Annotated in this window: 37 protein-coding genes and 1 pseudogene (1 of these 38 cut by a window edge); 23 read left to right on the forward strand and 15 right to left on the reverse strand. The window is 69.0% G+C overall.

The genetic code is table 11. The features are described 5' to 3' along the window. From ACWCXX_RS24435 to ACWCXX_RS24465, 7 genes are all read left to right on the forward strand, one after another. Window positions 1–1,326, forward strand: partial view of an ABC transporter family substrate-binding protein gene (locus ACWCXX_RS24435; protein WP_451130589.1) — the 3' portion only. Its footprint begins 1,047 nt before the window's first position; the window shows 1,326 of its 2,373 coding nt (coding positions 1,048–2,373); its start codon lies beyond the left edge, outside the window; it ends in the stop codon at window positions 1,324–1,326. A 746-nt stretch (window positions 1,327–2,072) separates the two neighbouring features. Next, window positions 2,073–3,977, forward strand: a complete 1,905-nt coding sequence (typA, locus tag ACWCXX_RS24440) for a translational GTPase TypA (RefSeq protein WP_451130591.1) — start codon at window positions 2,073–2,075, stop codon at window positions 3,975–3,977. Window positions 3,978–4,579: 602 nt separating this feature from the next. Beyond that, window positions 4,580–6,223, forward strand: coding sequence for a peptide ABC transporter substrate-binding protein (locus ACWCXX_RS24445; protein WP_451130593.1), 1,644 nt, complete (start codon window positions 4,580–4,582; stop codon window positions 6,221–6,223). 151 nt (window positions 6,224–6,374) lie between these two features. Beyond that, on the forward strand, window positions 6,375–7,301 hold the full coding sequence (locus ACWCXX_RS24450; protein ID WP_451130665.1) for an ABC transporter permease: 927 nt from the start codon (window positions 6,375–6,377) through the stop codon (window positions 7,299–7,301). Continuing rightward, window positions 7,294–8,247, forward strand: a complete 954-nt coding sequence (locus ACWCXX_RS24455; protein ID WP_451130595.1) for an ABC transporter permease — start codon at window positions 7,294–7,296, stop codon at window positions 8,245–8,247. The genes ACWCXX_RS24450 and ACWCXX_RS24455 overlap by 8 nt, the downstream gene beginning before the upstream one ends. A 14-nt stretch (window positions 8,248–8,261) precedes the next feature. Further along, window positions 8,262–9,320, forward strand: a complete 1,059-nt coding sequence (locus tag ACWCXX_RS24460) for an ABC transporter ATP-binding protein (RefSeq protein WP_451130597.1) — start codon at window positions 8,262–8,264, stop codon at window positions 9,318–9,320. Beyond that, window positions 9,313–10,464 carry an ABC transporter ATP-binding protein gene (locus ACWCXX_RS24465; protein WP_451130599.1) on the forward strand — a complete coding sequence of 384 codons (1,152 nt, stop codon included), beginning with the start codon at window positions 9,313–9,315 and terminating at the stop codon, window positions 10,462–10,464. The genes ACWCXX_RS24460 and ACWCXX_RS24465 overlap by 8 nt, the downstream gene beginning before the upstream one ends. Window positions 10,465–10,654: 190 nt before the next feature. On the opposite strand, the gene ACWCXX_RS24470 is transcribed toward ACWCXX_RS24465, so the two are convergent. The 5 genes from ACWCXX_RS24470 to ACWCXX_RS24490 form a co-directional block, all read right to left on the reverse strand. After that, window positions 10,655–11,755 (reverse strand): ABC transporter ATP-binding protein, encoded by a 1,101-nt coding sequence (locus ACWCXX_RS24470; protein WP_451130601.1) that lies wholly within the window; start codon window positions 11,753–11,755, stop codon window positions 10,655–10,657. Window positions 11,756–11,781: 26 nt separating this feature from the next. Continuing rightward, window positions 11,782–12,747 (reverse strand): ABC transporter ATP-binding protein, encoded by a 966-nt coding sequence (locus ACWCXX_RS24475; protein WP_451130667.1) that lies wholly within the window; start codon window positions 12,745–12,747, stop codon window positions 11,782–11,784. A gap of 71 nt (window positions 12,748–12,818) precedes the next feature. Then, window positions 12,819–13,799 carry an ABC transporter permease gene (locus tag ACWCXX_RS24480; protein ID WP_451130603.1) on the reverse strand — a complete coding sequence of 327 codons (981 nt, stop codon included), beginning with the start codon at window positions 13,797–13,799 and terminating at the stop codon, window positions 12,819–12,821. An 87-nt stretch (window positions 13,800–13,886) separates the two neighbouring features. Continuing rightward, window positions 13,887–15,671 carry an ABC transporter substrate-binding protein gene (locus tag ACWCXX_RS24485; RefSeq protein WP_451130605.1) on the reverse strand — a complete coding sequence of 595 codons (1,785 nt, stop codon included), beginning with the start codon at window positions 15,669–15,671 and terminating at the stop codon, window positions 13,887–13,889. Between the two features lie 74 nt (window positions 15,672–15,745). Continuing rightward, window positions 15,746–16,771 (reverse strand): ABC transporter permease, encoded by a 1,026-nt coding sequence (locus ACWCXX_RS24490; protein WP_451130607.1) that lies wholly within the window; start codon window positions 16,769–16,771, stop codon window positions 15,746–15,748. 473 nt (window positions 16,772–17,244) lie between these two features. On the opposite strand from ACWCXX_RS24490, the gene ACWCXX_RS24495 reads away from it, so the two are divergent. The 6 genes from ACWCXX_RS24495 (at window position 17,245) to ACWCXX_RS24520 (ending at window position 24,279) form a co-directional block, all read left to right on the forward strand. Further along, window positions 17,245–18,876: a peptide ABC transporter substrate-binding protein gene (locus ACWCXX_RS24495; RefSeq protein ID WP_451130609.1), complete on the forward strand. Its 1,632-nt coding sequence runs from the start codon at window positions 17,245–17,247 to the stop codon at window positions 18,874–18,876. A 109-nt stretch (window positions 18,877–18,985) separates the two neighbouring features. After that, window positions 18,986–19,909 (forward strand): ABC transporter permease, encoded by a 924-nt coding sequence (locus tag ACWCXX_RS24500; RefSeq protein ID WP_451130611.1) that lies wholly within the window; start codon window positions 18,986–18,988, stop codon window positions 19,907–19,909. After that, on the forward strand, window positions 19,902–20,876 hold the full coding sequence (locus ACWCXX_RS24505; protein ID WP_451130613.1) for an ABC transporter permease: 975 nt from the start codon (window positions 19,902–19,904) through the stop codon (window positions 20,874–20,876). The genes ACWCXX_RS24500 and ACWCXX_RS24505 overlap by 8 nt, the downstream gene beginning before the upstream one ends. Before the next feature lie 13 nt (window positions 20,877–20,889). Next, window positions 20,890–21,867 (forward strand): ABC transporter ATP-binding protein, encoded by a 978-nt coding sequence (locus ACWCXX_RS24510; RefSeq protein ID WP_451130615.1) that lies wholly within the window; start codon window positions 20,890–20,892, stop codon window positions 21,865–21,867. Beyond that, window positions 21,857–23,056 (forward strand): ABC transporter ATP-binding protein, encoded by a 1,200-nt coding sequence (locus ACWCXX_RS24515; protein WP_451130617.1) that lies wholly within the window; start codon window positions 21,857–21,859, stop codon window positions 23,054–23,056. Before ACWCXX_RS24510 ends, ACWCXX_RS24515 begins: the two co-directional genes overlap by 11 nt. Before the next feature lie 197 nt (window positions 23,057–23,253). Next, window positions 23,254–24,279: a hypothetical protein gene (locus ACWCXX_RS24520; RefSeq protein ID WP_451130619.1), complete on the forward strand. Its 1,026-nt coding sequence runs from the start codon at window positions 23,254–23,256 to the stop codon at window positions 24,277–24,279. 138 nt (window positions 24,280–24,417) lie between these two features. On the opposite strand, the gene ACWCXX_RS24525 is transcribed toward ACWCXX_RS24520, so the two are convergent. Continuing rightward, window positions 24,418–26,553, reverse strand: coding sequence for a prolyl oligopeptidase family serine peptidase (locus ACWCXX_RS24525; protein ID WP_451130621.1), 2,136 nt, complete (start codon window positions 26,551–26,553; stop codon window positions 24,418–24,420). Window positions 26,554–26,725: 172 nt separating this feature from the next. Here ACWCXX_RS24525 and ACWCXX_RS24530 point away from each other — a divergent pair, with 172 nt between their 5' ends. From ACWCXX_RS24530 to ACWCXX_RS24565, 8 genes are all read left to right on the forward strand, one after another. After that, window positions 26,726–26,920, forward strand: coding sequence for a hypothetical protein (locus ACWCXX_RS24530; protein WP_148839028.1), 195 nt, complete (start codon window positions 26,726–26,728; stop codon window positions 26,918–26,920). Between the two features lie 144 nt (window positions 26,921–27,064). Further along, a complete protein-coding gene (gene mshB / locus ACWCXX_RS24535; RefSeq protein WP_451130623.1) occupies window positions 27,065–27,964 on the forward strand; it encodes an N-acetyl-1-D-myo-inositol-2-amino-2-deoxy-alpha-D-glucopyranoside deacetylase in 900 nt (299 codons plus the stop codon). After that, window positions 27,961–28,395 (forward strand): DUF6113 family protein, encoded by a 435-nt coding sequence (locus ACWCXX_RS24540; RefSeq protein WP_451130625.1) that lies wholly within the window; start codon window positions 27,961–27,963, stop codon window positions 28,393–28,395. The genes mshB and ACWCXX_RS24540 overlap by 4 nt, the downstream gene beginning before the upstream one ends. Before the next feature lie 175 nt (window positions 28,396–28,570). Continuing rightward, window positions 28,571–30,709, forward strand: coding sequence for a hypothetical protein (locus ACWCXX_RS24545; protein WP_451130627.1), 2,139 nt, complete (start codon window positions 28,571–28,573; stop codon window positions 30,707–30,709). 402 nt (window positions 30,710–31,111) lie between these two features. Then, a complete protein-coding gene (locus ACWCXX_RS24550; protein ID WP_451130629.1) occupies window positions 31,112–32,047 on the forward strand; it encodes an ABC transporter ATP-binding protein in 936 nt (311 codons plus the stop codon). Beyond that, window positions 32,044–32,784: an ABC transporter permease gene (locus tag ACWCXX_RS24555; RefSeq protein ID WP_451130631.1), complete on the forward strand. Its 741-nt coding sequence runs from the start codon at window positions 32,044–32,046 to the stop codon at window positions 32,782–32,784. The genes ACWCXX_RS24550 and ACWCXX_RS24555 overlap by 4 nt, the downstream gene beginning before the upstream one ends. Next, the gene (locus ACWCXX_RS24560; protein ID WP_451130633.1) at window positions 32,781–33,965 is read left to right on the forward strand and encodes a sensor histidine kinase; all 1,185 of its coding nucleotides are present in this window, start codon (window positions 32,781–32,783) and stop codon (window positions 33,963–33,965) included. The genes ACWCXX_RS24555 and ACWCXX_RS24560 overlap by 4 nt, the downstream gene beginning before the upstream one ends. Further along, window positions 33,962–34,573: a response regulator gene (locus ACWCXX_RS24565; RefSeq protein ID WP_451130635.1), complete on the forward strand. Its 612-nt coding sequence runs from the start codon at window positions 33,962–33,964 to the stop codon at window positions 34,571–34,573. Before ACWCXX_RS24560 ends, ACWCXX_RS24565 begins: the two co-directional genes overlap by 4 nt. Here ACWCXX_RS24565 and ACWCXX_RS24570 read toward each other — a convergent pair. The 7 genes from ACWCXX_RS24570 to ACWCXX_RS24600 form a co-directional block, all read right to left on the reverse strand. Further along, window positions 34,489–34,908 carry an immunity 49 family protein gene (locus ACWCXX_RS24570; RefSeq protein ID WP_451130637.1) on the reverse strand — a complete coding sequence of 140 codons (420 nt, stop codon included), beginning with the start codon at window positions 34,906–34,908 and terminating at the stop codon, window positions 34,489–34,491. The genes ACWCXX_RS24565 and ACWCXX_RS24570 overlap by 85 nt on opposite strands. Before the next feature lie 55 nt (window positions 34,909–34,963). Then, window positions 34,964–35,782, reverse strand: a complete 819-nt coding sequence (locus ACWCXX_RS24575) for an immunity 49 family protein (protein ID WP_451130669.1) — start codon at window positions 35,780–35,782, stop codon at window positions 34,964–34,966. Window positions 35,783–35,955: 173 nt separating this feature from the next. Next, complete coding sequence (locus tag ACWCXX_RS24580; protein ID WP_451130671.1) at window positions 35,956–36,756, reverse strand: immunity 49 family protein; 801 nt, start codon at window positions 36,754–36,756, stop codon at window positions 35,956–35,958. A gap of 62 nt (window positions 36,757–36,818) precedes the next feature. Next, a complete protein-coding gene (locus ACWCXX_RS24585) occupies window positions 36,819–39,581 on the reverse strand; it encodes a hypothetical protein (protein WP_451130639.1) in 2,763 nt (920 codons plus the stop codon). Continuing rightward, window positions 39,578–40,003: a DUF6507 family protein gene (locus tag ACWCXX_RS24590; protein WP_451130641.1), complete on the reverse strand. Its 426-nt coding sequence runs from the start codon at window positions 40,001–40,003 to the stop codon at window positions 39,578–39,580. Before ACWCXX_RS24590 ends, ACWCXX_RS24585 begins: the two co-directional genes overlap by 4 nt. A 249-nt stretch (window positions 40,004–40,252) precedes the next feature. Continuing rightward, window positions 40,253–40,558, reverse strand: coding sequence for a hypothetical protein (locus tag ACWCXX_RS24595; RefSeq protein ID WP_451130643.1), 306 nt, complete (start codon window positions 40,556–40,558; stop codon window positions 40,253–40,255). An 85-nt stretch (window positions 40,559–40,643) separates the two neighbouring features. After that, the gene (locus ACWCXX_RS24600) at window positions 40,644–41,525 is read right to left on the reverse strand and encodes a glycosyltransferase family 2 protein (protein WP_451130645.1); all 882 of its coding nucleotides are present in this window, start codon (window positions 41,523–41,525) and stop codon (window positions 40,644–40,646) included. Between the two features lie 231 nt (window positions 41,526–41,756). On the opposite strand from ACWCXX_RS24600, the pseudogene ACWCXX_RS24605 reads away from it, so the two are divergent. Together ACWCXX_RS24605 and ACWCXX_RS24610 are read left to right on the forward strand one after the other, a co-directional pair. After that, a pseudogene (locus ACWCXX_RS24605) lies at window positions 41,757–42,256 on the forward strand (serine/threonine-protein kinase); the annotation flags it as partial. 25 nt (window positions 42,257–42,281) lie between these two features. Continuing rightward, the gene (locus ACWCXX_RS24610; protein WP_451130647.1) at window positions 42,282–42,710 is read left to right on the forward strand and encodes a hypothetical protein; all 429 of its coding nucleotides are present in this window, start codon (window positions 42,282–42,284) and stop codon (window positions 42,708–42,710) included. On the opposite strand, the gene ACWCXX_RS24615 is transcribed toward ACWCXX_RS24610, so the two are convergent. Then, window positions 42,704–43,609 carry a hypothetical protein gene (locus tag ACWCXX_RS24615; protein WP_451130649.1) on the reverse strand — a complete coding sequence of 302 codons (906 nt, stop codon included), beginning with the start codon at window positions 43,607–43,609 and terminating at the stop codon, window positions 42,704–42,706. The genes ACWCXX_RS24610 and ACWCXX_RS24615 overlap by 7 nt on opposite strands. A 128-nt stretch (window positions 43,610–43,737) precedes the next feature. After that, entirely contained in the window at window positions 43,738–43,920 is a 183-nt protein-coding gene (locus tag ACWCXX_RS24620) for a hypothetical protein (RefSeq protein WP_451130651.1), read from the reverse strand. Window positions 43,921–44,025: the final 105 nt, after the last annotated feature.

Below are 44,025 nucleotides of genomic sequence, written 5' to 3' on the forward strand. Positions count from 1 at the left end.
GCCGCCGAGCAGCGCGGGCTGGGCGCCTACGTGGTCCGCAAGTCCCTGGAGCCCGCCTACACCCAGCTCGCGCTGAACGGCGAGTCCGGGCCGCTCGCCGACGCCCGGGTGCGCCGCGCGGTCGCCCGTGCCCTGAACCGCCAGGAACTCGTCGACACCGTGCTCAAACCGCTCGGCCTGCCCGCCGAGCCGCTCGGCAGCCACCTCGCCCTGGCCGGACAGCCGGGATACGAGGACGGCAGCGGCGCGCTCGGCGGCCACGACACCGCGGAGGCACAGGCACTGCTGGCCGACGCGGGCTGGACGCGGGAGGGCGCGGCCGACACGTCGGACGGGACCAAGGCGGGCAGCGAGGCCGACAAGAAGCAGAAGAAGGCGGAGAAGACGGAGAAGGCGGAGAAGACGGAGAAGACGGAGAAGGAGAAGCCCGCGGGGGAGACCAAGGAGAAGGCGGAGAAGGCGGGGGCCGCCGAGGGGAAGAACGCCACCGGGCGCGAGTCCGCCACGGGCGACGGCCTGTACATCGTCGGCGACGACGACAAGCCCGGCGACGGCGACCCGGTCGGCGGCCCCACCCACGTACTGGCCCCGGCCCCCGTCGCCGCGTTCCACAGCTCGGCCCTGCTGCGGCAGGCCGGGTACCCGGCGCGTACCGGGGCGTCCGAGGACACCCCCACGGAGATCGCCGCGCAGGACCGGCGGCCGGGCGGTGCCACCGGCGCGTACGCCCCCGCGGGCACCGCCGCCCCCGCCCGTGCGGCCGACGCGCCCAACGGCCCGCACAACGGCCCGCTCGGCAAGGACGGCGAGCCGCTGACGCTGCGCTTCGTCCTGCCCTCCGGCCCGGGTTCGGAACAGCTGCGCGGCGTCGGGGACAAGATCTCGGCGATGCTCGACGCGATCGGCGTCCGCACGGAGATCACCAAGGTTCCCGACGACAGCTACTTCCGGGACCACGTCGCGTCCGGCGACTACGACCTGGCGCTGTACTCCTGGCCCGCCACCGCCTACCCGGCGACCGACGACCGCCCGATCTACGCCAAGCCGGTCCCCGCCACCGACGGCTCGCTGCTGGTCGAGCAGAACTACACCCGCGTCGGCACGGACCACATCGACCAGCTCTTCGACCAGGCGGTCTCGGAACTGGACGAGGGGACCGCCCAGGGCCTGATGAAGCAGGCCGACGCCCGGATCTGGGCCGCCGCCGGGTCGATTCCGCTCTACCAGCGCCCGCAGCTCGTGGCGACCGACAGGAAGCTGCTGAACGTCGGCGCCTTCGGCTTCGGCGCCCCCCATTACCAGGACATCGGTTTCAAGAAACCGTAGGCCGCCGGCGCCCCGGCCGCGTCGAAGAAGTAGCAGGTCAGGGGCGGTTCCCCAAAGCTCAGAACTGGCTCAAATTCCTTGCCCGCCGGCGCGTCCGGCGGGCAAGGTCGTATCCACCCCTCGACCCGGGTGACCGCTCGCTCCCCCCACCTCTGAGGCCCCCCCACCCCGGAGCCCCTACTCCGGGCCCTCAGAGCCTCCGTCCCGGGGCCCCACCCCCGAGATGCGCCGATGCCCCGCCCGCTTCCGCCGCCGGGCGACCGTGGCCGGACCGGTCGATGACGATCGCCGGAACAACCGGTCACGGAGGCGGAAACGCGAAGCGGCCGCAGGCCGGCGCCGGACGGACCGGGGGAGCGGGCGCATTCCGGGCACCGCCGCGGACGACTCCGCAGCCCGCCCGCCGTCCGCCGTTTCCGCAGCCCGTCCGCCGTTTCCGCAGCCCGCCCGCCGCCTGCCGCCCGCTGTTTTCGCAGCCCTCCGCCGCCTGTCGTCCGCCGCTCGCGCATGCGCCGACAGGCAGCTCCGTGCCGTGCAACCACCGGCCCGTCGGCCGTGCGCCCGCGTTCCCTTTCGAGGGGCCGCGCACCCGTCCCGGAGGCCGGGCGGCGCTTGCCCGGGAAGCCGCGGCGGCGTCAGCCCCGTACCATGGACAAGCCGTGGCGCGTCCGCCCGGCGGGCGTACGAGGAACCCGAGACCGACTGAGACGCCTGATCCCACGATCCGAGAGAAGCGCAAGCCACCCATGCCCACGCGCCACGACATCCGTAACGTAGCCATCGTCGCCCACGTCGACCACGGCAAGACGACCATCGTCGATGCCATGCTCAAGCAGGCCGGGGCGTTCGCCGCCCACCAGCTGGAGTCCGTCGACGACCGCGTCATGGACTCGAACGACCTGGAGCGTGAGAAGGGCATCACGATCCTCGCCAAGAACACGGCGGTGAAGTACCACCCCAAGGACGGCGGGGCGCCCATCACGATCAACATCATCGACACCCCCGGCCACGCCGACTTCGGCGGCGAGGTCGAGCGCGGTCTGTCGATGGTCGACGCGGTCGTGCTGCTGGTGGACGCCTCCGAGGGCCCGCTGCCGCAGACCCGCTTCGTGCTCCGCAAGGCCCTCCAGGCCCGGATGCCGGTCATCCTCTGCATCAACAAGACGGACCGCCCGGACTCCCGCATCGACGAGGTCGTCAACGAGACGTACGACCTCTTCCTCGACCTGGACGCCGACGAGGACCAGATCGAGTTCCCGATCGTCTACGCCTGCGGCCGTGACGGCATCGCGTCCCTCACCAAGCCCGAGGACGGCACCGTCCCGGCCGACTCCACCAACCTGGAGCCGTTCTTCTCCACCATCCTGGAGCACGTCCCGGCCCCGACGTACGAGGAGGACGCGCCGCTCCAGGCCCACGTCACCAACCTCGACGCCGACAACTTCCTCGGCCGCATCGCGCTGCTCCGCGTCGAGCAGGGCGAGCTGCGCAAGGGCCAGTCGGTCGCGTGGATCAAGCGCGACGGCACGGTCGCCAACGTCCGCATCTCCGAGCTGATGATGACCGAGGCGCTCACCCGCAAGCCGGCCGAGGTGGCGGGCCCCGGTGACATCTGCGCCGTGGCCGGCATCCCGGACATCATGATCGGCGAGACGCTGGCCGACCCGGAGAACCCGGTCGCGCTGCCGCTGATCACGGTCGACGAGCCCGCGATCTCCATGACCATCGGTACGAACACCTCGCCGCTGGTCGGCCGTGGCGGCACCGGCAAGGGCGCGGACGCCAAGGCCGCCGTCAAGGACCGCAAGGTCACCGCCCGTCAGGTCAAGGACCGCCTGGACCGCGAGCTCGTCGGCAACGTCTCGCTCCGCGTCCTGGACACCGAGCGCCCCGACGCCTGGGAGGTGCAGGGCCGCGGCGAGCTGGCGCTGGCCATCCTGGTCGAGCAGATGCGCCGCGAGGGCTTCGAGCTGACCATCGGCAAGCCGCAGGTGGTCACCAAGCAGGTCGAGGGCAAGACGTACGAGCCGGTCGAGCGCATGACCATCGACGTGCCCGAGGAGCACATGGGCGCCGTCACGCAGCTCATGGGCGTCCGCAAGGGCCGCATGGACAACATGTCGAACCACGGCTCCGGCTGGGTCCGCATGGAGTTCGTCGTGCCCTCCCGCGGCCTCATCGGCTTCCGCACGGAGTTCCTGACGCAGACCCGCGGCACGGGCATCGCCCACTCCATCCACGAGGGCCACGAGCCGTGGTTCGGCACCCTGACGACCCGTAACAACGGCTCGCTGGTCGCCGACCGGGCGGGCGCGGTCACCGCCTTCGCGATGACCAACCTCCAGGAGCGCGGCGTGCTCTTCACCGACCCGGGCACCGAGGTCTACGAGGGCATGATCGTCGGTGAGAACTCGCGCTCCGACGACATGGACGTGAACATCACCAAGGAGAAGAAGCTCACCAACATGCGCTCCTCCTCCGCCGACACCTTCGAGGCGATCGTGCCGCCGCGCAAGCTCTCCTTGGAGCAGTCCCTGGAGTTCTGCCGCGACGACGAGTGCGTCGAGGTGACCCCGGAGGCCGTGCGCATCCGCAAGGTCGTCCTCGACCAGAAGGAGCGCGGCCGCGCCGCCTCGCGCGCCAAGCGCTGACGCGACGTCGGGTGCGGGCGACGCCCCGTACGCCGACGGGCGTCCCGCACCACCACGAGGGCCCGGCATTCCGTCAACTGACGGGAGGCCGGGCCCTCGTGCGATGTTCTGAGGGGGGGTCCGTGCGGACGCGGAGGTTGTGCGGGATCATTCGGGGGCACGGTACGGAGGGTGCCGGGGCGCCGCCGAAGGTGTGGTTGTGTGCATCCGCGACGGAGGAGGGGCGGACGAGTGTCGTCCGGCAGCCCGATCATGCCCTTGTCCAGTGGTTTTCCCCGGCGATCCGTCCGGATATCGATCGTCGCTCTCCGAAAGCTGCGTTAACGGTCCGTTTCGAGCGTGTCTGTCTGGGATCACTTTGTCCGGATTTCGGGCAATCGAGGTTTCTCGATGTTGTCAAAACGAGACCCCTTAAGTGTGGTTTACGGCCCGGTCGTACTTAATAGTTGGCTCCATTGAGCTCGGGTCAATGGGTCACGCACTGTGGGGAGTGCCGACTCACGAGCACACTAGGGGCACTGAAACGATCACCGTCAGGGGTGTCGGTGTATCACTCCAGTGCCCTTCTTGTAGTCAAAAGTGGACTCATGAGGAGGAAACCCATGCGTGGTGCCAAGAGCGCCAAGTGGGTCGCAGGCGCGGCCATCATCGCCCTGGCCGCGACCGCCTGTGGTGGTGGCGACAAGGACAGCGACAGTGGCATGAAGTCGGGCAAGGCGGACCCGAACGGGATCCTGACCGCCCAGCTCGGCGAGCCGCAGAACCCGCTGCAGCCGGCGAACGCCAAGGAGAGCCAGGGCAGCCGTGTCCTGCGCACCATCTTCTCCGGCCTGGTCGACTACGAGCCCGGCACCGGCAAGCTCGAGTACATCAACGCCGAGTCCGTGACGCCCAACGCCGACTCGTCGGTGTGGACCGTCAAGCTCAAGCCGGGCTGGAAGTTCCACGACGGCACCACGGTCACCGCCAAGTCCTACGTGGACTCCTGGAACTGGTCGGCCAACGTCAAGAACAACCAGACCAACTCCAGCTGGTTCCAGGACATCAAGGGCTACGAGGACGTCCACCCGGAGAAGGGTGACCCGAAGGCCGACAAGATGTCCGGTCTGAAGGTCGTCGACGAGAACACCTTCACCATCGCCCTGACCGGCCCGGTCTCGTACTTCGCGTACAAGCTCGGCTACGACGTCTGGGCGCCGCTGCCCGAGTCCTTCTTCAAGGACCCGAAGGCCGCCGGCCAGAAGCCGATCGGCAACGGCCCCTACAAGTTCGTCTCGTGGGACCACAAGAAGCTGATCAAGGTCCGGAAGTTCGAGGACTACCAGGGCCCGAACAAGGCCAAGAACGGTGGTATCGACTTCAAGAACTACACCACCGCCGAGGCCGCCTACTCGGACCTGCGCTCGGACAACCTCGACTGGATCGAGCAGGTCCCGACGACCGCGCTCACCAGCTACAAGCAGGACCTCGGCGACCGTGCCATCGACGCCGAGTACTCCGCGGTGCAGTCGATCGTCCCGGCGTTCTACACAAAGCAGTTCAAGAACATCGACCCCAAGGTCATCCAGGGTCTGTCGATGGCCATCGACCGTGACACGATCACCAAGACCGTGCTGCACGGCACCCGTACCCCGGCCGACTCGTACGTCGCCCGCGGCGTGCTCGGCTACAAGCCCGGTGCCCTCGGCGACATCGTGAAGTTCGACCCGGCCAAGGCCAAGAAGCTCATCGAAGAGGGCGGCGGCGTCCCGGGCAACAAGATCTCGATCCAGTTCAACGCCGACCAGTCCCACAAGCCGTGGATCGACGCGGTCTGCAACAGCATCCGCAAGTCCACCGGCGTCGAGTGCGTCGGCGACTCCAAGCCGGACTTCCAGGCGGACCTGAACGCCCGCGACAACAAGCAGGTCAAGTCCATGTACCGCGGTGGCTGGGTGCTCGACTACCCGGTCAACTCGAACTTCATGCGCGACCTGTACGGCACCACCGCCGCCGGTAACACCTCGGGTTACTCCAACAAGGAGTTCGACGCCCTCACCGCGAAGGCCGACAAGGCCAAGACGCTGGACGAGACGGTCAAGATGTACCAGGACGCCGAGCAGCTCCTGAAGAACAACATGCCGTCCATCCCGCTGTGGTTCTACAAGAACAACTCGGGTCAGTCCAACAACGTCTTCGGCAAGATCGTTTACGGCCAGGACGGCGACCCCATCTTCACCGACGTCCAGGTGAAGGCCAAGAAGTAACCATCGGGATCCGAAGGCCGGCTCCGCCCTCCCCGACCAGGGGACGGCGGAGCCGGCCCACGGGCGTAGGCCCCGGGGCTCTCCCCCACACCCCCGCGGCGGAGACACCTCTGAGTAGGCCATCGCCGACCCCTCACGGCATGGAGGCATGATGGGGCGTTACGTCGCAAGGCGACTGCTCCAGATGATCCCGGTATTCATCGGGACCACTCTGATTATTTTCCTCATGGTCCACATCCTTCCCGGCGATCCGATCCGGGCGATGTGGGGAGACAAGGCGGCCGACCCCGCACAGGTCGCGTCGCTACGCCATGAGTTCGGGCTCGACCAGCCCCTGTGGAAGCAGTACGTCGACTACATGGCGAATCTCTTCCAGGGCGACTTCGGCAAGACCTTCGGTGGTCGCGAAGTCATCGACGAGATGTCCGAGTCCTTCCCGGTGACCCTGCGGCTGACCGCCGTAGCCATGATCATCGAGATCATCGTCGGCATCGGGCTCGGTGCCTGGGCAGGTCTGCGGGCCGGCAAGGCCGCCGACACCGGCGTGCTGGTCTTCACCCTGATCGTCATCTCGATCCCGGTGTTCGTGCTCGGCTTCCTCGCCCGCTTCGTCCTCGCGGACCAGCTCGGCTGGGTGGCCCCGAACGTCCAGGACTCCACGGACTACGCGCAGTTGTTCCTGCCAGGCTTCGTGCTCGCCATGCTCTCCATGGCGTACGTGGCACGGCTGACCCGCACGACCTTCGCGGAGAACCTGCGCGCCGACTACATGCGCACCGCCATGGCCAAGGGCCTGCCGCGGCGCCGCATCGTCGGTGTCCACCTGCTGCGCAACTCGCTGATCCCGGTCGTCACCTTCCTGGGTACGGACGTCGGCGGCTTCATCGGCGGCGCGGTCGTCACCGAGGGCATCTTCAACGTCCAGGGTGTCGGAAACCTTCTCTTCAAGGCGCTGCAGCAGCGCGAGGGCTCGACGATCGTCGGTGTCGTCACGGTCTTCGTCCTCGTCATCCTTGTGATCAACCTGATCGTCGACCTGCTGTACGCGGTCCTGGACCCGAGGATCCGGTATGCCTGACGCGACCAAGACCAAGACCGAAGCAGCGGTGGACGCCACCGCCGCTCCCTCGGCCGCCGAGGGCGCCACCAAGGAGCAGGGCAAGCCGCGCAGCCTCTGGGGCGACGCGTGGTTCGACCTGCGCCACCGCCCGATGTTCTGGATCTCCTCGATCCTCCTGCTGATCCTGCTGGTGGTCGCCGCGTTCCCGGGGCTGTTCACCGGTGCCGACCCGCGCGACGGCGACCTGACCAACCACTTCCTGACCAAGCCGGAGCTGGGCCACTTCTTCCAGCCCGACTGGTTCGGTTACGACGGCCAGGGCCGCTCGATCTACGCGCGTGTCGTCTACGGCACCCGCGCCTCGATCCTGGTCGGCGTCGGCGTCACCGCCACGGTCACCCTGGTCGGCGGCCTGATGGGCATGCTCGCCGGTTACTTCGGCGGCTGGCTCGACTCGATCATCTCCCGGGTCACCGACATCTTCTTCGGCATCCCCTTCCTGCTCGGTGCGATGGTCGTCCTGAACGCCTTCACCGACCGCAAGGTGTACGTGGTGATCCTGGCCCTCGCCTTCCTGGGCTGGACCTCGATCTGCCGTGTGATGCGGTCCTCCGTGATCACCGCCAAGCAGGCGGACTACGTGACGGCGGCCCGCGCGCTCGGCGCCGGCACCTCGCGGATCCTCTTCCGGCACGTACTGCCCAACGCGCTCGCCCCGACGATCGTCGTGGCCACCATCGCGCTCGGCGGATACATCTCGGCCGAGGCGACGCTCTCGTTCCTCGGACTCGGGCTCGCGGACCCGACGATCTCGTGGGGCATCGACATCGCGGAGGGCAGCCAGGCCATCCGTGACAACCCGCATGCGCTGCTGTTCCCGGCAGGAATGCTCAGCCTCACGGTCTTCGCGTTCATCATGCTCGGCGACGCGGTCCGCGACGCCCTCGACCCGAAGCTGCGCTGAGGAGGGCGTACGACGTGACCATCATGGACAAGACAGCAGACACCCCGGCGCCCCGCGCCGGAGGGTCGGACGACGCCCCGCTCCTCGAAGTGCGCGACCTGCACGTGGAGTTCCACACCCGGGACGGGGTCGCCAAGGCCGTCAACGGTGTGAACTACAGCGTGAACTCGGGCGAGACCCTGGCCGTGCTCGGCGAGTCCGGTTCCGGCAAGTCCGTGACCGCCCAGGCGATCATGGGCATCCTCGACATGCCGCCCGGCAAGATCCCGCAGGGCCAGATCCTGTACCGCGGCCAGGACATGCTCACCATGAGCTACGAGGAGCGGCGGAAGATCCGCGGCCAGAAGATCGCGATGATCTTCCAGGACGCGCTCTCCTCCCTCAACCCCGTGCTCTCGGTCGGCTACCAGCTCGGCGAGATGTTCCGGGTCCACCAGGGGCTCTCCAAGAAGCAGGCGAAGCTCAAGGCCATCGAGCTGATGGACCGGGTCAAGATCCCTGCCGCCAAGCAGCGGGTCACCGACTACCCGCACCAGTTCTCCGGCGGCATGCGCCAGCGCATCATGATCGCCATGGCGCTGGCCCTGGAGCCGGACCTGATCATCGCGGACGAGCCGACCACCGCGCTCGACGTGACGGTCCAGGCCCAGGTCATGGACCTGCTCAGTGAGCTGCAGACCGAGTTCAACATGGGCCTGATCCTGATCACCCACGACCTCGGCGTCGTCGCCGACGTCGCGGACAAGATCGCGGTCATGTACGCGGGCCGGATCGTCGAGACGGCGCCGGTGCACGAGCTGTACAAGCGGCCCGCGCACCCGTACACCCGCGGTCTGCTCGACTCGATCCCGCGGCTCGACCAGAAGGGCCAGGAGCTCTACGCGATCAAGGGCCTGCCGCCCAACCTGCTCAAGATTCCGTCCGGCTGTGCCTTCAACCCGCGCTGCCCCAAGGCGGAGGACATCTGCCGCACGGAGATTCCGGCCCTGGTGCCGGTCTCCGAGCAGGACGGCACCGAACTGCCCGGTCGCGGCAGCGCCTGCCACTTCTGGAAGGAGACGATCCATGGCTGAGCTCGACAAGACGGACGGTTCCATGGACGCCACCCCGAACGTCACCGAGGTCGTGGCGGTCGACGCCGCCGACGAGACGGCCGCGGTCGCCGCGATCGAGGCCCCGGTGGAGCGCGGCGAGCCGATCCTCCAGGTGCGCAATCTGGTCAAGCACTTCCCGCTGAGCCAGGGCATCCTGTTCAAGCGCCAGGTCGGTGCGGTCAAGGCCGTGGACGGGGTCTCCTTCGACCTCTACCAGGGCGAGACGCTCGGCATCGTCGGCGAGTCCGGCTGTGGCAAGTCCACGGTCGCGCGCCTGCTGATGGCGCTGGAGACGGCCACGTCCGGCGAGGTCTTCTACAAGGGCCAGGACATCACCCGGCTGTCCGGGCGGGCGCTGAAGGCGGTCCGCCGGAACATCCAGATGGTGTTCCAGGACCCGTACACCTCGCTGAACCCGCGCATGACGGTCGGCGACATCATCGGCGAGCCCTTCGACATCCACCCCGAGGTGGCCCCGAAGGGCGACCGGCGGGGCAAGGTCCAGGAGCTGCTGGACGTCGTCGGCCTCAACCCGGAGTACATCAACCGGTACCCGCACCAGTTCTCCGGCGGTCAGCGCCAGCGCATCGGCATCGCCCGCGGCCTCGCGCTCAACCCGGAGATCATCATCTGCGACGAGCCGGTCTCCGCGCTCGACGTGTCGGTGCAGGCGCAGGTCATCAACCTGATGGAGAAGCTCCAGGACGAGTTCAACCTGTCCTACGTCTTCATCGCGCACGACCTGTCGATCGTCCGGCACATCTCCGACCGGGTCGGTGTCATGTACCTCGGCAAGATGGCCGAGATCGGTACCGACGCCGAGATCTACGACCACCCGACGCACCCCTACACCCAGGCGCTGCTGTCGGCGGTCCCGGTCCCGGACCCGGACGCCCGCGAGGGCCGCGAGCGGATCATCCTCACCGGTGACGTCCCGTCGCCGGCGAACCCGCCGTCCGGCTGCCGCTTCCGCACCCGCTGCTGGAAGGCCCAGGACAAGTGCTCCACGGAGATGCCGTTGCTGGCCGTCCCCGAGCGCTTCAAGGGCTCGGACAGCCCCGCGGCGCACGAGTCGGCCTGCCACTTCGCCGAGGAGAAGGACGTCGTCGGCGCGGCTTCGTAGCAGAGCCCGAGTGACGCGGAAGCGCCCGGAACCGATCGGTTCCGGGCGCTTCTCCCTTTTCCCGGGACCGGGCGCGCAGGTGGCTCGGGTCAATGGGCTCACGTGCCCGGTCCCGCGGGGCCGGGGAGCCCTGGGGGACGGGACCGGTCGGGTCCGTGTCCGAGGGCTCCCCGGGGCCGGGCCAGGGGTATCAGGCCCCGGCCTCGGGGTCTTCGGCGGCCCTGTCTTCGGCGGTCTTGTCGAGCTTCGGCCCGGCCGCGGCGTCACGCGCCTTCGGGACGGCCGCGACGGACCGGGCGTCCTCGGGGTGGTGGCAGGCCGTCAGATGGCCCTCCCGGCTGCCCTCCACCCGCACCAGCGGCGGCGCCTCGCTCGCGCACTTGTCCGTCGCCTTCCAGCAACGGGTGCGGAAGCGGCAGCCCGACGGCGGGTTGACCGGGGACGGGACGTCGCCGGTCAGGCGGATGCGCTCCCGGCCCGGCGTGTCCTCGACGGTCACCTCGGGCACGGCGGAGAGCAGCGCCCTGGTGTAGGGGTGACGCGGATTGCCGTACAGGTCCTCGCGGTCGGCGATCTCCACGATCCTGCCGAGGTACATGACCGCGACGCGCTGCGAGAAGTGCCGCACGATGGCCAGGTCGTGGGCGATGAACAGGAACGCGATGCCGAGTTCCCGCTGCAGCTTCTGCAGCAGGTTCACGACCTGGGCCTGGATCGACACGTCCAGCGCCGAGACCGGCTCGTCGGCCACGATCAGCTTCGGTTCCAGGGCGAGCGCGCGGGCCACCCCGATGCGCTGGCGCTGACCGCCGGAGAACTCGTGCGGGAAGCGGTTGTAGTGCTCCGGGTTGAGCCCGACGGTCTCCAGCAGCTCCCGCACGCGCGCCTCGCGCCCGCCCGCGGGGTTGATGTCGTTGATCTCCATCGGCGCGGTGATGATCTTGCCGACGGTCTGCCGCGGGTTCAGCGAGGCGTACGGGTCCTGGAAGATCATCTGGATCTCGGAGCGGACCGGGGCCAGCTCCTTGCGCGAGGCGTGGGTGATGTCCCGCCCGCGGTAGGAGATCTTCCCGGCGGTGGGCTCCAGCAGCCGGGTGATCAGCCGGCCCGTCGTCGACTTGCCGCAGCCGGACTCGCCGACCAGGCCGAGGCTCTCGCCCTCGGAGACGGTGAAGTCCAGCCCGTCGACGGCCTGGACCGCGCCGACCGTCCGCCGGATCGGGAAGCCGCCCTTGATCGGGAAGTGCTTGGTGAGTCCGGAGACGTCCAGGAGGGGATCTTTGCTGCTCATGGTGGGGAAGTCCCGTCTCTTGTACGTCAGTTGGGCCGGGTGCCGGCGAAGTCCGCGAAGAACTCGGCGCGCTGCTCGGCGGTGAGGTGGCAGGCGGCACCGCGTCCGGCGGTGAGCTCCAGCGGCGGCTGCTCGCTCGCGCAGAGCCCGCCGCCGACCTGCTCGGTGAACGAGCAGCGAGGGTGGAAGCGGCAGCCGCTCGGCGGGTTGAGGAGGCTCGGCGGGGAGCCGGGGATCGGCGACAGCGGCACGTCGACCGGGCCGTCCAGACTCGGCATGGAACCCAGCAGACCCCAGGTGTACGGGTGCTGGGGCGACCGCAGCACCTCCTTCTTCGCACCGCGCTCGACGCAGCGCCCGCCGTACATCACCAGCACGTCGTCCGCGATGTCGGCGATGACGCCGAGGTCGTGGGTGATGAAGACGATCGAGGTGCCGGTCTCCTGCTGGAGGTCCTTGAGCAGGTCCATGATCTGGGCCTGCACGGTGACGTCCAGCGCGGTCGTGGGCTCGTCCGCGATCAGCAGCGACGGGTCGCAGACCAGCGCCATGGCGATCATCGCGCGCTGGCGCATGCCGCCGGAGAACTGGTGCGGATAGTCGTCCACCCGCAGGTCGGGCTGGGGGATGCCCACCTTGGTGAGCATCTCGACGGCCCGCGCCCTGGCCTCTCGCTTGGAGGCGCCGGTGTGCTTGCGGAACGTCTCGCCGATCTGCCGGCCGATGGTGTGGTACGGCGACAGCGAGGCCAGCGAGTCCTGGAAGATCATGGCCATCTTGTTGCCGCGCAGCCGCTCCAGCTCCCGCTCCGAGGCGGTCAGCAGGTCCTGCCCGTCGAGCAGGATCTCGCCCTCGATCTCGGTGTGGTCGGGGTGGTGCAGCCCCAGGATCGTCAGGTTGGTGACGGACTTGCCGGAGCCGGACTCGCCCACGATGCCGAGGGTCTTGCCCTTCTCCAGGTCGAAGGACAGCCCGTCGACGGCCTTGACCATGCCGTCTTCGGTGGAGAAGTGCACGCGCAGATCGCGTACGGAGAGGAAGGGGGTGCTCACGGGGTCTCTCCCTAGGCGAGGCGGACGCGCGGGTCGATGAGGGCGTAGACGGCGTCGACGATGATGTTGAAGACGACGATCGCGCCTGCCGCGACCAGGACGACACCGAGCAGCAGGGGCAGGTCGTTGTCGGCGACCGCCTTGATGGAGAGCGCGCCGATGCCGTGCAGACCGAAGGTCTTCTCGGTGATGATCGCGCCGCCGAGCAGGACGCCGAGGTCGAGGCCGAAGATGGTGACGATCGGGCCCATGGCCCCGCGCCAGGCGAATCTGAAGAACACCGTCCGCCGGGACAGGCCCTTGGCGCGTGCGGTGCGCACGTAGTCCTCGCTCAGCGTCTCGACGAGCTGGGAGCGGGCCATGCGGGTGTAGTTGGCGGTGAAGATCAGCGCCAGTACCAGCCAGGGCAGCAGCAGCCCGGAGAACCAGCCGGCGGGGTCCTCGGTGAAGGGGACCTCCTTGGGGCGGCTCAGGATGTGCCACTGGTCCGCGAGGTAGTACATGGCGACCACGCCGACGATGTAGATCTGCATCGAGGAGCCGATCAGCGACGCCGAGGAGGCGACCTTGTCCAGCGCCTTGCCCTGCTTGACCGCGGCGATCATGCCGGTGCCCACACCGAAGATCACGAAGACGAAGGCGCTGCCGATGGAGAGGGAGAGCGTCGTCGGGAAGCGGTCGATGATCGTGCCGAGGACCGGCTCGCGGTTGTGGAACGAGTAACCGAGGCAGGGAGCCGGGCAGTTGCCGAAGGACTGGTACTCCCGGCCCACGAACACACCCTGCAGCCAGTGCCAGAACTGCACCGGCAGCGAGTCGTCGATGCCCAGGTTGTGCTTGACCAGCGCCAGCGTCTCGGGGGTGCACACCTTGCCGCAGGCGGCACGGGCGGGGTCGCGGGGCGCTATGTAGAAGAGGACGAAGGTGATGACACTGATGATCAGCAGGATGACCAGTGCGCCGATTGCCCGGCGGATGAGGAAGCGGAACATGGCGATGGATTTCCCTGGCAGACGCCGACGAGGGGGAGAGGGGCGGGCGGGGCGCCACGGGGGCGCCCCGCCTCGGGAGTGTCGGCGTCAGGCCTTCACGAACAGCTTGTAGAAGACGGCCGAGGAGAACAGCGGGTGGAACATGGCGCCGCCCACCTTCTCGCCGCGGAGGTAGAAGCGGCGCTGGAACGTCTCGGGGATGATCGGCGCCTCCTCCGTCATCATCCGCTTGTCCAGCGCGGCCCAGGCCTTGCCGGCCTCCGCGGGGTCGGCGATGAGGTTGTTCTTCTTGATGGCCTCGTTGACCCAGTCGACGTTCAGCTGCGAGATGTTGTTCGCGCCGTTGGCGATCGTGCTGCCGTCGAAGAGCGGCTGCATCAGGGTGTAGCCGGTCGGCCAGTCCGGGGACCAGCCGAACCACATCACGTCGAAGCTGTTGTCGATCTGCTGGATCTGGTCGTAGTAGCTGGTGGAGTCCAGCTGCTTCATGACCGGGTCGAAACCGGCCGCCTTGAGGGCGTTCTCGATGACGACCTTGGTCTTGTCGTAGGTGTTGCTCTGCGGGAAGGCGTAGACGACCTTCTGGCCTTCCTTGCCGGCTTCCTTCAGCAGCTTCTTCGCCGCCTCCGGGTCGCCCATCGGCTTCTTCAGCTTGCCGTAGACGTCGTCCTTGGCGTAGCCGAGGATGTCGGGGCTGAGGATGGAGGTCGCGTAGTCACCGGCCGAGGGACCACCGTAGATCTTGCGGATCTGCTCCAGCGGCCAGGCGTGGATGAGCGCCTGACGCACCTTCACGTCGGTGATCCGCTTGGTGTTGATCGCGTAGTAGTAGATGCCGGTCAGCAGGCCGTTGAAGGTCCGCTTCTTCAGCTCGGGGTCGGTGAGGACCTTCTGGATGCGCTCGGCCGGGACGCCGCTGTACGCCATGACCGCGTACTGGTCGTCGCCGTCGTTGGCGATCAGGCGGTCGGTGGCCTGGAGGGACTCGGGGCCGAACTCGTAGACGAAGCTGTCCGGGTACGCGTTGCGGATCGAGTCCGTGTTGGGGTCCCAGTGCGGGTTGCGCACCAGCGTCATCGACTTGTCGACGGCGTGCGCCTTGATCCGGTACGGGCCGCAGCTGACCGGGTCCTTGTCGTACTTCTCCTTGGTGTCGCCCTTGACCGGGACGGCGGCGTAGGAGTTCATCGCCAGGGTGAAGTTGAGGTCCAGGCGGGGCTCGGCCAGCTTGAAGGTGATCGTCTTCGCCTTGGCGTCGGTGACGACCGAGTCGAGGTGCTTGCCGCCGTACGGGCCCTTGTACTTCGAGCGGAAGTCGCCCGGCCCGACCAGCGCGTTCTGGACGTAGCCCGCACCCTCGGTGGTGAAGCTGGCGAAGCCGCGCTCGATGCCGTGGCGGACGTCCTCGATGGTGAGCTCGCTGCCGTCCTCCCACTTCAGACCGTCCTTCAGGGTGAAGGTCCAGGTCTTGCCGCCGTCGGACATGGTGCCCGCGTCGGTGGCGAGGTCGCCGACCAGCTTCATCGAGCCGTCCGAGGCGATCTTGTAGCCGGTCAGGCCGCGGATGAAGAGGTCACCGACCGCGGAGTTCCACGAGAAGTAGATGCGCTGCGGGTCCAGGTGCGAGAAGTCGTCCGGGGCGATGCCGCGGATCGTGCCGCCCTTCTTCGCGCCCGGGATCTCGGGGGCGGGACCGGTGGAGTCGGCCTTCGTGCCGACGACGACCGCGCCGGTGTACTTGTCGGCACCGCCGTGCCCGGCGCCCTTGTCGCCCTTCTTGGCCGTGCTGCCGCTGCTGCACGCGGAGAGGAGCATCGAACCGCCGGCCGCGACCGACGTGGCGATGACGAAGTTTCTGCGGGAAAGGGACATGGCTTCCTGCTCTGGTCGATGGAGAGAAACGTTCGATCCGGTGGGCCCCGTCGCCCGGCCGGAGGAAGTGCGGTTCAGCGCTTGGTCTTCGGGTCCAGTGCGTCACGCACCGAGTCGCCCAGCAGGTTGAAGGCGATGACGAAGATCACCATCGCGGCGCCGGGGAAGAGCATGAAGGTGATGTCGCTCTGGTAGACCTCGGAACCGCGCTGGATCATCACGCCCCAGTCGGGTGTCGGGGAGGTCAGTCCGACACCGAGGAAGGCGAGGCCGGCCTCCGCGGTGACGTACAGGGGCAGCGCGAGCGTCGCCTGGATGAGGATCGGCGTCCAGAGGTTGGGCAGCAGTTCCTTGAAGATGATGCGCGCCGGAGACGCTCCCGTGACCTTGGCGGCCTCGACGAACTCCCGCTCGCGCAGGGCGAGTACCTCGCCGCGCAGCAGTCGGGCGATGGAGGCCCAGCCGAATGCGGTCATGACCGTGATGAGGCTGACGACGGTCAGCCAGACCGGGGTGTTCTCCTCCGGGGAGACCAGGATCGAGATCATCACCGGCCAGAAGCCGATGAAGAAGAGCGTGGAGGGGAAGGCCAGCAGGATGTCGATGACCCGGCCCACGAAGTAGTCGGTCTTCCCGCCCAGGTAGCCGGCGGTGATGCCGACGGCGATGCCGATCACCGTCACCAGCAGGGTGGTTGCGGCGGCGATGAGCAGGGAGTTGCGGATCCCGTAGAGCAGGAAGGTGAAGACGTCCCGGCCGAGTCCGGGCTCGATGCCGAACCAGAAGTCGCCGCTGATACCGCCGTTGGGCAGCATCGGGGAGCCGAAGTCGTCCAGCAGGCCGGGTTCGTTCTGCCCGTACGTCGTGTACGGGTCCTTGCCGTACAGCTTCGCGATCAGCGGTGCGCAGATGCCGACCACGAAGAAGAAAATGACTACGTAGGCCGAAATCACGCCGGTACGATCGCGCTTGAAGCGCCGCCAGGCCATCTTGCCCGGGGACCGGCCGTCGCCGCCCTTGGACGCGGCCGGGGCGGGTATCGCCTGCTTCGCATCCTCCGCCTCAACGGGGGCGGCTGCTTGCGGGGTTGGAATCGTCATGGTGCTCCTGGCCCGGAGGGTCGAAGGACTCCGCAGGGCAACACCTACGGGCTACCCGGACTTTTTCAACGCAATTCATGCAGGGTCAATGAATGTCCGAGGCCCTTGGGATGCTCTTTAAGAACTTTGCCAATTCATTGCCTTGAATAGGGCGTGGCTTTGCTTCCACTTTGCTTTTTCGAAGACATGTTCGCGACTTAGCGGCCGAATTCCGGCAATGAGTCCGATATGCGGGCGGGGTTGTCTCGGAATCCGTACATCCGGTCGGGCGGGTTCGCGGACGATGCGCATTCGATGCGCGGCCGTTATCTCTCCGCCGCACGGCGGGTGCGGCGGGGCGGACCGGAGCCGGTCGCGCGGTGCCACTCGGGTGGGGTCCGATGCGCCCGAATGGGTGGAGCAAATGTGCACTATGTCCCTTGTGCGGTGATATTTGACCCCAAGTGAGACGGAGCACGAAGAGGAGGCACTCCATGCGCGGAGCCACACAGGCCAGGTGGGCCGCATGTGCGGTGGTCGTCGCCCTGGCGGCGACGGCATGCGGCGGAGGGGGCAGCAGCAGTGGCGGCGGTGGGGCCGACGGAATCGTGAGCTCCTCCTGGGGTGACCCGCAGAACCCGCTCGAACCGGCGAACACCAACGAGGTGCAGGGCGGCAAGGTCCTCGACATGATCTTCCGGGGACTCAAGAGGTACGACCCGAAGACCGGCGCGGCCGACAACATGCTCGCCGAGAAGATCGAGACCAAGGACAACCAGAACTTCACGATCACCGTGAAGGACGGATGGACCTTCAGCAACGGCGAGAAGGTCACCGCGAAGTCGTTCGTGGACGCCTGGAACTACGGCGCCCTGCTGAAGAACAATCAGAAGAACGCCTATTTCTTCGGCTACATCGACGGCTACGACAAGGTCCACCCCGACTCCGGCGCCGCCACCGCGACGACGCTCTCCGGCCTGAAGACCGTCAACGACCGGACCTTCACGGTCAAGCTGTCGCAGAAGTTCTCCCTCTGGCCGGACACCCTCGGCTACCCGGCCTTCGCCCCGCTGCCCAGGGCGTTCTTCACCGACCACGCCGCCTGGGTGTCCAAGCCGATCGGCAACGGCCCGTACCAGGTCGACAAGTACACCAAGGGCTCCTCGATGAGCCTGCGCAAGTGGGACGAGTACCCCGGCGCCGACAAGGCGCAGAACGGCGGCATCGACCTCAAGGTCTACACCGACAACAACACCGCCTACACGGACCTGACGGCCGGCAACCTCGACCTCGTCGACGACGTGCCCGCCTCGCAGCTGAAGAACGTCAAGGCGGACCTCGGCGACCGCTACATCAACACCCCGGCCGGCATCATCCAGACCCTCGCCTTCCCCTTCTACGACAAGAAGTGGAACACCCCCGGCGGCATCAAGGTCCGCCAGGGCCTGTCGATGGCGATCAACCGGCAGCAGATCACCGACCAGATCTTCCAGAAGACCCGCACCCCCGCCTCCGACTGGACCTCCCCGGTCCTCGGCGCGAAGGGCGGCTTCAAGGAGGGGCTGTGCGGCGCGCCCTGCGAGTACGACGCGGCGAAGGCCAAGAAGCTGGTCCAGGAGGGCGGTGGCATCCCCGGCGGCCAGCTCAAGATCTCGTACAACGCCGACACCGGCTCCCACAAGGAGTGGGTCGACGCCATCTGCAACAGCATCAACAAGGCGATGGGCAACAACAAGGCGTGCGTAGGCGGCCCCATCGGCACCTTCGCCGACTTCCGCAGCCAGGCCTCCCAGCAGAAGCTGACCGGTGCCTGGCGGGCCGGCTGGCAGATGGACTACCCGCTCATCCAGAACTTCCTCCAGCCGCTGTACTACACCGACGCCTCGTCCAACGACGGCAAGTGGAGCAACAAGGAGTTCGACGGCCTGATCGACAAGGCCAACGCCGAGACGGACAAGGCCAAGGCCATCTCGACCTTCCAGGACGCCGAGAAGGTCCTGGCCGACCAGATGCCCGTCATCCCGCTCTGGTACCAGAACGGCAGCGCCGGCTACTCGGACCGGATCTCCGACGTCTCGCTGAACCAGTTCAGCGTCCCGGTGTACGAGCAGATCAAGGTCAAGTGACGCGTCGAGGCCGGGTGGCCGGTGCCCAGAACGCGCCGGCCACCCGGCCTCACCGTCCCCCGACGCGTCACCCCCGAGCCCCTGACCCCCGCGACCTCCGGAGCCCTTCATGGGACGTTATGTGATCCGGCGGCTGCTGCAGATGATCCCGGTCTTCTTCGGCACCACGCTGCTGATCTTCCTCATGGTGAACGTGATGGGCGACCCCATCGCGGGTCTCTGCGGCGAGCGCCAGTGCGACCCGGCGACCGCGGCCCAACTCCGTTCGGAATTCGGCCTCGACAAGCCCGTGTGGCAGCAATACCTCACCTACATGGGCAATGTCTTCACCGGAGACTTCGGCACCGCTTTCAACGGGCAGAAGGTCACCGAGCTGATGGGCACCGCCTTCCCCATCACGATCCGGCTCACCGTCGTGGCGATCGTCTTCGAGATCGTCATCGGCATCAGCCTCGGCGTCGTCACCGGGCTGCGCCGCGGCCGGCCCGTCGACACCACCGTGCTCGTCCTGACCCTGGTCGTCATCTCCGTACCGACCTTCGTCACCGGCCTGCTGCTCCAGCTCCTGCTCGGCGTCGAATGGGGCGTCATCAAACCCTCCGTCTCGCCCGAGGCCCCCCTCAACGAACTGCTGATCCCCGGGCTCGTCCTCGCCTCGGTCTCCCTGGCCTACGTCACCCGGCTCACCCGCACCTCGATCGCCGAGAACGCCCGCGCCGACTACGTCCGCACCGCCGTCGCCAAGGGCCTGCCCCGGCGCCGCGTCGTCGTCCGGCATCTGCTGCGCAACTCGCTGATCCCGGTCGTCACCTTCATCGGCACCGACGTGGGCGCCCTGATGGGCGGGGCGATCGTCACGGAGCGGATCTTCAACATCCACGGCGTCGGCTACCAGCTCTACCAGGGCATCCTGCGCCAGAACTCCCAGACCGTCGTCGGCTTCGTCACGATCCTGGTCCTCGTCTTCCTGGCGGCGAACCTGATCGTCGACCTCCTGTACGCCGTACTCGACCCGAGGATCCGCTATGCCTGAGCAGACACCGGACGAGGCGATCTCGTCCGCCGGAGCGGGAGGTGTGATGGATCTCGCCCTGGAGGAGGGCACGACCCTCGAAAGGACGCCGGGCGGACCCGGGGGCACCGGCCCCGCCGCGAAGCCTCGCAGCCTCTGGTCCGACGCCTGGCGGGACCTGCGCAGCAACCCGGTCTTCATCATCTCCGCCCTGGTCATCCTCTTCCTGGTGATCATCTCGATCTGGCCCTCGCTGATCGCCGACCAGGACCCCCTCGACTGCGACCTGGGCAAGGCCCAGGAGGGCTCCCAGCCCGGCCACCCCTTCGGCTTCGACGGGCAGGGCTGCGACGTCTACACCCGGACCGTCTACGGGGCCAGGAACTCGGTCACCGTGGGCGTCTGCGCCACCCTCGGCGTCACCCTGCTCGGCGGGGTGCTCGGCGGCCTGGCCGGCTTCTTCGGCGGCTGGTGGGACTCGGTCCTCTCCCGCGTCACCGACGTCTTCTTCGGCATCCCCGTGGTCCTCGGCGGCCTGGTCTTCCTCTCCGTGGTCACCAGCTCCACCGTCTGGCCGGTGATCGGCTTCATCGTGCTGCTGGGCTGGCCGCAGATCGCCCGCATCTCCCGCGGCTCCGTGATCACCGCCAAACAGAACGACTACGTGCAGGCGGCGCGGGCGCTCGGCGCCTCCAACACCCGGATGCTGCTGCGCCACATCGCCCCGAACGCCATCGCCCCGGTGATCGTCGTCGCGACCATCGCACTCGGTACGTACATCTCACTGGAGGCGACTCTCTCGTTCCTCGGCGTCGGCCTGAAACCGCCGGCCGTCTCCTGGGGCATCGACATCTCCGCCGCCTCCCAGTACATCCGCAACGCCCCGCACATGCTGCTCTGGCCCGCCGGAGCCCTGGCGATCACCGTGCTCGCCTTCATCATGCTCGGCGACGCGGTGCGCGACGCCCTCGACCCCAAGCTGCGCTGAGGAGCCCGCTGCCATGTTGCTCGAAGTGCGCGATCTGCACGTGGAGTTCCACACCCGCGACGGCGTGGCCAAGGCCGTCAACGGGGTCGACTACTCGGTGGCGGAGGGCGAGACGCTGGCCGTCCTCGGCGAGTCCGGCTCCGGAAAGTCCGTCACCGCCCAGGCGATCATGGGCATCCTCGACATGCCCCCGGGGAGGATCGGCGGCGGCGAGATCCTCTTCAAGGGCCGCGACCTGCTGACGATGAAGCAGGACGAGCGCCGGAGGATCCGCGGCCAGGAAATGGCCATGATCTTCCAGGACGCGCTCTCCTCCCTCAACCCCGTGCTCAGCGTGGGCCAGCAGCTCGGCGAGATGTTCGAGGTGCACCGCGGGATGTCCCGCAAGGACTCCCGGGCGAAGGCCGTCGAGCTGATGGACCGGGTCCGCATCCCGGCCGCGAAGGAACGCGTGGGGAACTACCCGCACCAGTTCTCCGGCGGCATGCGCCAGCGCATCATGATCGCCATGGCGATGGCGCTGGAGCCCTCGCTGATCATCGCGGACGAACCCACCACCGCCCTCGACGTGACCGTCCAGGCCCAGGTGATGGACCTGCTCGCCGAGCTCCAGCGCGAGCTGAACATGGGCCTGATCCTGATCACCCACGACCTGGGCGTGGTCGCGGACGTCGCCGACAAGATCGCCGTGATGTACGCGGGCCGCATCGTCGAGTCCGCCCCCGTCCACGAGATCTACCGGGCGCCCGCCCACCCGTACACCAGGGGCCTGCTCCGGTCGATCCCGCGCCTGGACCAGAAGGGGCGGGAGCTGTACGCGATCAAGGGCCTGCCGCCCAACCTGCTGCACATCCCGCCCGGGTGCGCCTTCAACCCGCGCTGCCCGATGGCCCAGGACATCTGCCGGGACGAGGTGCCGCCGCTGTTCGAGGTGGCCGAGCACCGCAGGAGCGCCTGCTACTTCTGGAAGGAGACGCTCGATGCACGCTGAAGCGCGCGAAGGCGGCGAGCCGATCCTGGAGGTCCGCGACCTGGTCAAGCACTACCCGCTGACCCAGGGCATCCTGATCAAGAAGCAGATCGGCGCGGTCAAGGCGGTCGACGGGGTCTCCTTCGACCTGGCCGCGGGCGAGACGCTCGGCATCGTGGGGGAGTCCGGCTGCGGCAAGTCGACCGTGGCCAAGATGCTGGTGCACCTGGAACGGCCGACGGCCGGCGCGATCAGGTACAAGGGCGAGGACGTCACCAAGCTGTCGGGGCGCGCCCTGAAGGCCGTGCGCCGCAACATCCAGATGGTGTTCCAGGACCCGTACACCTCCCTCAACCCGCGCATGACCGTCGGCGACATCGTCGGGGAGCCGTACGAGATCCACCCCGAGGTGGCCCCGAAGGGCGAGCGGCGCAGGAAGGTCCAGGAACTGCTGGACGTCGTCGGGCTCAACCCGGAGTACATCAACCGCTATCCGCACCAGTTCTCCGGCGGCCAGCGCCAGCGCATCGGCATCGCCCGGGGGCTGGCCCTGAACCCCGAGATCATCGTGGCGGACGAGCCCGTCTCCGCCCTCGACGTCTCCGTCCAGGCGCAGGTCGTCAACCTGCTGGACCGGCTCCAGGCGGAGTTCGGGCTCGCCTACGTCTTCATCGCGCACGACCTGTCGATCGTCCGGCACATCTCCGACCGGGTCGGGGTGATGTACCTGGGCCGGATCGTGGAGATCGGCTCCGACGAGCAGATCTACGAGCACCCCACGCACCCGTACACCCAGGCGCTGCTGTCCGCCGTCCCGGTGCCGGACCCGGCGGCCCGCGAGCACCGGGAGCGGATCATCCTGCACGGCGACGTCCCCTCGCCGGCCAACCCGCCCTCCGGCTGCCGCTTCCGCACCCGGTGCTGGAAGGCGCAGGAGCGGTGCGAGCTGGAGGTGCCGCTGCTGGCGGTCCCGGCCGTCTTCCGGCTGACGGATTCTCCGGCCGAGCACGACTCCGCCTGCCATTTCGCGGAGGAGAAGCAGGTGGTGCCGCCGGAGGGACTGCTGGAGACGCCGGACGAGACGGGTGCGGAGGGCGCGCCGGGTGCGCCGGACGTTGCGGACGGGGAGGGTGCTGCGGACGGGGACGAAGCCGAGGACAAGGGCGGTGGCGGTGGGGCTCCGCCGTCCGGGAGCAGCCGGGTCCTCTGACCCGGGGCGCGTCGACCCGGCGGCAACCCGGCCGTCCCGCGTCCGACACACGAACCGGCCGGCATGGTCGGCGTACGGCCGGGCGGGTGCCGTGGACCGGCCGGGAGCCCGCACGACCTCCCGGCCGGTTGCCCGTTCGCGCACCACGCGGACGAACCCCTTGTTCGAAAGCGCACCGACGGTGGAGGATCGCTCGCGTGATACTCACTCGGGGGGCAAGGGTCACCGGCGCCGTTCTCTGCGCGGTGCTCGCGGCGATCGTCGCGGGCTGGATCGTACGGGACGTCGGGGCCGTCGACGAGCCCGTGCGGCTGTGGCAGCACTGGGCCGGTTACTACGACGCACAGCTTCGGGTGCCGCCCGCCACCTCGGCCTACGACGTGGTGCTGCTCCTCGTGTACCTCGCCGCGGCCGTCGCCGCCCTGCGTTCGTCGGTGGCCGCCCACGCACTGGTCGCGGCCGGAGCGGTCACGATCGCCATGCGGCTCCCCGGGCTCTGGATCATCGGCGACACGGGGCCGACCGCCCGGTACACCGACGACCTCCGCACCCGCGCCCTGCTCAGCGCCTTCGTGGCGCTCGCCGCGGGCATCGCACTGATCATCACCGCCGGGGCCGGCCGCAGGGCGCCGAGCGACCCCTCCGAGCGTCTCCCGGCCCGTCCGGGGCAGGGTGCGGGCGTGATCGCCTTCCTGGCCCTCGGCGCGGCGGGGGCGGTCATGACCGCCTGGGAGATCCGCCAGGCGGTGCGGTTCTCCGACGCCCCCTTCGACATCTACCCCGACTGGTACATCGGCGGGGACCGGATTCCGCACGGGCTGACCGACCCGCCGCCCGGCTGGTTCACGGTGCTCCTGGTGCTGTGCTGCCTGTTCGCGGCGGTGAGCGCGCTGTCCCGGGCCGCGCACGCGCGGCCGTTCGGCCTGATCGCCGCCGGGCTGCTGCTGTTCGGCGGGGTGCTGGGCGTGGCCCGCTCCGTGCACCACGACATGCTGACGCGTTTCGGCGGGATGCTCGTGGAGGAGCAACTCCTCGTGCTGACCTCGTTCTTCGAGCTGGCGGTCGGCGCCGTGGCGCTGCTGGCGATGTCCCTGCCGGGCCCCGCCGACGTCCCCGGCCCGCCCCAGCCGGGCTACGGACCGGGGTACGGGCAGGGGTACGGCCATCCGCAGCCCGGCGCCTTCGGCCCGCCGCCGCCGTCCCAGCCGCCGCCCGGCTGGTGACGGACCGCCGTCCGGAAGCACCCCTTCCGCCCGGCCGGTGAGGCCGGGCCGGTGAGGCCGGGCCGACCGCCCCGGAAGTACGTGACGGCCGGGGCGGTACGTGATGGCCGGGGCGGTTGGCCCGGGGGCCGGGGCGGCCTACCCGTTCAGGCCCAACGACCGCTTCAGGAAGTCGACCTGGAGCAGCAGCAGGTTCTCCGCCACCTGTTCCTGCGGCGTCATGTGCGTCACCCCGCTGAGCGGCAGCACCTCGTGCGGGCGTCCGGCCGAGAGCAGCGCCGACGAGAGCCTGAGCGAGTGCGCGACCACCACGTTGTCGTCCGCCAGACCGTGGACGATCATCATCGGCCGCACCTGGTCGGCGGCCTCCGAGAGCCCCTCGTCCGTGATCACCGAGTTGCGCGCGTACACCTCGGGCTGCTTCGCCGGGTCGCCGAGGTAACGCTCGGTGTAGTGGGTGTCGTAGAGCCGCTGGTCGGTCACCGGCGCGCCCACCACCGCCGCGTGGAACACATCGGGCCGACGCAGCACGGCCAGGGCCGCCAGGTACCCGCCGAACGACCAGCCGCGGATCGCCACCTTGCCGCGGTCCAGCGGGAACCGGTCGGCCAGCGCGTGCAGCGCCTCGATCTGGTCGTCCACCACCGTCCGGGCCATGTTGTCCTTGATGGCCTTCTCCCAGGCCGGTGAACGCCCCGGCGTGCCCCGGCCGTCCGCGACCACGACCGCGAAGCCCTGGTTCGCGAACCACTGCGAGGTCAGATGCGGATTGTGGGCGGCGAGCACCCGGCGGCCGTGCGGCCCGCCGTACGGGTCCATCAGGACCGGAAGCGGGCCGTCCGACTCGTCGTACCCCTCGGGGAGCAGCACGGCGCACGGAATTCGCCGTGCGCCCCCCTCCGTGAGGTGGGCGCGAGCGGAGAGAACCGGCCGCTCGGCGTGGTCCGCCACCGTGGCGACCGACTTGCCGTCCCGGAACACCTCGGCACGGGCGCCCGGCCGGTCGGGCACCTGGGAGACCAGCACCGTCACCCCGCCCGCGCGCACCGCCGAATGCACTCCGGCCCCTTCGGAAACCCGCTCCACACCCAGCTCGTTGACCCGGTAGACGTGGGTCTCGCCGATCTCCGGCACCGCGGCCTCCGCACCGGCCGACGCCGACACCAGGATGTCGGACTCCCCGATGTCCAGGACCGCCCGGAGCTGCAACTGCGCCCCGGTCAGCAGCCGGTCGCCCACCGCGAGCACCCGGGCCCCGCCCTCGTCGGCGATCCGCACGAGCCGTCCGTCCGGCGTCCAGGCCGGCACCCCGGGGAAGATTTCCAGCCACACCGGGTCCTCGTCGACGTGCACCGTCCGCGTCGCACCGGTCTCCGTGTCCACCGCCAGGAAGAGCTGGCTCTGCTGGTCCCGGGCCTGGACGAGCAGCAGCGGCGCACCGTCCGACGACCAGTGCACCTGGGCCAGGTAGGGGTGGCGGGCCCGGTCCCAGACCACTTCGGTGCGGGCGCCGTCCAGGCCCACGACGAAGAGCCGCACCTCGGCGTTGGGCGTTCCGGCCGCCGGGTAGGCGACCTCGGCGGGCCTGCGGTCGGGGTGCGCGGGGTCGGCGATCCACCACCGTTGCACGGGGCTGTCGTCGACCCGGGCGACCAGCAGCCGGTCCGAGTCGGGCGACCACCAGAAGCCCCGCGACCGCTGCATCTCCTCGGCCGCGACGAACTCCGCGAGGCCGTACGAGACGTTCTCCCCGTCCGGTTCGGCGAGCGCCCGGTCCCCGTCGCCCTCCGCGCCCACGACGCGCAGCTCACCCTTGGACACGTATGCGACGTGTCGTCCGTCCGGTGACGGTCGAGGGTCGATCACCGGGCCCGGAACCGGCAGTGCGCGGGCCGTTCCCGCCCTCAGTTCGGCGACGTACACCTTCCCGGAGAGTGCGAAAGCGGCCAACTCGGCCGCCGCGTCGACCGCGTAGCCGACGATCCCGGAGGAGCCCTCGCGGCTGCGTTCGCGCCGGGCCCGCTCCTGCGCCGACAGCCGTTCCGTCGAACCGCCCAGCAGGGCAACGGGGTCGGCGACCACGCGTTCCTGCGGCGTACCGCCCTTCGGCAGGTCCATGACCCACAGCCGGCCCGACCGGTCCGTACCCGATTCCGAGCGGATGAAGACCACCCGCTCCCCGTCGGGGGAGACGGTGAAGGCGCGGGGTGCGCCGAGGCTGAAACGCATCGTTCTGGCGTGTTGGCGGGGGAACGAGATCTTCTGCGAAGTCATGGGTCGAACCTAGCCCCCGACCGTCCGGTCGTGCGCCCCTCGTGCTGCTGTGCTCCGAACAATGCGTTGGCACGGATAGTTATGATCCGTAGCGCTCGGTGGGTATGAACCTGCTGGCTCCGTGTGCTGCCCGTCCCGACCGTATTGATGGAACTGATGGAGGTGAACCGCCGTGGCACTCTCGATTTCGGCGGTGGTGCTGCTGGCGATCGTCGTCTTCCTGCTGATCCGGAAAGCCGGACTGAAGGGCGGACATGCGGTGGTCTGCGCGCTGCTCGGTTTCTATCTCGCAAGCTCGTCGATCGCTCCCACCATTTCGGAGCTGACCACGAACGTGGCGGGCATGATCGGCGGCATCAAGTTCTGAGCCCTTCCCGTGGGTGGACGGCCGGTTCCGAGCCCTGTCCGCGGGTGGACGGCCGGTGCGTCGTCGGTGGGTGTCCGGTGTGCGGTGGGTGCGCGTACGGTGCGCGGGCGGTGATCGGTCCGCCCGGCTCGTAGGGTGTTCCCCATGACGGACCATCCCGCCCGGCGTCTGCTCCTGGTGCACGCGCACCCCGACGACGAGTCGATCAACAACGGCGCCACCATGGCCAAGTACGCGGCCGAAGGCGCCCAGGTCACCCTGGTGACCTGCACACTCGGCGAGGAGGGCGAGATCATCCCGCCCGCCCTCGCCCATCTCGCCTCCGACCGGGACGATGCCCTGGGCCCGTACCGGCAGGGCGAACTCGCCGCGGCGATGAAGGAGCTGGGGGTCACCGACCACCGGCTCCTCGGTGGCCCCGGCCGCTTCCGCGACTCCGGAATGATGGGCGCCGAGCAGAACCACCGCCCCGGCGCCTTCTGGTCGGCCGACGTGGACGACGCCGCCGCACACCTGGTGGAGGTGATCCGCGAGGCGCGCCCGCAGGTCCTCGTCACCTACGACCCCGACGGCGGCTACGGCCACCCCGACCACATCCAGGCGCACCGGGTCGCGATGCGCGCCGCGGACCTCGCCGCCGATCCCGCGTACCGCGCCGGGTCCGGCGCCCCGCACGCCATCGCCAAGATCTACTGGAACCGGGTGCCGCGCTCGGTCGCCGAGGAGGGCTTCGCCCGCCTGCGGGCCACGGCGCCGGACGCCTTCCCGGGAATCGCCGCCCTCGACGACGTGCCGGGCGTGGTCGACGACGCGTCGGTCACCACGCGGATCGACGGCTCGGCCCACGCCGCGGCCAAGAGCGCGGCGATGGCGGCGCACGCCACGCAGATCGCCGTGGACGGCCCGTTCTTCGCCCTCTCCAACGACCTGGGCCAGCCCGTCTTCACCACCGAGTACTACGAGTTGGTGCGCGGTGAGTCCGGAGCCCCCCGGGGCGCCCGGGAGGACGATCTGTTCGCGGGTGTGGCGGGAGCGGAGCGATGAGCGGCGGGCAGCAGCGCGCGCCGCGCTCCGGGAGCTCCGCGGCCACCGGCCTCGCCGCCCCCGTCAACGCCGGGCGGATCGCCGTCTACGTGGGCCTCGCCCTGCTCGGCGCGCTCGTCGGGATCACCGGGGCGCTCGTCCAGGCCGCCTGGTTCCCCGCCGGACTGCTGCTCGCACTGCTGGCCGCCGCCGGTCTCTTCTACGGCGGGCGCCGGGTCTTCGACACCCAGACCGGCGCCTTCGCACCCGCCGCGGGCTGGCTGATTTCGATCGTTGTTCTGCTCGGTGGGCGGCCGGAGGGCGACTATGTCTTCGGCGACGAACTGGGCCTGATCCTCTTCATGCTCGGCGGAATGGTCGTCGCTGTGATCTGTGCCACCATGTCGCGGTCGCTTCTGCGGGGCGCCGACAGCGGCCGACCCGGCAAGTAATGTGCCACGTCCGATCCCGTAATGCCCCTTGTCCTTCCGGCGGCCACCCGGCCGTTTCCCCCGGTCGCGGGGTGTCTGCCGGTGGCGGCCAGTATGGTGGTTCGCGCGCCGAGCCGTCCCCTGGCCTGCGGCATGGGGGAAGTACGGGCGGCGGAGCCAATCGGGAGAACCTGCTTTGAGTCGTGAAACTGACAGTTCGTCCTCCGGGCCCCAGGGGCGCGGAGGAGCCGCGTACCCTTCGGGGACTCCGCCGTACGGATCCCGCCAGTATCCGTCGCCGCACCCTTCGCAGGACGCACCGGAGGGGGCCCCGGAGCCTGCGGACCCGCCTCGGTCCGACGAACCGAAGACCGAGACGACGCTGACGACGCGCATCCGGATCAACATCCCGGGGTCGCGCCCCATCCCGCCCGTCGTCATGCGTACGCCCGTGGGCGACGCCGACACGGAGGGCGTCGAGCGCACGGGCAGTGTTCCGCGCCCCGCCCAGCCCGCGTCGGACGGCGCCCCGGACACGTCCGAGACCGCACCGGGCGCCGAGGCGCGGACGGGTGCCGCGACGGCCGAACAGGCCGCCGAGAAGTCGGCCAAGGAGCAGAGCAGCAGCGACTGGTTCGCTCCGCGCAAGCCCCTCACCAGTACCTCGAATCCCGCGCCCTCCGGCGGCGGCACGCTCGGCGGCAACGCACCCCTCGGCGGCACGCTCGGCGGCAACGCACCCCTCGGCGGTCCGGTCGGGGGCGGCGGCACCCTCGGCGGCAACGCGCCTCTCGGTGGCCCCTCCGGCGGCGGCCCGGCCAACGGCGCGGACCGTCCCGCGCCCACCCCGCCCCGCCCCGACCTGCCGTACTTCTCGGACGGTCCGCAGCACACGGGCGGCCAGGGCGTCCCCCGCCTCGACGGCGACGACTTCGGCTCCGACGCTCCCACGGGCGGCCCGCACGCCACGCCGAACCTCGGCGTGCGTACGCAGCCTCCCGCCGGTCCCACCACGGGGCCGGTCGCCGGTACGTCGTCCCTCACCCCGGACCTCGACGGCCCGGCCGCCCCCGGCGCCGGTGGCGGTGTGCCGCCGCGGATGTCGGACGACACGGCGGTGCTGACGCCGCAGTTCGCGGCCCCGGCCCCGGCAGGGCCCGACGGCAACGTCTCCGGTGACACGCTCACCAGCGGCATCCCCGTCGTTCCGCCGGAGCGCCGGCCCGCCTCCCTGTTCCCGTCCCCGCCCGGTCTCGGCGATCGGATCGGTTCGGCGTCCGGCGGCCCGAGCGACCCGATGGGCACCGGCCCCGCCGGTCCCGGCGGTCCCGCCGCGCCCACCCGTCCCGAACCGGCCTCCTCGTCGTCCTCGTCCGCGCCCGCGAAGAAGGGCCGCTCCAAGCTGGTCCTCCTCGGCGTGGGCGTCGTCGGCCTGGTCGGTGTCGCGTACGGCGCCGGACTGCTGATGAACCACTCCGAAGTCCCCAAGGGCACCACCGTCCTCGGCGTCGACATCGGCGGCGGCACGAAGGAGGACGGTGTCGCGAAGCTGAACGCGGCCCTCGGCAAGCGCGCCGAGGCCCCTCTCCAGCTGTCCGTGGCCGGCAAGAAGACCGAACTCGTGCCGGACAAGGCGGGGCTCGCCCTGGACAGCCAGGAGACCGTGCGCTCCGCGGCGGGCAGCGACTACAACCCGGTCTCCGTCATCGGCTCCCTGTTCGGCAGCAAGCGCACCGTCGACCCGGTGATCCCGGTCGACGAGGAGAAGCTCGGCGTCGCGCTGACGGACCTGGCGGGCGTCTCCGGCTCGGCCAGCGACGGCACGATCAAGTTCGAGCCGGGCAAGGTCACCGCCGTACCCGGCAAGGCGGGCAAGGCACTGGACGTCAATCAGTCGATGATCTCGGTCCGCGACGCGTACCGCACCCAGGTGCAGACCGGCCGGTCGAACGTCGTTGAACTGCCCGTCACCACGCGCGAGCCCACCATCGGCCAGGCCGAACTGGACCGGGCGATGAAGGAGTTCGCGAAGCCCGCGATGTCCGACGTGGTCACGATCAAGGCAGGGCCGGAGGAGATCCAGTTCGGCCCCCTCAAGTCGCTGCCGCAGATCCTCTCGATGGTGCCGGTGGACGGGAAGCTGGTCCCGCACTACGACAAGAAGGCCATCGACAGCCTGTGCGGGGGCGTATTCGACGGTGTCATGATCACCAAGGGTGACGGCAAGAAGCACCAGCTGAACGCCGACGACGTGGCGGCGGCCATGCAGGGCGTACTGCTCGGCAAGACGACCGCCGAGCGGACCGCAGTCATCGACCTCGGTGGCAACGGCTGACCGCCCGATACACCGAACCGCACCACCCGCCCGCCCCCGTCCGGACCCACCGGCCGGGGGCGGCGCCGTTGCCAGGTACGCTCCCACGCCTGTCGGAACGGTCCGTACGCCTGTCGGAAACGCCTCGTACGCCTGTCGGAACGGCCCGTACGCCCGCCGGAACGGGCCCGTACGCCCGCCGGAACGGCCCCACCTCCGTAAAACGCCCGCCGGAACGGCCCCACCTCCGTAAAACGCCCGCCGGAACGGCCCACGCCCGACAACACCCCGCGCCACCCCACCTACCCCACCCACCCCGTCTCGTTCTGTCGCGCAGTCACACCCCGGGCGTGACATCTGTCATCCCGTTTCCACGACCGGCGGCCCTGCCGCACGCACCCCGCCCTCCGCCACGCTGGGCGCATGACAACGACAGCAGCCGAGGCCACCGGGGCGAGGACCGCCGCGGTCCGCTTCGATCAGGTCAGCAAGGCGTACGGCGAGGTGCGCGCCGTCGACGGACTCACCCTCGAACTGCACCCCGGGGAGACCGTCGCGCTCCTCGGCCCGAACGGTGCCGGGAAGTCCTCCACCCTGGATCTGCTGCTCGGTCTGCGCACCGCGGACTCCGGCACGGTCCAGGTCTTCGGCACGACCCCGCAGGCCGCCATCGCCGCGGGCCGGGTCGGTGCGATGCTCCAGACCGGTGGCCTGATGGAGGACGTCACCGTCGAGGAACTGGTCCGTCTCGGCTGCGCCCTGCACCCCAGGCCCCACCCGGTGGACGAGGTGCTGTCCCGCGCCGGTGTCGCGCAGATCGCCGACCGGATGGTCAACAAGCTCTCCGGCGGCCAGGAGCAGCGCGTCCGCTTCGCGCTCGCCACCGCGGGCGCCAACGACCTGATCGTCCTCGACGAGCCGACCACCGGCATGGACGTCACCGCCCGCCAGGCGTTCTGGGCCACCATGCGCGAGCAGGCCGGGCAGGGCCGTACCGTCCTGTTCGCCACCCACTACCTGGAGGAGGCCGACGCGATCGCCGACCGCGTGCTCGTCCTCCACAAGGGCCGGCTGCTCGCCGACGGCACCGCCGCCGAGATCAAGGCGAAGGCCGGGGCCCGCCGGATCTCCTTCGAGCTGGAGGACCCGGTCGACGAAACGGCCCTGCGCGGCCTGCCGTTCCTCTCCGCGCTCGACGTCACAGGCAACCGCGTCCGCATCCAGTCGCACGACGCCGACGCGACCGTCCACGCCCTCTACGGGCTCGGCCTCTACCCGCGCGAACTCGAAGTCGCGGGACTCGGCCTGGAACAGGCCTTCGTCGCCATCACCGAGGCCGAGGAGGCCAGGACCGCATGAACACCCTGATCAGGCTCGAAGTGACCCGCACCCTGCGGAACAAGAAGTTCATGTTCTTCTCGATCATCTACCCGTCGGTGCTCTACCTGCTGATCTCCGGCACCCAGAACACCACCGACCGGATCCCGCACACCGACCTCACCTTCCAGGCCTTCTTCATGGTCTCGATGGCCTCCTTCGGCGCGCTGACCGCCGTTCTCATGGGCAACAGCGAACGCATCGCCAAGGAGCGGGAGAAGGGCTGGGTCCGGCAGCTGCGGCTCACCGCACTGCCCAGCCGCGGCTACGTCCTGGCGAAGATCGCCGGTGCGGCCGTGGTCACCCTGCCCTGCATCGTGGTGGTCTTCCTGGTCGCCGCCCTCGCCAAGAACGTACGGGTGGAGCCCTGGCAGTGGCTCGCGCTGACCGGGGTCATCTGGGCCGGTTCGCTGGTCTTCGCCGCGCTCGGGGTCGCCATCGGCTACCTGGCCAGCGGGGACGCGGTCCGCCCGCTCACGATGATCATCTACTTCGGGCTCTCCGTCCTCGGCGGGCTGTGGATGCCCAGCGCGACCTTCCCGCAGTGGCTGCAGGACATCTCCGAGTGGCTGCCCACACACGCGTACGCTTCTCTCGGCCAGGCGATCGAGATGGGCGGTGCGCCGCACGGCAAGGACGTCGCCATCCTCTGCGCCTACTTCCTGATCTTCATGGGCAGTGCGGCCCTGCTCTACCGGAAGGACACCCTGAAGGCGTGAACGACGACGAGACGTCGGTGGACACCGGGCACCCGCCCACGAACCGCAAGCAGTTCTGGATCAAGCTGCTCTGGGTCGGCATCTGGCTCGCGTTCATGAGCGCCCCGGTCCGGGACCTGGCGGGCGGCCGTCACACCCCGTGGGGGACGGCCCTGGGCGCGCTCGGTCTGCTGACCTTCGTGGGGGCCTATCTGGTCCTGGTCTTCCGCCACACGGGCAGGCCCCTGGACCGACGTGTCGTCCACGCCTCGATCGCCTTCCTCGGCCTCCTCGCCACTGTCCTCGCCCTGACGCTCGGCACGTCGTGGCTGGTGCTCTTCGTGTACGTGTCGGTCTCCGTCGGCGCCACCCTGCCGCTGCGGACGGCCCGTTGGCTGATCCCCGCCGTCACGGCGGTCCTGGTGGTCATCGGGCTGACCGACGACCACCCCCGCGAGATCATCACGGCCCTGATCTTTCCCGCGCTGCTCGGCGGGTTCTCGATGACGGGGGTGCGCCAGCTGATCCGTACGACGATCGAGCTGCGCGAGGCCCGCGCCACCGTCGCCCAGCTCGCCGCCAACGAGGAGCGGCTCAGACTGGCCCGTGACCTGCACGACCTGCTCGGCCACTCGCTCTCCCTGATCACGCTCAAGAGCGAGCTGGCCGGCCGGATGCTCCCCGACCATCCGGAGCAGGCCGCCGCCCAGGTCGCGGACATCGAGCAGGTCGGCCGCCAGGCCCTGATCGACGTGCGCAGCGCGGTCACCGGCTACCGCCGCCCCACCCTCCCCGGCGAACTCGCCGGTGCCCGTACGGCGTTGACCGCCGCGGGCATCGTGGCCGACGTCCCGACCGAGGCCCCCGACGACCTCCCCGAGAAGCCGGAGGAGGTACTCGCCTGGGCGCTGCGGGAAGCCGTCACGAACGTCGTACGGCACAGCGGCGCCCGCCACTGCACGGTCACCCTCGTCCGGCGCCAGACCCTGGACGGCAAGGTCCTCGAACTCGCCGTCGCGGACGACGGGACCGGCGCCTCGGGCACCAAACCGGGCAACGGCCTCACCGGCATCGGCGAACGCCTCGCCGCGGTCGACGGCACGCTGACCACCCGGTCGGGCAAGTCCGGCTCGGGTTCGGGCAAAGGCTTCACACTGACCCTGACCGTTCCGCTCGGTTCCGGCCTAGGATCCGACGAATGAGCACGATCAAACTCCTCCTGGCCGAGGACCAGTCCATGGTGCGCGAGGCCCTGGCGGCGCTTCTCGGCCTGGAACCCGACATCGAGGTGGTGGCCCAGGTCGCCCGCGGGGACGAGGTGGTGGCCGCCGCCCACGCGCACGACATCGATGTGGCACTCCTGGACATCGAGATGCCGGGCATGACCGGAATCGACGCGGCGGCGGTCCTGCGGCGCGAACTGCCGGCCGTGAAGGTCGTCGTCGTCACCACCTTCGGCCGCCCCGGCTATCTGCGCCGGGCCATGGAGTCGGGCGCCGACGCCTTCCTGGTGAAGGACGCCCCCGCCGCCGAACTGGCCGCAGCGGTACGGAAGGTGCTCGCCGGGGAACGCGTCATCGACCCCACACTCGCGGCAGCGGCCCTCGCCGACGGAGCGAGCCCGCTCACCGAACGCGAACGCGACGTACTGCGGGTGGCGGCGGACGGCTCCACCAACGCGGAGATCGCCGACGCCCTCCACCTGTCCCAGGGAACGGTGCGCAACTACCTCTCCATGGCCATCCAGAAACTGGCGGCCCGCAACCGCGCGGAGGCGGTCCGCATAGCCCGCGAAAAGGGCTGGCTGTAGTTCGGGTGGTGGGTGGTCCGGCTTCGGCCGGGACTCAGGGGGAATTCGCCCACCCAAATACGCTTCAGAAGAGCCATGGGCAGGTACTCGAACTCGACCTCGATCGGCATGTCGGCATCATGGGCCATGCAGGCGATGGCGAGCGGACCGAGGGCAACCAGGCCGTCGCTGCTCAGGCAGCGCGCCTCGTTTGTGGTCCAGTACTCCTCGTGCCAGGTGAGAGCGTCTACCAGCGCCGCGTTGAACTGCTGGGCTTCCTGGCGCTGGTAGCGGTGGAAGAGTTCGAGCGGCGGATAAAGAATCTTCGACGTCGGTTCTTCGTCGGCGACCCGCACGGCCCCGGGGGCGGGTGGGGAACGGCCGATTCCGCCGTGTTGCTCCTTCTGGCGGCTACGCGTCGAACTCGCCGCGCCAGGCGAAGTCCAGCAGGGCGCTCGGCAGGTAGCCGGACTCGACCTCGATCGGGATGCCGTTGGCCTTGGCGAGGCAGGCGATTGCCAGTGGAGCGATGGCCACGACGCCGTCGATGGTCTGAGTACGGTCCTCGTCGGCCGTCCAGTACTCCTTGTGCCGGCGCAGGGCGTCGTTCAGGGCCTCGTTGAAGCCCGCCGCGTCGTTGCGCAGGTAGCGGTAGAACATCATCATCGGCGGGTACTTCAGCTTGCTCATGGTCTCGGGATCCATGATGCGGGTGTGCTCGGGGGCGCTCAGGTCCACGGCCCGCACCAAATGCTGGCCGATGTCGTCACGCCGCAGCCAGAAGCTCCGAAGGGCCTCCACCCAGGAGTAGATGTACTCGTCCAGTACACCGCCGCAGTCGCGCAGCAGAGATGGCGGCACCTGCGCCAGCATGTCGAGGCGGGCCGTCTCCCGGCAGATCAGTGCCAGGAAGAAGGCGTTGAGCCAGGTTCCCGCATTGAGGTAGAACTGCGGGCCGGTGGTGGCGAGTTGCCGCTCCTCCTGGCGGATCGTGCAGGTCACCGTCTCTCGGTCGGTGGTCGCGGCGGCGAAGACTGCCGAGTGCACCTGCATGGCCAGCAGCCAGGACTCCCAGGTCTCCAGCATCACCGCGTCAGGGTCCCCGACGCAGCGGATACGCGCGACGTTCAGAGATGTTGTCAGCGCACCAGTCCTGGCGCGATGTGAAGCCTCGATGGCCTGCAGCGAATTGGCCAGGGACTTCTCCATGACAGGGATGACTGCCTCCATCTCAGCCACCGGATAGTTCTGGCGGGACATGCTCGTGACCACTGATTTCCCTTGTCGGATTCAGATCTTGAAGTATTCGGGGACGGCTCCGGCGAAGGAATGGTGTCGGACCGCGTGTGTGGTCCAGCACCATGAGGTCTGTGGAGTTCTCGTCCAGCTGGGCCGACGGGGGTTCAGGTGGGGAATTCGCCGAGCCAGCCGTGCTGGAGGAGGTGTTTGGGGAGGTAGTCGGATTCGACGCCGATGGGGAACTCGCCGTCGTATGCGAGGCAGGCGATGGCGAGGGGGCCGAGTGCGATGCTTCCGTTGATGTCGGTGGTGCGTTCTTCGGTGAGGGTCCAGTAGGCCTGGTGGAGTTTCAGGGTTTCGATCAGGGCGGGGGTGAAGCCTTCGGTGTCCCTGGTGACGAAGTGGTAGAAGAGGTTGATCGGTGGATAGAGCTGCCCCTGCAACAGGTCGAGCGGGGCGATGCGGGCGATGGAGGGGTCGGTCATCTCGATGGCGGTGGTGAGTTTCTCCGCCAGGCCGGGGCGGCGCAGCCAATATGTCTGCAGGGTGTCGACCCAGTGGTAGATGTACTCGTCGTACGCCCCTTCCGGAGCCCGCAGCCGCTCCAGCGGAATCTCGCACAACTGCGTCATCCGCTGCTGCTCACGGCAGATGACGGCGAGCCAGAAAGCGGACAGCCAGTTGCCCGCGTTGGCGGATGACCTCGGCCCTCTGGCTGCCGGGAGATTTCGCAGCTTCCGGTTGATCCGGCATTCGACGGTTCCTTCGGTGATGCCGGTCACGGCGAAGAGCGCGGAGCCGAGTTGCATGGCGTTCACTGCGGCTTCCCACGTCTCCGCCGCTGCGGCCCGAGGGTCGGAAACGCAGTGAGCGCGCAACGAAAGAATTGCGGAACTGAAGGCAGAATCGATTACCTCCGTTTTTCTCTCGAGGCGATCGATGCGCCTGAAAAGATATTCGTCCATCTCTTCTGCGAGCTGCTCTATACCAGGCCTGCTGGAAAAATCATGACGGGTAAATGTTACGGTCATGGAAGAGTCCCCTTGCTGATGTCAAACCGACGGTACAGGTATCCGGTGTATGTTCCCGTGTTTTTGTTTCCCCTGATGACGACGTACTCCAACTTTCCGTCATCTAGGGCATCTTCCAGAGCTGCTACGGTTTTTGCTTCGCCACGCTCCCTCATCTTCTCGATGATATCAAGGAAATATTCTCGACTTCCCTGGGATACTTGCCTACCGTCTGGGAGTGTCCTTCTTCCGAGCTCGGTCCCTGGGCCGCTCTTGGCTTCGATGACGATGACCCGGCCGTCCTTGTGCGTCCAGACCTGGTCGAATTTGTCGTTGCCGTTCTTGGGGCCGAGTAGGGGTTGTGGATCGAAGTCTGGGTGTTTTTCAGCCATGTAGTGGAGCTCGGCTGCCTTCTCGCCGAGCTCTTCTGCGGCGTCGCGCATTTGGGTGTGGGCAGCTTTGTAATCCTCTATGGACTTTTGCAGGAGCTCGGCCGACTCGTCCGTCTTCAGTGCCTTGTGGTTCTCGCCCGCTTCTGCTTTTAGCTTCTCCATCATGTTGTCCCATTGGATGGCTTCGAAGCGTCTTCTGGCGATCTCGTTCAGTTTCTTGAGCCTGGACTTGCTCTTAACTGTTTCCTCTCTGACGGGAATATATTTTTCGTCCAGGTAGTGCGGGGTTGGTGGTTGGGGGGCGTCCTTGGCGCGGATCCACGGATCGTTTTCCGATAGACGGGTGAGTTGAGGCGGAGTAAACCCGCTTTCGTCGTGCCTTTCCAGGCTTGTGCGTGTTCCGTCCTTACGGTAGTACCGCTCGCGGTAACCCGGCTCCTCGTTGGCACGGTAGACCTGGATCTCCTCGATCTGTTCCCGGGTGAGTGGTTTGTGGGAACGGTAGGGATTGGGGCCGTCGTGCATGAAGCTGGGGCGTGGCACGGGCTGGTGTCGCGGGGGAGTTGGGCCGTCGCCGAGAAGGGAGCCGGTGCCGGGGCCGCGGGTGTGTGGAATGTTGGGGTGTCCGGGGCCGTTGCCCGTCGCGGGGTTTCCGGGCAGGTCATGGCCGGTGGTGGGGCCTGTGCCCGGTGCGTTGGTGTGGTCGGTGGGTTCGTTGCCGCCCGGTCTGTCGGCCGAGGGCGTGTTGTCCAGGTTGTTTGCGGGCATGTGATCGCCCGCGTGGCCGCCGGGGGTGTGGTCCGGGTGGGGGGCCGGGGTGTGGTCGCCCATGTGGGTCGGGGCGGAGGGGTCGCTGCCCAGGCGGATCGCGTCGTCGCTGCCGCGGCTGCCGACGCCTGCCAGTTCGCGGTCCGGGATCTTGGCCGTGGTCGGGGAGTCCGTCTTCGGGGTGTCGGTCTTCGGTGCGCCCGCGTCCGCATCGGGTTTGCCTGTCGGGGCATCCGTGGCGTGCTGGGCGATCGAGCCGTCGGCGTTGTAGATGGTGCCGTCGGGGTCCAGGAACTGTGATGGGCCGTCCCCCGGGAGTTTCACCGTGTCCGGTGGGAAGGTGGTGGTGCCCTCGGGGAGCTTGATGCTGCCGTGGGGGAGTCTGGTCACTCCGTCCGGGACCGCCGCGCCCGGGGGGAGGTGGATCGTTCCGTCGGGGAGGTGCGCGGCGCCTTCGGGGAGGGCGATCGCGCCGTCCACGTCGATGCGCGGGGCCTCGAACCTGCCCAGGCCCTTCAGCCCGGCCATCACGTCGCTGATCTTCGACAGGCCGGTGCCCGCGCCCTTGAAGACGTAGGTCATGGGGTCCACTGCGCGGGCGGTCTTGCTGGTGAGGGAGAGAGCCTTGGCCGCCAGGCCGGCTTTGCCCGCGCCTGCTGCCGCGCTGCCGGTGCCGCCGGTGAAGACGGTGGTCAGGACGTTGAAGGTGACCGCTCCGGCGGCGCGGGAGGGGTTGGAGCCCCACTGGTCCCAGGCGATGAGGGCCTTGCCGGTCTCCTTCACGGCGGTGCGGGAGTCGTAGATCCAGGCGCTGTGGTCGCCGGGCAGGGTGTGCAGGAGGAGGGTGGCGGCGGGGGAGAGGCCGGTGGCGAGTTTGGCCAGCCCGGTCCAGGCCTCCTTCGCCGCGTCCCCGCCGCTGAAGCCGGCGAGGGTGCCCAGGCCCTTGACCGTGCCCCAGACGCCGTCGACGAGGAAGCCCTTGCCGAAGTCGTAGGCGTGCTCCCACACCTGCCACCACGGCGTCGACTCCTCGACCGCTTCCCCCCACGGCAGGCTCTTCGCCTGCTTCAGGGCCTCGGCGTCGTAGCCGTAGGTGCCCTTCTTGCCGGAGCCGTCACCGGTGGTCAGCGGGGTGCCGCCGACCAGGGCGACGATCTTGGCGTGACAGGCCCGCTCCACCTCCTGGAACGCGGCCCACACCTCGGCTATCTCGGCCCGGCGCCGGTTGTTCTCCTCGACCAGATCGCCGTCCTCGCGCCACTTGTCGTCGCCGTCCACCTTCACCCGGAAGGCCACCGCGTCCCGCTTCAGCTCCTTGAGCCGCTCCACCAGCGGAAACGCATCGTCCGAGTACGTCCCCAGCGCGCCGGCGATCACGCACAGGTCCTCACTCAGCACCTGTCCCTTCGCCGCGACCGGACCGGTCGTCGCGAACAACTGCTCCGCCTCGGGCGCCTTGTAGAAGGCACGCAGCCCGCCGAAACTGCGGTGCACGTCCCCGGCGGCCTCCGCGATCTTCACCCCGTGCCCGGACAGCGCCGTCACCTTGGTGTCCAGCAGCGCCAGGTCGCCGGTGAAGACCGGTATGCCGACCGGATCGACCGGCCCCGGCCCGCTCACCGTCCCTCCCTGCCCTGCTTGAGAAGGTCCAGACGAACCGCCCTCGCCGCCCTCTGCGCGTGCTCGGCGGCCTCCAGGTCACCCCGGCAGTACGCCCCCGTCGCCTCCACCGCACCCAGCACCGACGCCTCGGTCCGCTCGGCCATCGACCGGAAGTCCTTGTCCCGCTCCTTCAGGTACTCGCCCAGCGCTGCGGCCACCGGACCCACCGCCGCACGCGACAACGGCGCCCGCCCCGGAACGACCGGGCCTTGCACAGGAGTTGACGCCTGCGCACCCGGCACCGCCGTCCCCGCCGCCTGCGCAGCCTCCGACACCGTCTCCAGCAGCGCCGTCAGGGCCTTCTGCAGATCACCGGCATGACCGCCGACCACCTTCAACTGGCCCTGCACACCCTGCGGCCTGATGTCCCACCCCACCATGAAAAGAGCCCCCCTGCGCCTCGTCGCCCCTCGTGAGACGAACGGCTGTTCGCATGGTCATCTCTATCAACCGGGGCATCGCTGATGCAATCAGCAAACCGTCAATCGGCCAACACTGGCTCGCTTATGACGTGGCAGGAAGTGGAGAGGGCAGCCTTGGGAAGCTTCGGGTGCGCGTTTGCAGTTGGGGTTGAGGGGGGCGTCGTCGCGGAGGGAAGCGAAGCCGGGCGCGTACGCGTACGCGCGTGGTCATCCGCCGTCCAGACAATTCCAGTTGATCGAGGCCGTGGTGGCAGGAGCGAGGGTGCGGATTCGTTCGTGGAAGTCGGTTTCGAAGCGGGGGCGCCATGCGTAGAAGCTGCTGATGCCGACGGGGTAGTCGGTCTCGCCGGTGATGAAGTGCCGTCCGTCGATCACACTCCATCCCATGCCGACCTCGTGGTCCTGGAAGCCTTCTTCGCTGATCAGTTCGGCGATCGCGTCCAGGACGGTTTTGGTCTCTGCCTCGTCGGCCAGGCCGTGCACTTCGAAGTTGAACATGATGTTTACACCCATGCGGCGATGCTAAGCGGCCGGAGGGCGCGGTAAGGCTCGTGCGGAGGTCAGAGGCCAGAAGCCAGAGGACAGGCTTGTGCGGAGGTCAGAGGATCGGGGGGCGGCCCAGGCGGGTCATGCGCCACACCGTGCGCCACTTCATCGCCTTGCGCGGGCCGCACGACGTCCGCACGCCCTCGGCGAAGCCGCCCCACCACGCCTTCGCGCCGCTCAGGGAGCGCATCCGGGCCATGGTGAGCAGGATCCACACGCCGAGGTAGACCGGGATCAGCGGGACCGGGAGGCGGCGGCGCGCCAGCCATACCCGGTTGCGGGCCGTGAACCGGTAATAGACCGCGTGCCGTGCCGGAGACGTCTTCGGGTGCTGCAGGACGAGTTCGGGCTCGTACAGGATCTTCCAGCCCTCGTCGAGCGCCCGCCACGCCAGGTCGGACTCCTCGTGCCCGAAGAAGAACTCCCCGGCCCAGAGGCCGGTCTGTTTGAGCATCGGTACGGAGAAGGCGTGTCCGCCGCCGAGGAACGCCGTCACCAGGCCCCGGCGCATCGGGTCGTCGGCGCGCAGGCGGGGCACCCAGCGTCGCTCGGTGTGCCCGTGCTCGTCGGCGACCCGGAACCCGATGATCCCGAGCCTGGGGTCGGACGCGAACAACTGCTGGACCTTCCGGAACACGTCCATGTCGATGAGCAGGCCGTCGTCGTCCAGCTCGACGACGACGTCGACGTCACCGGAGTCGCGCAGCAGCTCCAGGCCGACGTTGCGGCCTCCCGGGCAGCCGAGGTTCTCGTCGAGCGGGACCTTGGTCACGTTCTCCGCCACGTCCACATCGGTGAGCGGCGTCGCGTTGCCGATCAGCACCACTCGTGCCGCCGGTACGTCCTGCTTCTCCACCGAGGTGAGAAGGGCCTCCAGCTCCCGTGGGCGGGTGCCCATGGTCACGATGACGACCCCGATACGCGGCAACGACATAGCGGCAAACTCCAGTGGTTGGCAGAGTGCCGATGCTAGTGCCCCTCCCCGCAGGCTCTGTCCCTCCCCGCAGGCTCTGCCCCTCTCAGCAACCTTTGCCCCGTCATGCCCCCGGCCGGGGGTGCGATTCGTGAGCGGTGTACCGGATGGCATTAACTGGCCAATGAATAGCGATCGTTGAGGAACCCTTCTTCGCGCCTTCGCAGTCCGTGTCTTCGTGGGCTGAGTGTCATGGTGACGGAGGGTGCGGTGCGGCGGGTCATCGACGGCCGGTTCGAGCTGCTGGAGCGGCTCGGAGGCGGGGGATGGGGTTCGTGTGGCGTGCGCGCGACACGGAGCTGCATCGTGAGGTGGCGCTCAAGGAGGTGCGTCCACTCGATCCGAGGGTTGCGGAGAGCGGATCGAGGGAGGCGGTGGTGCTGCGGGAGCGGGTGCTGCGCGAGGCCCGTGCGCTGGTCCGGCTGCGGCATCCGCATGTGGTGACCATCTTCCATGTCGTCACCGGACGGGAAATCGAATTCCCCTGGCTGGTCATGGAGTTGGTGCCGGGTGGGCCGCTGGCGGGCCGGTTGGAGCGGGGGCCGTTGTCGCCGGGGGAGGCGGCCCGGCTGGGGCGTGGCCTGCTGGCGGGGCCGAGGGCGGCGCACGCGGCGGGCATCCTGCACCGGGACGTGAAGCCGGCCAGCGTGCTCATCAGGGAGGACGGCAGCCCGGTCCGCACCGTCTTCGGACGAGTACCTCTTCACGCCGAAGGGCGTGCGCGAGGCGATAGTGGCCCTGAAGCCGACGATCGGGAGCACCGTCGTCTCCGGCTTCAGCCCGCACGGAAGCCATATGTCGGTCGCCGCCCCGCTCAAGGCCAACCCGGAGCTGACGCACGGGTACACCTACCGGGACGGCAAGGTGGAGAACGACGGTCCGGCCGGAGTCACCGAACGGCCGCCCTCGCTCGACCTGAGCAAGTTCGACTGGGACCTGCTGCCCGATCTGTGGCGCGAGGCCCAGACCGGCCTGGGCATCAAGAACGCCGAGCGCAGTCACATGATTCTGCACATCGACAAGGACGCCGGGCTCTACATGACGCTGTACGTCCGCGACGACTACGGCAGTGCGTACATGGACGCGGGCAACAAGGGCAAGGTCATCGACCGCAACCCACGGAAGACGGTGAAGTCGAGTCAGTGACGGGTGGGCCGCCCGGACAGCTGTGCGCGTACGGCTGCCGCGCCGCGCGCAGTGGCCGTCGCCGCCGCCTCCCGGCGAGGAGCCGCGTCCCGGCACGTGGCGCACAGCTCCTCGTCCCCCTGCGGGGGGAAGAGCATCGGCTGTACGTGGTGGGGCCCGGTGCACTCGCGCATCGCGGTCAGGCGGGGCGGCGAAGCCGTCACCGGTGGCGCCAACGACGGTGTTACGGGCCCCGGTTCGCGGAGCAGGTAACGCAGGAGGCCGCCCGGACGGTGGATGGTCTGCCCGCCTCCCGGCAGGCCGCGCCGGACCTCGCCGCGTACGTCGTCGGCGGTGTGACCGAGGTTCAGCCACTCGGAGGCGAGCGCGACGAGCTGCGGGATCATGCCGCGCGGCACGGTCAGCCGGGGGTCCAGCGCCGTGATGCTGTCGATCAACTCCCGTGCCTCACTGTCATGTTCAGGAGCAGGAGGCGCGGGAGGGGTGGAGGTGTTTCCCACAGGGGTCTTTTCGGGATGACGACCGGCGGCCCGACCCCTCGGCTCACCGGCGGCCGGACAGGCGGCCGTCGGACGCCCGTCACGCACCGCGAGTGCTTCCTCGGCGGTCAGCGGTACGGAGGAGACGAGCTGCACGGTGGACCAGAGGCCGCGCAGCCCCTGCCGCCGCCATTCGTGCACGAACCCTTCCTCCTTGAGCTGGGCCTTGGCCCGGTTGAAGGCGCCCTTTCCGATCCCGGCGCGGGCGGCGGTGCGGGAAAGGGACTCCTCGGCGCCCGGAGGGAGGGAGAGCTGCCAGGTGAGGATGCGGACGGCGTCGGACGACAGCCGGGGGTGCCGCAGGATCTCGTTGGAGATCTGGGAGAAGTGGCGCAAGGGCGCGATAACATGCCGAAGCATCGTTCGTGTTCCTGTCTGTATCAAGAACTGACGGTGAAGGCCCTTGTCGCCGGGTGCAACCAGCGATGGGGGCCGCTTCATTGGTCACCGTACATGAACATTCGCGCACGCAGGGTCACTTCATCCGGCTACCACTCCCTGCCGTAAAGCTCCTGCCTCCGCTTGATCCACGACTGGATCACGTGCGTTTCCTCGGGTGACGCCGCGCGCAGATCGGCCGCGTCGATGGTCGCCACGAAATGGACGAACCGCACCCGCCGAAGGGCCCCGTCCACCCCGATGACCTTCTTGAGTTCTAGCGATCGTTGCAACACTTCCTGGCTCAGGTGGTGAGTAGATCACGTAGACGCTCGGCTGGTGTACTCCAGCCGAGCGTCTTGCGTGGACGGCCGTTGAGTTCCTGCGCGACGTGTTCA

It is taken from the genome of Streptomyces sp. NPDC001732, from assembly GCF_053596315.1.

Excerpts from the sequence above, each read along its gene's own strand:
- ACWCXX_RS24510 (WP_451130615.1), top strand. The coding sequence starts at position 20,890 with ATGTTGCTCGAAGTGCGCGATCTGCACGTGGAGTTCCACACCCGCGAC.
- ACWCXX_RS24490 (WP_451130607.1), bottom strand. The coding sequence starts at position 16,771 with ATGACGATTCCAACCCCGCAAGCAGCCGCCCCCGTTGAGGCGGAGGAT.
- mshB (WP_451130623.1), top strand. The coding sequence starts at position 27,065 with ATGACGGACCATCCCGCCCGGCGTCTGCTCCTGGTGCACGCGCACCCC.
- ACWCXX_RS24500 (WP_451130611.1), top strand. The coding sequence starts at position 18,986 with ATGGGACGTTATGTGATCCGGCGGCTGCTGCAGATGATCCCGGTCTTC.
- ACWCXX_RS24465 (WP_451130599.1), top strand. The coding sequence starts at position 9,313 with ATGGCTGAGCTCGACAAGACGGACGGTTCCATGGACGCCACCCCGAAC.
- ACWCXX_RS24515 (WP_451130617.1), top strand. The coding sequence starts at position 21,857 with ATGCACGCTGAAGCGCGCGAAGGCGGCGAGCCGATCCTGGAGGTCCGC.
- ACWCXX_RS24475 (WP_451130667.1), bottom strand. The coding sequence starts at position 12,747 with ATGGTCAAGGCCGTCGACGGGCTGTCCTTCGACCTGGAGAAGGGCAAG.
- ACWCXX_RS24480 (WP_451130603.1), bottom strand. The coding sequence starts at position 13,799 with ATGTTCCGCTTCCTCATCCGCCGGGCAATCGGCGCACTGGTCATCCTG.
- ACWCXX_RS24495 (WP_451130609.1), top strand. The coding sequence starts at position 17,245 with ATGCGCGGAGCCACACAGGCCAGGTGGGCCGCATGTGCGGTGGTCGTC.
- ACWCXX_RS24470 (WP_451130601.1), bottom strand. The coding sequence starts at position 11,755 with ATGAGCAGCAAAGATCCCCTCCTGGACGTCTCCGGACTCACCAAGCAC.
- ACWCXX_RS24595 (WP_451130643.1), bottom strand. The coding sequence starts at position 40,558 with ATGGGTGTAAACATCATGTTCAACTTCGAAGTGCACGGCCTGGCCGAC.
- ACWCXX_RS24450 (WP_451130665.1), top strand. The coding sequence starts at position 6,375 with ATGGGGCGTTACGTCGCAAGGCGACTGCTCCAGATGATCCCGGTATTC.
- ACWCXX_RS24505 (WP_451130613.1), top strand. The coding sequence starts at position 19,902 with ATGCCTGAGCAGACACCGGACGAGGCGATCTCGTCCGCCGGAGCGGGA.
- ACWCXX_RS24615 (WP_451130649.1), bottom strand. The coding sequence starts at position 43,609 with ATGCTTCGGCATGTTATCGCGCCCTTGCGCCACTTCTCCCAGATCTCC.
- ACWCXX_RS24485 (WP_451130605.1), bottom strand. The coding sequence starts at position 15,671 with ATGTCCCTTTCCCGCAGAAACTTCGTCATCGCCACGTCGGTCGCGGCC.
- ACWCXX_RS24590 (WP_451130641.1), bottom strand. The coding sequence starts at position 40,003 with ATGGTGGGGTGGGACATCAGGCCGCAGGGTGTGCAGGGCCAGTTGAAG.
- ACWCXX_RS24580 (WP_451130671.1), bottom strand. The coding sequence starts at position 36,756 with ATGGACGAATATCTTTTCAGGCGCATCGATCGCCTCGAGAGAAAAACG.
- typA (WP_451130591.1), top strand. The coding sequence starts at position 2,073 with ATGCCCACGCGCCACGACATCCGTAACGTAGCCATCGTCGCCCACGTC.
- ACWCXX_RS24600 (WP_451130645.1), bottom strand. The coding sequence starts at position 41,525 with ATGTCGTTGCCGCGTATCGGGGTCGTCATCGTGACCATGGGCACCCGC.
- ACWCXX_RS24540 (WP_451130625.1), top strand. The coding sequence starts at position 27,961 with ATGAGCGGCGGGCAGCAGCGCGCGCCGCGCTCCGGGAGCTCCGCGGCC.
- ACWCXX_RS24575 (WP_451130669.1), bottom strand. The coding sequence starts at position 35,782 with ATGGAGGCAGTCATCCCTGTCATGGAGAAGTCCCTGGCCAATTCGCTG.
- ACWCXX_RS24555 (WP_451130631.1), top strand. The coding sequence starts at position 32,044 with ATGAACACCCTGATCAGGCTCGAAGTGACCCGCACCCTGCGGAACAAG.
- ACWCXX_RS24455 (WP_451130595.1), top strand. The coding sequence starts at position 7,294 with ATGCCTGACGCGACCAAGACCAAGACCGAAGCAGCGGTGGACGCCACC.
- ACWCXX_RS24565 (WP_451130635.1), top strand. The coding sequence starts at position 33,962 with ATGAGCACGATCAAACTCCTCCTGGCCGAGGACCAGTCCATGGTGCGC.
- ACWCXX_RS24525 (WP_451130621.1), bottom strand. The coding sequence starts at position 26,553 with ATGACTTCGCAGAAGATCTCGTTCCCCCGCCAACACGCCAGAACGATG.
- ACWCXX_RS24550 (WP_451130629.1), top strand. The coding sequence starts at position 31,112 with ATGACAACGACAGCAGCCGAGGCCACCGGGGCGAGGACCGCCGCGGTC.
- ACWCXX_RS24445 (WP_451130593.1), top strand. The coding sequence starts at position 4,580 with ATGCGTGGTGCCAAGAGCGCCAAGTGGGTCGCAGGCGCGGCCATCATC.